The organism is Streptomyces sp. NPDC056527, from assembly GCF_042794475.1.
Classification (GTDB): domain Bacteria; phylum Actinomycetota; class Actinomycetes; order Streptomycetales; family Streptomycetaceae; genus Streptomyces.
Genome location: NZ_JBHTTQ010000049.1, coordinates 1 through 50,994 on the forward strand (window position 1 = coordinate 1; position 50,994 = coordinate 50,994).

Annotated in this window: 53 protein-coding genes and 1 riboswitch; of the genes, 23 read left to right on the forward strand and 30 right to left on the reverse strand. The window is 71.6% G+C overall.

What is annotated here, in order from left to right:
* Positions 1-33 precede the first annotated feature (33 nt).
* The 4 genes from ACFQ7Q_RS22660 to ACFQ7Q_RS22675 form a co-directional block, all read right to left on the reverse strand.
* A complete protein-coding gene (locus ACFQ7Q_RS22660) occupies positions 34-855 on the reverse strand; it encodes a MerR family transcriptional regulator (RefSeq protein ID WP_383558116.1) in 822 nt (273 codons plus the stop codon).
* A gap of 59 nt (positions 856-914) precedes the next feature.
* Positions 915-1,571, reverse strand: coding sequence for a leucine efflux protein LeuE (gene leuE, locus ACFQ7Q_RS22665; RefSeq protein WP_383558118.1), 657 nt, complete (start codon positions 1,569-1,571; stop codon positions 915-917).
* 81 nt (positions 1,572-1,652) lie between these two features.
* Positions 1,653-3,233, reverse strand: a complete 1,581-nt coding sequence (locus ACFQ7Q_RS22670; protein WP_383558120.1) for a methylmalonyl-CoA mutase — start codon at positions 3,231-3,233, stop codon at positions 1,653-1,655.
* A gap of 267 nt (positions 3,234-3,500) precedes the next feature.
* Positions 3,501-3,632 (reverse strand): hypothetical protein, encoded by a 132-nt coding sequence (locus ACFQ7Q_RS22675; RefSeq protein ID WP_383558123.1) that lies wholly within the window; start codon positions 3,630-3,632, stop codon positions 3,501-3,503.
* Positions 3,633-3,678: 46 nt separating this feature from the next.
* Here ACFQ7Q_RS22675 and ACFQ7Q_RS22680 point away from each other — a divergent pair, with 46 nt between their 5' ends.
* The gene (locus ACFQ7Q_RS22680) at positions 3,679-4,299 is read left to right on the forward strand and encodes a L,D-transpeptidase family protein (RefSeq protein ID WP_383558125.1); all 621 of its coding nucleotides are present in this window, start codon (positions 3,679-3,681) and stop codon (positions 4,297-4,299) included.
* A 154-nt stretch (positions 4,300-4,453) separates the two neighbouring features.
* Here the strand turns inward: ACFQ7Q_RS22680 and ACFQ7Q_RS22685 are convergent, their stop codons facing one another.
* The 6 genes from ACFQ7Q_RS22685 to ACFQ7Q_RS22710 form a co-directional block, all read right to left on the reverse strand.
* Positions 4,454-5,497 carry a hypothetical protein gene (locus ACFQ7Q_RS22685; RefSeq protein WP_383558127.1) on the reverse strand — a complete coding sequence of 348 codons (1,044 nt, stop codon included), beginning with the start codon at positions 5,495-5,497 and terminating at the stop codon, positions 4,454-4,456.
* Positions 5,497-6,162, reverse strand: coding sequence for an RNA polymerase sigma factor (locus ACFQ7Q_RS22690; RefSeq protein WP_383558230.1), 666 nt, complete (start codon positions 6,160-6,162; stop codon positions 5,497-5,499). Before ACFQ7Q_RS22690 ends, ACFQ7Q_RS22685 begins: the two co-directional genes overlap by 1 nt.
* A 382-nt stretch (positions 6,163-6,544) precedes the next feature.
* A complete protein-coding gene (locus ACFQ7Q_RS22695; protein WP_383558129.1) occupies positions 6,545-6,991 on the reverse strand; it encodes a hypothetical protein in 447 nt (148 codons plus the stop codon).
* Positions 6,988-7,566 (reverse strand): RNA polymerase sigma factor, encoded by a 579-nt coding sequence (locus ACFQ7Q_RS22700; protein ID WP_383558131.1) that lies wholly within the window; start codon positions 7,564-7,566, stop codon positions 6,988-6,990. Before ACFQ7Q_RS22700 ends, ACFQ7Q_RS22695 begins: the two co-directional genes overlap by 4 nt.
* Before the next feature lie 117 nt (positions 7,567-7,683).
* Entirely contained in the window at positions 7,684-8,127 is a 444-nt protein-coding gene (locus ACFQ7Q_RS22705; protein ID WP_383558133.1) for a hypothetical protein, read from the reverse strand.
* A gap of 86 nt (positions 8,128-8,213) precedes the next feature.
* Positions 8,214-8,912, reverse strand: a complete 699-nt coding sequence (locus ACFQ7Q_RS22710) for a hypothetical protein (RefSeq protein ID WP_383558232.1) — start codon at positions 8,910-8,912, stop codon at positions 8,214-8,216.
* 66 nt (positions 8,913-8,978) lie between these two features.
* Between ACFQ7Q_RS22710 and ACFQ7Q_RS22715 the strand changes: the two genes are divergently transcribed.
* Positions 8,979-9,713 (forward strand): Clp protease N-terminal domain-containing protein, encoded by a 735-nt coding sequence (locus tag ACFQ7Q_RS22715; protein ID WP_383558136.1) that lies wholly within the window; start codon positions 8,979-8,981, stop codon positions 9,711-9,713.
* Positions 9,714-9,893: 180 nt separating this feature from the next.
* Here ACFQ7Q_RS22715 and ACFQ7Q_RS22720 read toward each other — a convergent pair whose 3' ends face one another.
* The 3 genes from ACFQ7Q_RS22720 to ACFQ7Q_RS22730 all read right to left on the reverse strand — a co-directional run bounded on the left by ACFQ7Q_RS22720 (position 9,894) and on the right by ACFQ7Q_RS22730 (position 12,840).
* Positions 9,894-10,442 (reverse strand): hypothetical protein, encoded by a 549-nt coding sequence (locus ACFQ7Q_RS22720; RefSeq protein ID WP_383558138.1) that lies wholly within the window; start codon positions 10,440-10,442, stop codon positions 9,894-9,896.
* Positions 10,443-10,501: 59 nt separating this feature from the next.
* Positions 10,502-11,134, reverse strand: coding sequence for a DUF4328 domain-containing protein (locus tag ACFQ7Q_RS22725; RefSeq protein ID WP_383558140.1), 633 nt, complete (start codon positions 11,132-11,134; stop codon positions 10,502-10,504).
* A 95-nt stretch (positions 11,135-11,229) separates the two neighbouring features.
* Positions 11,230-12,840 carry a glycoside hydrolase family 20 protein gene (locus ACFQ7Q_RS22730; RefSeq protein WP_383558143.1) on the reverse strand — a complete coding sequence of 537 codons (1,611 nt, stop codon included), beginning with the start codon at positions 12,838-12,840 and terminating at the stop codon, positions 11,230-11,232.
* Positions 12,841-13,055: 215 nt separating this feature from the next.
* Between ACFQ7Q_RS22730 and ACFQ7Q_RS22735 the strand changes: the two genes are divergently transcribed.
* From ACFQ7Q_RS22735 to ACFQ7Q_RS22765, 7 genes are all read left to right on the forward strand, one after another.
* The gene (locus ACFQ7Q_RS22735) at positions 13,056-13,571 is read left to right on the forward strand and encodes a 2-oxo-4-hydroxy-4-carboxy-5-ureidoimidazoline decarboxylase (RefSeq protein ID WP_383558234.1); all 516 of its coding nucleotides are present in this window, start codon (positions 13,056-13,058) and stop codon (positions 13,569-13,571) included.
* A 192-nt stretch (positions 13,572-13,763) separates the two neighbouring features.
* Positions 13,764-14,144, forward strand: a complete 381-nt coding sequence (sdhC, locus tag ACFQ7Q_RS22740; RefSeq protein ID WP_015035721.1) for a succinate dehydrogenase, cytochrome b556 subunit — start codon at positions 13,764-13,766, stop codon at positions 14,142-14,144.
* Positions 14,145-14,152: 8 nt separating this feature from the next.
* A complete protein-coding gene (locus ACFQ7Q_RS22745) occupies positions 14,153-14,629 on the forward strand; it encodes a succinate dehydrogenase hydrophobic membrane anchor subunit (RefSeq protein ID WP_383558145.1) in 477 nt (158 codons plus the stop codon).
* 25 nt (positions 14,630-14,654) lie between these two features.
* Positions 14,655-16,409, forward strand: coding sequence for a succinate dehydrogenase flavoprotein subunit (gene sdhA / locus ACFQ7Q_RS22750; RefSeq protein ID WP_383558147.1), 1,755 nt, complete (start codon positions 14,655-14,657; stop codon positions 16,407-16,409).
* Positions 16,409-17,167 (forward strand): succinate dehydrogenase iron-sulfur subunit, encoded by a 759-nt coding sequence (locus ACFQ7Q_RS22755; RefSeq protein ID WP_329116894.1) that lies wholly within the window; start codon positions 16,409-16,411, stop codon positions 17,165-17,167. The genes sdhA and ACFQ7Q_RS22755 overlap by 1 nt, the downstream gene beginning before the upstream one ends.
* 95 nt (positions 17,168-17,262) lie before the next feature.
* Positions 17,263-17,781: a hypothetical protein gene (locus tag ACFQ7Q_RS22760; RefSeq protein ID WP_383558151.1), complete on the forward strand. Its 519-nt coding sequence runs from the start codon at positions 17,263-17,265 to the stop codon at positions 17,779-17,781.
* Positions 17,782-17,914: 133 nt separating this feature from the next.
* A complete protein-coding gene (locus ACFQ7Q_RS22765; RefSeq protein ID WP_383558154.1) occupies positions 17,915-19,042 on the forward strand; it encodes a serine hydrolase domain-containing protein in 1,128 nt (375 codons plus the stop codon).
* Here ACFQ7Q_RS22765 and ACFQ7Q_RS22770 read toward each other — a convergent pair.
* Positions 18,987-19,532 carry a MarR family winged helix-turn-helix transcriptional regulator gene (locus ACFQ7Q_RS22770; protein WP_383558157.1) on the reverse strand — a complete coding sequence of 182 codons (546 nt, stop codon included), beginning with the start codon at positions 19,530-19,532 and terminating at the stop codon, positions 18,987-18,989. The two genes, ACFQ7Q_RS22765 and ACFQ7Q_RS22770, sit on opposite strands and share 56 nt — an antisense overlap.
* Positions 19,533-19,618: 86 nt before the next feature.
* Here ACFQ7Q_RS22770 and ACFQ7Q_RS22775 point away from each other — a divergent pair, with 86 nt between their 5' ends.
* Positions 19,619-20,851: an MFS transporter gene (locus ACFQ7Q_RS22775; protein WP_383558160.1), complete on the forward strand. Its 1,233-nt coding sequence runs from the start codon at positions 19,619-19,621 to the stop codon at positions 20,849-20,851.
* Positions 20,852-20,896: 45 nt separating this feature from the next.
* Positions 20,897-23,386 (forward strand): DUF4132 domain-containing protein, encoded by a 2,490-nt coding sequence (locus ACFQ7Q_RS22780; protein ID WP_383558162.1) that lies wholly within the window; start codon positions 20,897-20,899, stop codon positions 23,384-23,386.
* Here the strand turns inward: ACFQ7Q_RS22780 and ACFQ7Q_RS22785 are convergent.
* A complete protein-coding gene (locus ACFQ7Q_RS22785) occupies positions 23,358-24,140 on the reverse strand; it encodes an alpha/beta fold hydrolase (RefSeq protein ID WP_383558164.1) in 783 nt (260 codons plus the stop codon). The genes ACFQ7Q_RS22780 and ACFQ7Q_RS22785 overlap by 29 nt on opposite strands.
* Before the next feature lie 139 nt (positions 24,141-24,279).
* Here ACFQ7Q_RS22785 and ACFQ7Q_RS22790 point away from each other — a divergent pair, with 139 nt between their 5' ends.
* Genes ACFQ7Q_RS22790 through ACFQ7Q_RS22800 form a run of 3 tightly spaced genes read left to right on the forward strand, consistent with a single transcriptional unit; the run spans position 24,280 to position 25,944 of the window.
* Entirely contained in the window at positions 24,280-24,711 is a 432-nt protein-coding gene (locus ACFQ7Q_RS22790) for a hypothetical protein (RefSeq protein ID WP_383558166.1), read from the forward strand.
* 10 nt (positions 24,712-24,721) lie between these two features.
* A complete protein-coding gene (locus ACFQ7Q_RS22795; RefSeq protein ID WP_383558168.1) occupies positions 24,722-25,138 on the forward strand; it encodes a thiol-disulfide oxidoreductase DCC family protein in 417 nt (138 codons plus the stop codon).
* Between the two features lie 11 nt (positions 25,139-25,149).
* Positions 25,150-25,944, forward strand: coding sequence for a TetR/AcrR family transcriptional regulator (locus ACFQ7Q_RS22800; protein WP_383558171.1), 795 nt, complete (start codon positions 25,150-25,152; stop codon positions 25,942-25,944).
* Positions 25,945-26,011: 67 nt separating this feature from the next.
* Here the strand turns inward: ACFQ7Q_RS22800 and ACFQ7Q_RS22805 are convergent, their stop codons facing one another.
* The 3 genes from ACFQ7Q_RS22805 to ACFQ7Q_RS22815 form a co-directional block, all read right to left on the reverse strand.
* Entirely contained in the window at positions 26,012-27,568 is a 1,557-nt protein-coding gene (locus tag ACFQ7Q_RS22805; RefSeq protein ID WP_383558174.1) for an ABC transporter substrate-binding protein, read from the reverse strand.
* A gap of 209 nt (positions 27,569-27,777) precedes the next feature.
* The gene (locus ACFQ7Q_RS22810) at positions 27,778-29,196 is read right to left on the reverse strand and encodes a metallophosphoesterase (RefSeq protein ID WP_383558176.1); all 1,419 of its coding nucleotides are present in this window, start codon (positions 29,194-29,196) and stop codon (positions 27,778-27,780) included.
* Positions 29,197-29,208: 12 nt separating this feature from the next.
* Positions 29,209-29,454, reverse strand: coding sequence for an SCO4848 family membrane protein (locus ACFQ7Q_RS22815; protein WP_362365345.1), 246 nt, complete (start codon positions 29,452-29,454; stop codon positions 29,209-29,211).
* Between the two features lie 118 nt (positions 29,455-29,572).
* Between ACFQ7Q_RS22815 and ACFQ7Q_RS22820 the strand changes: the two genes are divergently transcribed.
* The gene (locus tag ACFQ7Q_RS22820) at positions 29,573-30,844 is read left to right on the forward strand and encodes a D-alanyl-D-alanine carboxypeptidase family protein (protein WP_383558178.1); all 1,272 of its coding nucleotides are present in this window, start codon (positions 29,573-29,575) and stop codon (positions 30,842-30,844) included.
* On the opposite strand, the gene ACFQ7Q_RS22825 is transcribed toward ACFQ7Q_RS22820, so the two are convergent.
* The gene (locus ACFQ7Q_RS22825; protein WP_383558180.1) at positions 30,804-31,688 is read right to left on the reverse strand and encodes a YihY/virulence factor BrkB family protein; all 885 of its coding nucleotides are present in this window, start codon (positions 31,686-31,688) and stop codon (positions 30,804-30,806) included. The two genes, ACFQ7Q_RS22820 and ACFQ7Q_RS22825, sit on opposite strands and share 41 nt — an antisense overlap.
* 278 nt (positions 31,689-31,966) lie before the next feature.
* Between ACFQ7Q_RS22825 and ACFQ7Q_RS22830 the strand changes: the two genes are divergently transcribed.
* Positions 31,967-32,722, forward strand: a complete 756-nt coding sequence (locus ACFQ7Q_RS22830) for a decaprenylphospho-beta-D-erythro-pentofuranosid-2-ulose 2-reductase (RefSeq protein ID WP_383558183.1) — start codon at positions 31,967-31,969, stop codon at positions 32,720-32,722.
* A gap of 143 nt (positions 32,723-32,865) precedes the next feature.
* Here ACFQ7Q_RS22830 and ACFQ7Q_RS22835 read toward each other — a convergent pair whose 3' ends face one another.
* Complete coding sequence (locus ACFQ7Q_RS22835) at positions 32,866-33,456, reverse strand: 2'-5' RNA ligase family protein (RefSeq protein WP_383558185.1); 591 nt, start codon at positions 33,454-33,456, stop codon at positions 32,866-32,868.
* Positions 33,457-33,550: 94 nt separating this feature from the next.
* On the reverse strand, positions 33,551-34,564 hold the full coding sequence (gene trpS / locus ACFQ7Q_RS22840; RefSeq protein WP_383558187.1) for a tryptophan--tRNA ligase: 1,014 nt from the start codon (positions 34,562-34,564) through the stop codon (positions 33,551-33,553).
* A 74-nt stretch (positions 34,565-34,638) separates the two neighbouring features.
* Here trpS and ACFQ7Q_RS22845 point away from each other — a divergent pair, with 74 nt between their 5' ends.
* On the forward strand, positions 34,639-35,250 hold the full coding sequence (locus ACFQ7Q_RS22845; RefSeq protein ID WP_383558190.1) for an RNA polymerase sigma factor: 612 nt from the start codon (positions 34,639-34,641) through the stop codon (positions 35,248-35,250).
* Positions 35,225-36,013, forward strand: a complete 789-nt coding sequence (locus ACFQ7Q_RS22850; protein WP_383558192.1) for a hypothetical protein — start codon at positions 35,225-35,227, stop codon at positions 36,011-36,013. Before ACFQ7Q_RS22845 ends, ACFQ7Q_RS22850 begins: the two co-directional genes overlap by 26 nt.
* Before the next feature lie 319 nt (positions 36,014-36,332).
* On the opposite strand, the gene glyA is transcribed toward ACFQ7Q_RS22850, so the two are convergent.
* The gene (gene glyA / locus ACFQ7Q_RS22855; protein WP_383558194.1) at positions 36,333-37,601 is read right to left on the reverse strand and encodes a serine hydroxymethyltransferase; all 1,269 of its coding nucleotides are present in this window, start codon (positions 37,599-37,601) and stop codon (positions 36,333-36,335) included.
* 81 nt (positions 37,602-37,682) lie between these two features.
* A riboswitch (ZMP/ZTP riboswitch) is annotated at positions 37,683-37,773 on the reverse strand.
* Positions 37,774-37,880: 107 nt separating this feature from the next.
* On the opposite strand from glyA, the gene rocD reads away from it, so the two are divergent.
* On the forward strand, positions 37,881-39,086 hold the full coding sequence (gene rocD / locus ACFQ7Q_RS22860) for an ornithine--oxo-acid transaminase (RefSeq protein WP_383558196.1): 1,206 nt from the start codon (positions 37,881-37,883) through the stop codon (positions 39,084-39,086).
* A gap of 88 nt (positions 39,087-39,174) precedes the next feature.
* Here rocD and ACFQ7Q_RS22865 read toward each other — a convergent pair whose 3' ends face one another.
* Together ACFQ7Q_RS22865 and ACFQ7Q_RS22870 are read right to left on the reverse strand one after the other, a co-directional pair.
* Positions 39,175-40,356 (reverse strand): glutathionylspermidine synthase family protein, encoded by a 1,182-nt coding sequence (locus ACFQ7Q_RS22865; RefSeq protein ID WP_383558199.1) that lies wholly within the window; start codon positions 40,354-40,356, stop codon positions 39,175-39,177.
* Between the two features lie 19 nt (positions 40,357-40,375).
* Positions 40,376-40,654 (reverse strand): hypothetical protein, encoded by a 279-nt coding sequence (locus ACFQ7Q_RS22870; protein WP_383558202.1) that lies wholly within the window; start codon positions 40,652-40,654, stop codon positions 40,376-40,378.
* Positions 40,655-40,744: 90 nt separating this feature from the next.
* Here ACFQ7Q_RS22870 and ACFQ7Q_RS22875 point away from each other — a divergent pair, with 90 nt between their 5' ends.
* Positions 40,745-41,593 carry a hypothetical protein gene (locus ACFQ7Q_RS22875; protein WP_383558204.1) on the forward strand — a complete coding sequence of 283 codons (849 nt, stop codon included), beginning with the start codon at positions 40,745-40,747 and terminating at the stop codon, positions 41,591-41,593.
* Between the two features lie 318 nt (positions 41,594-41,911).
* Here ACFQ7Q_RS22875 and ACFQ7Q_RS22880 read toward each other — a convergent pair whose 3' ends face one another.
* Positions 41,912-43,324 carry a PLP-dependent aminotransferase family protein gene (locus ACFQ7Q_RS22880; protein ID WP_383558207.1) on the reverse strand — a complete coding sequence of 471 codons (1,413 nt, stop codon included), beginning with the start codon at positions 43,322-43,324 and terminating at the stop codon, positions 41,912-41,914.
* Positions 43,325-43,371: 47 nt separating this feature from the next.
* Between ACFQ7Q_RS22880 and ACFQ7Q_RS22885 the strand changes: the two genes are divergently transcribed.
* Entirely contained in the window at positions 43,372-43,884 is a 513-nt protein-coding gene (locus ACFQ7Q_RS22885; protein ID WP_383558209.1) for a carboxymuconolactone decarboxylase family protein, read from the forward strand.
* Between the two features lie 34 nt (positions 43,885-43,918).
* Here ACFQ7Q_RS22885 and ACFQ7Q_RS22890 read toward each other — a convergent pair whose 3' ends face one another.
* Positions 43,919-45,145 (reverse strand): RNA-guided endonuclease InsQ/TnpB family protein, encoded by a 1,227-nt coding sequence (locus ACFQ7Q_RS22890; protein WP_383558211.1) that lies wholly within the window; start codon positions 45,143-45,145, stop codon positions 43,919-43,921.
* 144 nt (positions 45,146-45,289) lie between these two features.
* On the opposite strand from ACFQ7Q_RS22890, the gene ACFQ7Q_RS22895 reads away from it, so the two are divergent.
* A complete protein-coding gene (locus tag ACFQ7Q_RS22895; protein WP_383558214.1) occupies positions 45,290-46,033 on the forward strand; it encodes an isocitrate lyase/phosphoenolpyruvate mutase family protein in 744 nt (247 codons plus the stop codon).
* Positions 46,034-46,108: 75 nt separating this feature from the next.
* Here ACFQ7Q_RS22895 and ACFQ7Q_RS22900 read toward each other — a convergent pair whose 3' ends face one another.
* From ACFQ7Q_RS22900 to ACFQ7Q_RS22915, 4 genes are all read right to left on the reverse strand, one after another.
* Positions 46,109-47,098, reverse strand: a complete 990-nt coding sequence (locus ACFQ7Q_RS22900; RefSeq protein WP_383558216.1) for a malate dehydrogenase — start codon at positions 47,096-47,098, stop codon at positions 46,109-46,111.
* A gap of 254 nt (positions 47,099-47,352) precedes the next feature.
* A complete protein-coding gene (locus tag ACFQ7Q_RS22905; protein ID WP_383558219.1) occupies positions 47,353-48,342 on the reverse strand; it encodes a DUF2690 domain-containing protein in 990 nt (329 codons plus the stop codon).
* Positions 48,343-48,610: 268 nt separating this feature from the next.
* Positions 48,611-49,177 carry a DUF3017 domain-containing protein gene (locus ACFQ7Q_RS22910; protein WP_383558222.1) on the reverse strand — a complete coding sequence of 189 codons (567 nt, stop codon included), beginning with the start codon at positions 49,175-49,177 and terminating at the stop codon, positions 48,611-48,613.
* A 2-nt stretch (positions 49,178-49,179) separates the two neighbouring features.
* Positions 49,180-50,040 carry a bifunctional methylenetetrahydrofolate dehydrogenase/methenyltetrahydrofolate cyclohydrolase gene (locus tag ACFQ7Q_RS22915; RefSeq protein ID WP_383558225.1) on the reverse strand — a complete coding sequence of 287 codons (861 nt, stop codon included), beginning with the start codon at positions 50,038-50,040 and terminating at the stop codon, positions 49,180-49,182.
* A gap of 245 nt (positions 50,041-50,285) precedes the next feature.
* Between ACFQ7Q_RS22915 and ACFQ7Q_RS22920 the strand changes: the two genes are divergently transcribed.
* Complete coding sequence (locus tag ACFQ7Q_RS22920) at positions 50,286-50,903, forward strand: hypothetical protein (protein WP_383558227.1); 618 nt, start codon at positions 50,286-50,288, stop codon at positions 50,901-50,903.
* The last annotated feature ends 91 nt before the right edge of the window (positions 50,904-50,994 follow it).

The window sequence follows — 50,994 nt, forward strand, 5'->3', positions numbered from 1 at the left end:
GGGCCCGCGGGCCCCACCCCCTCCGCCTCACGGCTACGCGCGGACGACCGGCTCCTGGAGCTCCGTCACCCACTTCGCCTTGTCGTCCGGGCACTCCAGATACAGCTCCCTGGCATAGCCCGCCGAGCGGTAGGCGTGGGCGTCGATCCAGGTGGCCAGGGTCTGGGCGGTCGGCAGGATGTCGTCCATCGGGCCCCGGTGGACGACCGTGGCCGCCTCCTCCAGGCCCGGCAGCACGACGATGTCCACTCCCGCCGGCTCGGCTCCGGCCGGGATCGTCATCCCCGCGTGCACGACGATCGAGCCGTCGCCGCGGCCCGCGTCCTCGTAGTACGCGATCCCGGGACCGAAGCCGGTCACGTCCGCGGCCTCCAGGGCCGCGCACAGCCGCTCGTACAGCGGCTGGATGACCGGGCCGATCTCGCCCGGACCGAATCCTGCCGCCACTCCGCTCAGCTCGGCGAGCCGCACCGGCGGAACCTTCTTGATCACGACGTCCTGCGTGGACATGTGTCCCTCGCTCTCGATGGCTCGGAGCCGCGCGCCGACCTGTGCCAGCCGTCCCGCCGCCTCCGCCAGGGCCGTCTCCAGCTCGGCCTGGCGCAGCCGCAACATGCCGCGCAGCTCCTCCGCGCCGACCTGCTCGTCGAGGATCGACCCCACCTGTTCGAGGGTGAAGCCGAGCTCCTTGAGCGCGATGACGCGGTTGAGGCGGGCCAGCTGGTCGGCCTCGTAGAAGCGGTAGCCGCTGTGCGGGTCGACATGGGCCGGGTGCAGCAGCCCGATGGCGTCGTAGTGGCGCAGCATCCGGACCGACACCCGCCCGTGCCGGGCGAAGTCTCCGATGGTGAACATGACGCCCCCTACGGAACGGCCTCACACGGTGTCAGGGTCAAGGCGGTACCGCCGAGGGGTCAGGCGGCGCTGCTGAGGGAGAGCTTGGCCGCGAAGCCGAGGAAGAGCGCGCCCGCCGCCGAGGTCGCCCCGGCCGAGAGCCGCCTGCGCCGCCGGAACGCGGCCGCGAGCCGCGTCCCGCCGAATATCAGCGTCGTGAGGTAGAGGAAGCTGCCGAGCTGCAGGAGCGAGCCGAGCACCAGGAAGGACAGGGCCGGGTAGGCGTATCCGGGGTCCACGAACTGCACGAAGAAGGAGATCAGGAAGAGGATCGCCTTCGGGTTGAAGAGGCTGATGATCAGCGCACGGCGGTACGGGTTCTCCCCGGCGGCGGCCGAGGCCGCCTCGGGCTCCTCGGCCGTCAGCTCGCCACGGGCGCGCCACATCCCCCACGCGGCCCGCAGCATGCCGATGGCCATCCAGGTCAGATAGCCCGCGCCCGCGTACTTCACGATCATGAAGAGCAGGGGGGTGGTCTGGAGCAGCGAGGCGGCTCCGAGCGCGGCCAGCGTCATCAGGACCGCGTCCCCGGTGAAGACGCCGGCGGCGGCCTTGTATCCGGTCCGGGTGCCCTTGCGGGCGGCGACGGACAGCACGTACAGCGAGTTCGGCCCCGGCAGCAGGATGATGAGGACGAGGCCCGCGAGATAGGTCGGCAGATCGGTGACTCCCAGCATGAAACGGAGTCTCGCACGTGGGTACGACAGTCCGCTCTCGTGTTTCGCGATGCGGAATCGCCCGGCGCGAAGCGGAATCGTCTAGAACGCGTCGGAGGGGGTGTAGGTCCCCCAGACCTCCCGCAGCGCGTTGCACACCTCGCCGACGGTGGCCCGCTCCTTGAGCGCGGTCTTCATCGGGTACAGGACGTTGTCCGTCCCCTCGGCCGCCTTCTTCAGCTCGGCGAGCGCCGCGTCCACGGCCGCCTGGTCGCGTTCGGCGCGCAGTCCGGCCAGCCGCGCGGCCTGCTGGGCCTCGATCGCCGGGTCGACGCGCAGCGGCTCGTAGGGCTCCTCGACGTCGACCGTGTAGCGGTTGACGCCGACGACGACGCGCTCGCCGCCGTCCGTCTCCTGCGCGATGCGGTACGCGGAGCGCTCGATCTCGTTCTTCTGGAAGCCGCGCTCGATCGCGTCGACCGCGCCGCCCATGTCCTCGACCTTCCGCATGAGCTCCAGCGCGGCGCCCTCGACGTCGTCCGTCATCCTCTCCACGACGTACGAGCCGGCGAAGGGGTCCACGGTGGCGGTCACGTCGGTCTCGTAGGCGAGGACCTGCTGGGTGCGCAGCGCGAGCCGGGCGGACTTGTCCGTCGGCAGGGCGATGGCCTCGTCGAAGGAGTTGGTGTGCAGCGACTGCGTGCCGCCGAGGACGGCCGCGAGCCCCTGGACGGCGACGCGCACCAGGTTGACCTCCGGCTGCTGGGCGGTCAGCTGCACACCGGCGGTCTGGGTGTGGAAGCGGAGCATCAGCGACTTGGGGTTCTCCGCGCCGAACTCCTCCTTCATCACCCGCGCCCAGATCCGGCGGGCCGCCCGGAACTTGGCGACCTCCTCCAGGATCGTCGTACGGGCCACGAAGAAGAACGAGAGCCGTGGCGCGAAGTCGTCCACGTCCATGCCGGCGGCGACGGCGGTACGGACGTACTCGATGCCGTCGGCGAGGGTGAACGCGATCTCCTGCGCGGGCGAGGCACCGGCCTCGGCCATGTGGTAGCCGGAGATCGAGATGGTGTTCCACTTCGGGATCTCGGTCCTGCAGTACTTGAAGATGTCCGCGATCAGCCGCAGCGAGGGCTTGGGCGGGAAGATGTACGTGCCGCGGGCGATGTACTCCTTGAGCACGTCGTTCTGGATGGTGCCCGTCAGCTTGTCCGCCGGGACGCCCTGCTCCTCGCCGACGAGTTGGTAGAGGAGCAGCAGGAGGGCGCCGGGGGCGTTGATGGTCATCGACGTGGAGACCTTGTCCAGCGGGATCCCGTCGAACAGGACGCGCATGTCGTCGATGGAGTCGATGGCCACGCCGACCTTGCCGACCTCGCCGTGCGCGATCGGCGCGTCCGAGTCGTGGCCCATCTGGGTCGGCAGGTCGAAGGCGACGGAGAGGCCCGTCGTGCCGTTGGCGATGAGCTGCTTGTAGCGGCCGTTGGACTCGACGGCGGTGCCGAAGCCCGCGTACTGGCGCATGGTCCAGGGGCGGCCGGTGTACATGGACGGGTACACGCCTCGCGTGAAGGGGTACGAGCCCGGCTCGCCGAGCTTCTCCGCGGGCTCCCACCCGTCCAGGGCGTCCGGTCCGTAGACCGGCTCGATGGGGAGCCCCGACTCCGACTCGCGCGCCATCTGCTGTGCCTTCCGCTCGACCTGCTCCGCGGTACCGACCCTCGCGGCGGACTGTAGCGGCCGCCCGCGGCCGTCGGAGCGCCGCGCGCCGGGACCTTCCCCACAAGCATCCTCCGTACTTGCGGCAGGTGCGCAACCAAGCGGGCACGGGAAGCATCCAATAGGTACACAGACACATTCCGGGGGGCTTCCGATGCGCCGTTCGTCCGTCATACCCAGAGCACTCTTGGCCTTGGCCGCCGTGGCACTCGCCACCAGCTGTACGGCTCAGGCGGCCGGCGGCGGGGGCACGTCGTCGACGACCGGCGCGCCGTCGAGCTCGTCCTCGGCGCCGGCCCCGACCTCTCCGACGGCCGAGCCGAGCGGTACGCCGACGACGGACGACAAGCCGTCCACCACGCCCAGCTCCTCCCCCACCTCGCCGCAGCCGGCCGCCAAGGTCCTGATGAAGGACGGGGACGAGAACGCGAAGGTGCGCGAGTTGCAGGCGCGGCTGCGCCAGGTCGGCTACTTCGACCGCGCGCCCACCGGCTTCTACGGCACGATGACCGGGGGCGCGGTCAAGGCCTTCCAGAAGAAGCGGGAGCTGCCGCAGACCGGCTCGGTCGACGAGACCACCTGGCAGCGGCTGCTGGCGATGACGCACAAGCCGACGGCCGACGAGCTCAAGCCGTCCACCACCAACAAGCTGGACAAGCCGGACGAGCGCTGCATGACCGGCCGCGTGCTGTGCATCAGCAAGGAGAGCCGGACGCTGGCCTGGATGATCGACGGCAAGGTCGTCTCCTCGATGGACGTCCGCTTCGGCTCGGAGAACACCCCGACCCGCGAGGGCACCTTCCAGGTCGACCGCAAGGTCCGCCAGGACTGGTCGAAGCTGTACCACACGCCGATGCCGTACTCGATGTACTTCAGCCGCGGCCAGGCCGTGCACTACTCGTCGGACTTCGCGGCCCGCGGCTACAACGGGGCCTCGCACGGCTGCGTCAACGTCCGGGACAAGGTGAAGCTCGCGGCGCTCTTCGACCAGGTGAAGGTCGGCGACAAGGTCGTCGTCCACTGGTAGGGACGCGGTAGAAGAAAGGGCGCGGGTGGGACCGGGGGAACGTGTCCCACCCGCGCCGGGTGCGCGGAGCCGAAGGTACGGGGGGAACCCCGGCTCTCTGCGCGGCCGATGACCAGTCGGCTCACTCAGTACTGCGCCGACGGGCCGAAAAGTGTTACGCCAGGTCCCGGGAGCGGTCGGAACGGTGGTCGCGGCCGGTGTTCCGGCCGTCGCCGCGGCGGTCGTCACGGTCCTCGACGCGATGGTCGCCGCGGGCCTTGCCGCGGTTCTCGTGGCGGCCCTTGCCACCGGTGCCGGAGGGGGCTCCCGCTCGTTCGCCCTCTCCGGAGGAGCTGTCGTCGCCCCGGCCGCCCGAGGAGTCGGTGGACGGTTCCCTGGTGAATCCGCTCGTGCCGCCGCCGGCCAGGACGCGGTCGCAGTAGCGCCGCAGGGTCTCGCCCTTGCGCACCGAGTCCGTGAGCCGGCGCTGGGAGCTGTCGTCGAGGCGGCCGGCACGGAAGTCCTGGCACGCCTTGACGATCTTGGCGGAGAGGCCGTCCCGGTCCCGGTCCGCGGGATCCGTCGTCTTTCCGGGCTTGGGAGTGGCGTCGTCGTCGCCCCCGTCACCGCCGGAGCCCGGCGTCGCCGGGGGCGGGGAGAGTGAAGGGGAGGCGCCGGGCGTCCGGTCCCCTCCCGTGGACGGCGCCGACGGCATGCCCGTACCGAAACCCTCGTCGGGGGAGCCCGAGGCGACCGGCTCGGGTATCTCCACGGCCGAGACGGAACCGGCCGGCGGCGGGCGGTCCCGGTCGTCGAAGGGCAACATGCCCGTGCCGGAGGCGACGGCCACACCGCCGACGGCGACGGCGGCGACCGCGGCGGCCAGTCCGTACCGCAGCGAGCGTCCCCACTGCCGGGCGGCGGGCGCCCGCCCGAGCCGTACCCCGCCGAGTTCGGCGGCGCCGGGCGCGAAGAGGGACGGGGACGTGGCGAGGGAGCGCTCGGCGGTGGCCTTGCGGAAGGCGGCCAGGGCGGCCTCCTCGCCGGGGAGCTCGGCGTCCACCGGTACGGCGAGGGGCACGAACCGGGCCGACGCGAGGGCCTCGGCGAGGCGCTCGGCCTGCTCACGGGCGTGATCGTCGACGGCGTCGACCGGCTCGCCACGGAGCAACCGCTCCGAAGCCTCCTGGTCGAGCCACTGGTACCGCTCGTCGGCCATCACATGTCCTTCTGCGTCCGCGCACGCGATTGCGTCACACCACCGGGGGCGGACGCCCCCGGTCTGCGACCGCGTTGCGGTGGTACGCCGCCGAGCGGGGTCCCGCTGCCGTCGCCCTCGGAGTGGAGGAGTTCGGCGAGGCGCTTGAGCCCTCGGTGCGCGGCGGTGCGTACCGCGCCGGGGCGCTTCCCCAGGGTGTCGGCGGCGCTCTTGGCGTCCAAGCCGACGACGACCCGCAGGACGACGGCCTCGGCCTGGTCCTGCGGCAATTGGGCGATCAGATTCATGGTGTGGCCGGTGGCCAGTGCTTCCAGGGCCTCGTCCGCGGTGTCGGAGTCGGCGGGCTTGTCGGTGAGTTCGGTCTCGTCTCCGGTCGCGGCGGGCCGTCTGCCCCGCATCCGGATGTGGTCCAGCGCGCGGTTGCGGGCGATACGGGCCGCCCAGCCCCTGAACCGGTCCGCGTCGCCGCTGAAGCGGTCGAGGTCGCGCGCGATCTGGAGCCAGGACTCCGAGGCGACGTCCTCGGTGTCGGCTTCACCGACGAGCGTGCGTATGTAGCCCAGCAGCCGGGGATGCACGGCGCGGTACACAGTACGGAAGGCGTCCTCGTCCCCGTTCTGCGCAGCGAGCACCGCGGCTGTCAGCTCCGCGTCGTCCCCCAGCAATCCCCACAACCTGTTCGTCATCGCGGCTGGTCATCACCACCGCACCAGCCGGCGCGCATCAGCACGCTACGTCCTTCCCCGTCGCCACGTCCATGTTCGTCCGGTCTTTGTACAACCTGCAACCTTCTAGGGGTGCCGGACGGTGTGACAGAAAACGCATCCTCGGCGCTGTAGGGAGTACGGGGCCGTGCTGCGGCTCCGGCGGACGGCGACCGGGGCCTCTCCTGTGGGGGGTGGCGGCCCCGGTCGTCCTCCTTTTCGCCCCCTGTTCAGGGCTTTTGACCCTTCGCCTGCGGACGGTTCGCCTGGCCGAGCCCCTTGGCCTTGCCCTTGGCCACGTCCTTGTTCCCGACCGCGCCCCGGCTCTTGCCCTTGTCCTTCTTCATGCCCTTGTTCCCGACCACGCCCTTGGACATGCCCCGGGTCCGGTGCGCGCCGTCGTCCGGGGGCCCGTTCGGCACGTCGCCCACCACGGTGGGAAGGCCGACGCGCTGCGGCTCGCCTCGGGCGCCTCGGATTTCTCCGGCGCGGGAGCGGGGGTCGGCGGGGCGGGGTCGAGGGTTCCGGACGCGGCCACGGCGACACCGCCGAGCAGCACCGTTGCGGCGACGCCGAACGCGGTGGTGCGCAGGGGGCCGCGCCACCGTCCGCGCACCGGCACCGGTCGCCAGTCGTCCCGCCGTCTGGTGCGGCGCACCGCGCGCCCCTCGGTGTCCCGCGCCGCGCGGAAGGCCTCGCGCGCCCGGGTCTCGCCCGCGTCGGCACCGTCCTGTTCACCCCGCAGCGCCGCGCCCAGCGCGGCGGCGAGCGGGTCCGGTTCGCGTGTCATGTCCCATCCTTCCGCCGTCGCGGCGGCTCCGCGGCGGCGAGCAGTCCCGCCAGTCTCCTCAGGCCCCGGTGGCCCGCAGTGCGGACCGCCCCGGGGCGTTTGCCCAGGACGCGCGCCGCCGCCGGGCCGTCCAGACCGACGACCACCCTGAGCAGCACGGCTTCGGCCTGGTCGCGCGGCAGGCTGCGGACCAGGGCGAGCGCCTGCTCCGTCGACAGCCTCTCCAGCGCGGCGGCCGCCGTGTCGTGACCGCCGGGCAGTTCCAGTACGTCCTGCTCGAGTAAGGAGGTGCGGGGCCGCCGGCGCTGCCGGCGCAGATGGTCGAGCGCCCGGTTGCGGGCGATCGCCGCGGTCCAGCCGCGGAATCCGGCCCCGTCGCCACGGAATCGTCCGAGGTCCCGGGCGATCTCCAGCCAGGCCTCCGACGCGACGTCCTCGGCGTCCTCTGCGACCAGACCCCGTACGTAGCCGAGCAGTCCGGGATGCACCAGACGGTACGCCTCGGCGAAGGCGTCTTCGTCCCCGCGCTGCGCACGCTCGACAAGGATCCCCAGTTCCGCGTCGTACGCGCCCACGCCGCCCTCTTCGTACCGACTCGGCACGGCACACCGTGCCCATGCCCCCCAAGAGGCAGGGCGCGACGCGCCATCCCCCTTTCCTTCAGCGCGCGAGGCCCCGGAAACGTCACTGGTTCACAGACAGCGCACAGGAGTCCTGGCCCGCCCGTGCAGCAGCAGATAGAAGCGCTGTACGGATTCCTCCGGACCTGTCTCGAATCGGTTGACGACCTTGCCGAGCGGGTTCCAGGCCCGCCCGTCGGGCATCCGTATCCCGACGGGCTGCCGGAAGAACTCCCGCTGCCCCTCGTCGAAGTCCACCCACCGCGCACCGGCCCGGCGCACGATCACCTCCCCGGTGTACGCGCCCAGGGCCTGGAGGGTGCGGTCGACGCGCTCGCGGTCGGGCTGGTCGCGGCGCAGCCCGTCGACGATCAGGTCGACCAGGCGGAGGCTGGCGACGGAGTAGTCGAGCGGCAGCCGGCTCCTGGCCGTGAGCCGCTCGACGACTTGGGTCACGTAGGTGCGCATTCCGTCGGCGGACGGCATGGCCGGCGCGGGTTCGGATTCCCGGTACATGCCCAACCAAGCGACCTGAGGGGCGTAAGTGTCACAGGTGACGTAGGTGGCGCTGGTCACACTGCCAGGTCAGAGCCGCCTCGCGGTCACAGCGACGGGCCGTGCGTGGCCTCCGGCTCCCTCGGCGCGGCGAACCAGCGCCAGGAGGTGCGCCGTTCGCGCCCGGGGAGTTCACCCCTGCCGGTGGCCCACAGCAGGGTCGGCCAGCGGTCCGCGTCCGCAGGGGCGTCGGGGAAGAGCCGGGTGAGCACCTGGCCGCAGAGACCGGCCGGCGGGTGGAACGGGACGCCGAGGCCGGTGGCGATGTCATGGGTGTGGACGAGGGTCTCGACGATTCCCATGGCCGCGAAGCCCTCGGCGTCGGAGCGGCCGAAGACGTGGTGCGCGCGCCGGTCCGCGGGGACGGTCCGGACCACGGCGGTCAGCATCGCGCCGCACGACTCCAGCACCTGGAGCAGCCCGGCGGTCCCGGTCTCGGGATTCGCGTACGTGACGTTGGCGGGACCGCCCTCGCGGCGCCGCTCCCAGAGGAAGGGCACCTCGGTGTCGAGCGCCGGTGCGTCGAGGCCGAGCTGGGCCGCGTAGGCGAAGAGGTCGTCGGCGAGGTGCTCGACGGTCTCCCAGCAGCTCCAGGTCAGAGCGCCGGCGGGCCGCTGCCAGTCGGCGGCGGCGGTCGCGGCCGCGGCGCCGCGCAGGGTGGTCAGGGAGAGGCGGACGGCGTGCTCGAGGTCGTCGGCGGTGAGGCCGGGTGCGGTGGGATCGCTCGTCGTCGTCATGGCGATCATCATGACGCCCACTGAACTGTCAACCGATGGTTGACACCCCTGGAGTGTCAACCTAGGGTTGCCTCTATGACGAAACCAGTCGGCATGACCATCCCCGTCCGGCTCGACGACCTCATCGAAGCGATCAAGAAGACCAACACCGACGCGCTCGACCAGCTGTCGAACGCGGTGATCGCCGCGGACCACCTCGGCGACATCGCCGACCATCTGATCGGCCACTTCGTCGACCAGGCACGGCGCTCCGGCGCCTCCTGGACCGACATCGGCAGGAGCATGGGCGTCACCCGGCAGGCGGCCCAGAAGCGCTTCGTCCCCAAGGATCCTGACGCGGAGAAGATGGACCCGAACGCGGGGTTCAGCCGCTTCACCCCCCGGGCCAGGAACGTGGTGGTGGCCTCCCAGAACGAGGCCACGGCCGCGGGCAACGCCGAGATCGGCACCGGGCACGTGGCCCTCGGTCTGCTCGCCGAGCCCGACGGGATCGCGATGCACTGGATGACCGCGCAGGGCGTGACGCCGGAGGCGCTGCGCGAGGCGGTCACCCCGACGCTGCCCGAGGCGGTCGCCGAGGTGCCCGCGCTCGTCCCGTACGACGCGGCGGCGAAGAAGGTCCTGGAACTGACCTTCCGGGAGGCGCTCCGGCTCGGCCACAACTACGTCGGCACGGAGCACATCCTGCTGGCGCTGCTGGAGTTCGAGGACGGCGACGGTGTCCTGACGGGCCTCGGCCTCGACAAGGCGCGGGCGGAGGCGGACATCGCGGCAGCGATCGAACAGCTCGCGGTGAAGCCGACGGAATGACTCAGGCTCAGGAATGAGTCAGGAGACGTGACGGCGACGGCCGGGCCCCCGAGGGGTGCCCGGCCGTGTCCGTCCTTCGACGCCGTCAGGCCGTGCGGGTCCGGCGGGAGACCACCGCGCGGAGCACCCGACCGCCCTCCGTGGAGAGCTCGCGGCCGGCGCGGACGCCCTCTCGGACCGTCAGGCCGTGCGGGCCCGGCGGGAGACCACCGCGCGGAGCACCCGGCCGCCCTCCGTGGAGAGCTCGCGGGCCCGGCGCAGACCGGTCGGCCCGTGCGCGACCGATTCGAGGACGGTCTCCTGCCGGCGCAGCTCGCCCGCGAGGAGCGGGCCCGCGCCGGCGCCGTCCCCGGCCCGGCAGCGCGCGATCGACTCGTCGGTGACCTCGGCCGCGTCGTACCGGCCGTGCAGGGCCAGCGCGGTGACGGAGCATTCGGAGGCCCACTCGCGCAGCGGCGCCTCGGCCCACTCCGCGGGCGCGGCGTCCAGCATCTCCCGTACGAGCCCGGCCACGGCTTCGTCGCCGGCGTCGCCGCCCAGCTCGACCCGGGCCTTGGCCATCGCCTCGCCCCAGGCCCCGCCGTCGCCGCGGGCGACCGCCGCCCAGACGGGCCGCAGCACCTCCCCGCCCTCGGGGGCGAGCAGCGGCAGACACCGGTCCAGGCAGGCGAGCCCGGCGGCCGCCAGACTCCGCTCGTCGGCCCGGTCGATCAGTTCCAGCAGGCTCATGGATGCCTCCCGTTGCGGACGCAGTACTGCCCCTTACTGCGCCGCTTGGCGTGATTACGTCACTGCGCGGCCGGAATCATGCCAGTGGCCTTGCGGTGTTGCATAGAGGTCAAACGCCGGACAAAGAGGATCGCGAGGACGGCGGCGACGATGTCCAGGGCCGCCCACGCCATGAGCAGCCGGGCCCCGGCAGCGAACTCGACGGCCTGGTCGGCGTCGTCGTACACCGCGCTCGCGAACATCCCGAGGAGCACGGAGAGGATCCAGAGCGTCCACCACCAGTTGAGCAGGGCGAGCGACTCCTCCTTGCCGTCGCCGTACGGGTCCCGGCGGCTCGCCCGCCAGGTGCCGGCCGCGACGGTCCGCGGCCACCAGAAGTTGGCGATCGGCACGAACCAGGCGCCTATCGCCCAGCCGGGGCCGCCCCGGTGGAGGTCGGGAGCGAAGACGCCGGCGTTCCGCCGGACCCGGAAGAACCAGACGATGAAGACGATCTCGGTCGGCAACGCCAGCAGCGCCTGGACCCACGTCGTGGCATCGACGCCCAGGTGGGTGAAGCCCGTCGCGTCGGGACCGTCGGCCATCAGCAGCCACACCCGAAGCGCCGAAAGGATGAGGAACACGTCCGACAGGACCATCGCAGCGAGCAGCGCCACGACGGCGTACGACAGGCCAACGGGATTGCGGAGCATGAAGGAGCAGACCCCCACAGGTGAGCGGCGCCCCTCCCCGAGGCACCGGGACGGCCCGGGCGGCCGCCGCGCTGGGGGAGCGTACTCCCGCCTGCTCAGCGCACGTTCGTCGCCAGGGTCCTGAACTGCTCCCAGGTCATCGTCGGCTTCCGCTCGTCCCACAGCTTCTGCGCCGTCGCCGTCAGCGGCATCCGGATCCCGTCGGCGACCTGCGCCTGCGTCTGCGACCGGGACAGATCGCACCAGACGGCGAACCGGCCGCCCAGGATCTGGGGTCCGTACCGCGCCGGGACGGGGGTCGTGCCGCGCAGCACGAGCGGGGTCCACTGCTCGTAGATGCGACGGCCGGTGGGGTACGTGAACTGGTTCGGCTCGCCGAGGACGTAGTACAGGAACTCGTCGTTGAGGTTCACGACCTTGCGCCCCTCGGCCAGGTACTCGGTCGGTGGCCGGGCGCCGATCTCCTTGCCGGTCCAGTACTCGACCTCGATGTCCTTGGCGGCGTGGACGACCCCGCCCCGGAAGAAGCCGTCGTTCCAGGCCTTCGCCACCTTGCCCTCGCCCCGCACCACGGCAGCGCGGTCGTTCAGCCAGCCCTCCGCCAGGTCCTGCACCCGCGCCTGGGGCCCGTACTTCTCGCGCGCCGCCGCGGCCAACTGCGGATAGGAGGTCTCCGGGGAGCGGACGGTCAGCGCCTGGTACTCGTCGGCGCCGACGTGGAACCAGCCGCCGGGGAAGAGGTCGGCGTACTCGCGCAGCAGCTCGTCCAGGAGCCGCGCCGATGCGGGCTTGGAGATGTCGATGGCCCCCTGACGCGGAACGCCCTGGACATTGAGCAGCCGCAGGTCCGGGTAGGCGCGCAGGACGGCGCCGAGGTGTCCGGGCGAGTCGATCTCGGGCACGACGGTGATGTGCAGGGTCTGCGCGAGGGCGAGGATCCGCCGCACCTCGGCCTTGGTGAGGTGCTCGGCCGAGACGATCTCGGGGTGCGTGTCGGAGGCGATCCGGAAGCCCTGGTCGTCGGAGAAGTGCAGACCGAACTGGTTGAGCTTGAGGTCGGCCATCTCCCGAAGCCGGGCCTCGATCCACTCCACCGTGAAGAACTTGCGGGCGATGTCGAGGTTCAGCCCGCGCTGGGGCTTGGCGGGCGCGTCGGTGACGACGCCCTCGGGCATCGCGCCGGAGCCGTTCACCGACTGCTTGAGGGTGCGGGTCCCGTAGAAGACCCCGGCCTGGTCGGGGCCGGTGATCCGGACCCGGTCGTCGCGGGTGGTGAGCGTGTACGACTCGGGGGCGCCCTTCCCGCCGAGCGCCAGCTCGACATCGCCCGCGCGTGCGGCGACGGCACCCCGGTACGCGATCTTCAGCTCCCCCGCGAGCAGCCGGCCCTCGTCCGCCAGCCCCTCGCTGCCCCGCGCGATGACGACACCGCCCTCGGGCGTGGGGCGCCAGCCGGGGCCGCGGGCCGCCTCGTGGGCGCGGACGGCCGGCACGGTGAGCGGGGCGGTGGAGAGCGGGTACGTCCGGGTGGGCGTGGGGCTCGGCTCCGGCGCCGCGCTGGTCACGGACGACAGCGTTCCGGCTCCGGACGTGGGCCCGCCGGGGCCGGAGGAGGAGCCGTCGGAGCAGGCCGTCACGGTGGCCAGTGCCACCGCGGCCGCGAGGAGGGTCGGGCCCACACGGGGCCCTCGTATGGCGTACCGCATCACTGGGAATCCTCCCTCAGGGAGCGAGGTAGGGCCATTCGGGGTCGTGCGGCGACGCCGAAACGTCACGCGTACGTTCCGAAACTCTCCCTTCCGGGTGAAATTCGCGCATCCTTCGGACAGTTCCATCTGCTCATCGATAACGTTGCGTCACACCCACCCCACCTTTCCCGGAGTCCACGCTGACCAGCGACACCCGTGCCTCTTCCCGGAACCTGGGCTCCGCCGCCACTCCCGCGATACCTGCCCAGCACGGCAGCCCCCGCCACATCGCCGGTCTCAGGCGCTTCAACGTGGCCCCGGCCTCGCTCGCCGAGGAGCTGCTCCTCTCCTGCTGCCACAGCCGCCGCTGGGCCGAACGGGTGACCGCACACCGGCCGTACCCCACGCTCGACGCGCTGCTCGCCGCCGGCGACGAGGCCGGTTACGACCTGTCCGCCGCCGACCTCGACGAGGCGCTGGCCGCCGAGTCCTCCGCCGCGCCGCACCCCGACGCCCCGCCCGCGGCGCACACCGCCCTGCGGGCCGCCCACGCGGCGTACGAGAGCAGGTTCGGGCACGCCTTCGTGATCAGCCTGGACGGCGTTCGCCCCGGTGAACGCCTCGATCAGGTCCTCGCCGGCATCCGGTCACGGCTCGGCAACGAACCGGAGGAGGAGCGGGTGATCGCCGCCGACGAGCTCCGCCGGCTCGCCCGCGCCCGCCTCACGTTCGGAATCGCCGGCTCGTGATTCCGTCCGGAATGCGGCGATTCCCGCCCAGCCGATAGTCCGTCCGTGCCACTTTGATCACACCTATGGACCCCGCGCGAGCGAACCGACAAGTCGTCGCTACGATGACCGGGGCCGGTGGACCGTACCCGGCCGGGTCAGACCGACACTGAAGCCGGCCGACCCTGATCCCCGCTCCCGGAGGGTTTTTCCGTGCCGGCTGGAACGCTGTACCGCGGCCGGGAAGGAATGTGGTCCTGGGTGGCTCATCGAGTCACCGGCGTCCTCATCTTCTTCTTCCTGTTCGTACACGTGCTGGACACCGCTCTCGTCCGCGTCTCCCCCGAGGCGTACGACGAAGTGGTCGCCACGTACAAGACGCCGATCGTCGCACTCCTCGAGTACGGCCTCGTCGCCGCCATCCTCTTCCACGCGCTGAACGGCCTCCGGGTCATCGCCGTGGACTTCTGGTCCAAGGGCCCGCGCTACCAGAAGCAGATGCTCTGGACCGTCGTGGGCATCTGGGTCGTGCTGATGGCGGGATCCCTGTACCCCGTCCTCGGCCACGCCGCACGTGAACTGTTCGGGAGCTGACGCCAGACATGTCTGCTGACACCACTTCCGCGATCGGTCCCGTCGAGGGCGCGGCCCACTACGACGTGGACAACCCGGCCCCGTATATCGAGGCCCCCCGCAAGCGCACCGGCAAGACGCCGCGGGCGACCCGAGGCAACTTCGAGATGGCCGCGTGGCTCTTCATGCGCCTCTCGGGCGTCGTCCTCGTCGTCCTGGTCCTCGGCCACCTGCTGATCCAGCTCTTCCTCGACGGCGGCGTCTCCAAGATCGGCTTCGCCTTCGTGGCCGGCCGATGGGCGTCCCCGTTCTGGCAGACCTGGGACCTGCTGATGCTGTGGCTCGCCATGCTGCACGGCGCCAACGGCCTCCGCACCGTCATCAACGACTACGCGGAGCGTCCGAACACGCGCCTGTGGCTCAAGGGCCTGCTGTACACCGCCACGGTGTTCACCATCCTTCTGGGCACGCTGGTGATCTTCACCTTCGACCCGAACATCCGCTAGGCACGGGGCTGAGGTAATCCACGTCATGAAGATCCACAAGTACGACACCGTCATCGTCGGCGCCGGTGGCGCCGGTATGCGCGCCGCCATCGAGTCGACGAAGCGCAGCCGCACCGCCGTGCTGACGAAGCTCTACCCCACCCGCTCCCACACGGGCGCGGCGCAGGGCGGCATGGCCGCCGCGCTCGCCAACGTGGAGGAGGACAACTGGGAGTGGCACACCTTCGACACGGTCAAGGGTGGTGACTACCTGGTCGACCAGGACGCCGCCGAGATCCTGGCGAAGGAGGCCATCGACGCCGTCCTCGACCTGGAGAAGATGGGTCTGCCGTTCAACCGGACCCCGAACGGCACCATCGACCAGCGCCGCTTCGGCGGTCACTCCCGCAACCACGGCGAGGCGCCGGTCCGCCGGTCCTGCTACGCCGCGGACCGCACGGGCCACATGATCCTCCAGACGCTGTACCAGAACTGCGTCAAGGAGGGCGTGGAGTTCTTCAACGAGTTCTACGTCCTGGACCAGCTGATCACCGAGGTCGACGGCGTCAAGAAGTCCGCCGGTGTGGTCGCCTACGAGCTGGCCACCGGCGAGATCCACATCTTCCAGGCCAAGGCCGTGATCTACGCCTCCGGCGGCACGGGCAAGTTCTTCAAGGTGACCTCCAACGCGCACACGCTGACGGGTGACGGCCAGGCGGCCTGCTACCGCCGCGGTCTGCCGCTGGAGGACATGGAGTTCTTCCAGTTCCACCCGACGGGCATCTGGCGCATGGGCATCCTGCTGACGGAGGGCGCCCGTGGTGAGGGCGGCATCCTCCGCAACAAGGACGGCGAGCGCTTCATGGAGAAGTACGCGCCGGTCATGAAGGACCTCGCGTCCCGTGACGTCGTCTCGCGCTCCATCTACACGGAGATCCGCGAGGGTCGCGGCTGCGGTCCCGAGGGCGACCACGTCTACCTCGACCTGACGCACCTTCCGCCGGAGCAGCTCGACGCCAAGCTGCCGGACATCACCGAGTTCGCCCGTACGTACCTCGGCATCGAGCCGTACACGGACCCGATCCCGATCCAGCCCACCGCGCACTACGCCATGGGCGGCATCCCGACCAACGTCGAGGGTGAGGTCCTGGCGGACAACACCACCGTCGTCCCGGGCCTGTACGCGGCCGGCGAGGTCGCCTGTGTCTCCGTGCACGGCGCCAACCGTCTGGGCACCAACTCGCTGCTCGACATCAACGTCTTCGGCAAGCGGTCCGGCATCGCCGCCGCCGAGTACTCCGCCAAGCACGACTACGTCGAGCTTCCGGAGAACCCGGAGTCGCTGGTCGTCGCGCAGATCGAGAAGCTGCGCAACTCCACGGGCAACGAGCGGGTGGCCGACATCCGCCGCGAGCTCCAGGAGACGATGGACGCCAACGTGATGGTGTTCCGCACCGAGCAGACGATCAAGACGGCCGTCGAGAAGATCGCCGAGCTGCGCGAGCGCTACGAGAACGTGTCCATCCAGGACAAGGGCAAGCGCTTCAACACGGACCTGCTGGAGGCGATCGAGCTGGGCAACCTGCTCGAGCTGGCCGAGGTCATGGCCGTCTCGGCCCTGGCGCGCAAGGAGTCCCGCGGCGGTCACTACCGCGAGGACTACCCGAACCGCGACGACGTCAACTTCATGCGCCACACCATGGCGTACCGCGAGGTCGGCGAGGACGGCTCCGAGACCGTCCGTCTCGACTACAAGCCGGTCGTCCAGACCCGCTACCAGCCGATGGAGCGTAAGTACTGATGGCTACCCCCGTACTGGACAAGGTCGAGGCGGAGTCCGCCGCCTCCCCGTACATCACGATCACGATGCGCATCCGTCGCTTCAACCCCGAGGTGTCGGACGCGTCGGTCTGGGAGGACTTCCAGATCGAGATCGACCCGAAGGAGCGTGTGCTCGACGCCCTCCACAAGATCAAGTGGGACGTCGACGGCACGCTGACCTTCCGCCGCTCGTGCGCGCACGGCATCTGCGGCTCGGACGCGATGCGGATCAACGGCAAGAACAGGCTCGCCTGCAAGACGCTGATCAAGGACATCAACCCCGAGAAGCCGATCACCGTCGAGGCCATCAAGGGCCTCACGGTGATGAAGGACCTCGTGGTCGACATGGAGCCCTTCTTCCAGGCGTACCGGGACGTCATGCCGTTCCTGGTCACCAAGGGCAACGAGCCGACGCGCGAGCGTCTGCAGTCGGCCGAGGACCGCGAGCGCTTCGACGACACCACCAAGTGCATCCTGTGCGCGGCGTGCACGTCGTCCTGCCCGGTCTTCTGGAACGACGGCCAGTACTTCGGTCCGGCCGCGATCGTCAACGCGCACCGCTTCATCTTCGACTCGCGTGACGAGGCGGGCGAGCAGCGCCTGGAGATCCTGAACGACAAGGACGGCGTGTGGCGTTGCCGTACGACGTTCAACTGCACGGACGCCTGCCCGCGTGGCATCGAGGTCACGAAGGCGATCCAGGAAGTGAAGCGTGCGCTGATCACGCGCCGCTTCTGACACCTGGTCACTGCGGGGAAGCCCGCTTCTGTACGCTCAGCGTGCAGAGGCGGGCTTTTTCGTCAGCGGGCTTTCACAACGGAGGACGGGGAGAGATGAGCGAGCCGAACCCCTACAAGGACAGCGGCGAGTACCAGTGGGGTCCCGACCAGCAGGCGGGGGCGCCCGGTTACGGGTATCCGCAGCCGGGTGTGCCGGGTCAGCAGTACCAGCCGACGATGCCGGGTGTCCCGGTGCCGCCGCAGCATGCGCCTGTGGTGCAGGGCGGCGGCGCGCCGGTGCTGAGCCTCGGGGACATCACAATCGTCGGGGACCAGATCATCACGCCGGCCGGTGCGATGCCCCTCAAGGGCGCGGTGTGGAACGCGATGGACATGTCGCGGACCGAGGAGAAGATGCCCACGGTCGCGATCGTGCTGGCCGTCATCTTCTTCATCTTCTGTCTGCTGGGCCTGCTGTTCCTTCTGATGAAGGAGAAGACGACCACCGGCTTCATCCAGGTCACGGTGACCAGCGGCGGCCGGCACCACGCCACGATGATTCCCGCGACCGGCCCGGACACGATGCACCGGGTGATGGCACAGCTCAACTACGCGCGCTCGCTGAGCATGTAGGGATCGGCTCGGGCGGTGGCTCGCCGCTGCCCGGTGTCAGGGTCCGGGCAGGGGATCCCTTCCGGGTCGGGTCGGGGGCCGGCCGGGGTCTTCCCCGATGGGCCGGACGATCATCCGGCGGGATTCTTGATCCATGACGAACTCACGGATCAGCAGGTCGGGTTGGGCGATGACGGCGGCGACCGGAGCCGCCCTCGTCGGGGTCCTCGCGGCGACCGTACCGGCCACGGCGGCGACACCGGGCTTCCGCACGGGGGCATCGGCCGCACCCCTGGCCACGATCTCGGTCGCGACACCGGCCGATGCGCACGGCGCGTCGCGCGGGACCGTCGACCCGGCCGCCCTGCGGGCCGCCCTCGCCGGGCTGCCCGACGCCTATGTGCGCGGGGCGATGGTCAAGGTCTCCGGGCGGGACGGGCGGTGGAGCGGGACCGCGGGCGAGTGGACGGCGCCGGCGGACGCGCCGTTCGCGATCGGCAGCGTCACCAAGCTCTTCACCTCGTCCATGGTGCTCCAACTCGTCGGCGAGGGCCGACTGTCGCTGGACGACACCGTCCAGGAGCTTCTGCCCGGCCTGTTGCCCGCCTCGTACGCGCCCATCACCGTCGGGCAGTTGCTCAGCCACAGCAGCGGTCTGCAGAAGCCGGAGTGCTTCAAGCCCGGGACACCGGTGGAGATCGTGACCTCCGCCGTGTCCTGCGGCACCCCGACGACTCCGGGCGCGACCGTCCAGTACAACGGCATCAACTACTTCATCGCGGGTCTCGTCGTCGAGAAGGTGACGGGCCGGACGTACGGTGCGGAGCTCCGTGACCGCGTGCTGCGCCCCCTCGGCCTGCGCCACACCTCGCTCCCCGCCGACGACTGGGCCTGGGCCGAGGGCGGCATGGTCTCCACCGCCCCGGAGCTCACGCGCTTCATGAACGCCCTGATACGAGGTGACCTGCTCGAACCCGCCGAGCGGAAGCTGCTGTTCACGACTCCGCCCATACCCGGCGCGAGCTTCAGCTACGGCGGTCTGACGCGCATCCGGCTCCCCGACGGCGGCCCGCTGGTCTGGGGCAAGACCGGCACCAACCACGGTTATACGAGCGGGGTGTTCGCGACGCCGGACCTGGAGCGGGTGGTGGTGTACTCCACGCTTCCGACCGGCGAGGACGCGGACCAGGAGGTGGCCCGGGTGATCCGGATCGCGCAGGCCGGCTTCAAGGGGTACGAGCCTCGAGAGAGCCGTCCGGCGGAGCCTCTGCCGCGACCATGATCCGGCGGAGCAGGTCGTTGAGGAGGGTGCGCTCGTCCTCGTCGAGGACTCCCAGGAGGCGGTACTCCTCGTGACCGAGGACGTCCATCGCGCCGAGCCAGGTCTCGCGGCCCGAGGCGGTGAGTTCGACGACGACGCGGCGGCGGTCGGTGGTGGACTGCGTGCGGCGGACGAAGCCGCGCTTCTCCAGGGCGTCGAGGCGGCCGGTGACCGAGGCGGGGGCGAGGTCGAGGTCCTGGGCCAGTTCGGAGGGTGCGGCGCTGCCGCCGCGGCCCGCGAGCTTGTGGAGGGTGTCGAACTCGTACCGCTCCAGGTCGAAGTCGACGAGGGACTGTTCGCGCACCCGCCGCAGATGGACGGAGAGCTTCTTCATCCGGGTGACCGCGCCCTCCACGACGGGGTCGAGGCCGGGCAGCACGGGCTGCCACTGGGCCACGTGCTCGTCGGTCCAGTCCCGCTGCGGCGGCCCCGAGGGCTCGGTCGGCTCCATGAGTCGATCGTACGTCGCGATCGCGAGCCCTTCGACACCGAATATTTCGTTGACGAATCATTCGGTACCGAAATACTCTCGCGGTCATGCCCGCCTCCCCTGCCGGCACGGCACCCGTGTCCCCGCCCGCCGCCCTCCCCCACCCGCTGCGCACCCCCTCGTTCCGGCTGCTCTTCATCGGCCGGACCCTGTCCCTCCTCGGCGACGCCGCGATCCCCGCCGCTCTCGCCATCGCCGTCTGGGACGCCACCGGCTCGTCCTCCGCGCTCGCGCTCGTCCTGGCCTGCGCGATGGTCCCCAAGCTGCTCCTGCTGCCGGTGGGCGGAGTCGTCGGCGACCGCTTCAACGCCCGTACGGTCGCCCTGACGACCGACCTCGTCCGCTGCGCGACCCAACTCCTCGTCGGCGCCCAGCTGCTGAGCGGTGCTCCCTCCCTCTGGGTCATCGCCGCCGCCGAGGTCGTCGGCGGCGCGGCCGGCGCGTTCTCGATGCCGACCGGGTCGCCCCTCGTCAAGGGGACCGTGGCCCCGGATGCGCTCCAGCCCGCCAACGCGGCCATGGGCATCGCCCGGAGCGCCACCCGCATCGGCGGGCCGGCCCTCGCGGGCACGCTGATCCTGACGGCGGGCGCCGGGTGGGCGTTCGTCCTGGACGCGGCGACGTTCGCGATCAGCGCGCTGCTGCTGCTCGCCGTACGGGTGGAGCGGGTACCGATCCCTCGCCGCTCGCTGCGCGCCGATCTCAGGGAGGGCTGGCAGGAGGTCCGGTCCCGCGACTGGTACTGGACCAGCCTCGTCGGCCACGGTGCCTGGAACGGCGCTGCCGCCGTCCTGATGACCCTCGGCCCGTCGATCGCCCTCACCCAGCTCGGCGGCAAGGGGGTGTGGTGGGCGTTCCTCCAGACCGGCGCGGTGGGCCTGTTGCTCGGCTCGTTGCTCGCCCACCGCGTGCGCCCCCGGCGCCCCGTCCTCATGGCCAACCTCGGCCTCGCCACGTACGCCCTGCCGCTGCTCCTGCTCGCCGTGCCCGCCCCCGCGCCGGTGACCATCGCCGCGTATGGGATCGCCCAGGCCGGCCTCGGCTTCCTCTCCCCCGTCTGGGAGACCGCCGTCCAACAGGCCATCCCCGCACACGCCCTGGCCCGTGTCACCTCCTACGACTGGCTCCTCTCCCTGGCCGCCATGCCGCTCGGCTACGTCCTGGCCCCACTCGCCGCCTCCGCCTGGGGCGCCGAGGTTCCGCTGATCGCCGCCGCCGTGGTGGTCGGCGGCTGCTGCCTGGGGACGGCGCTGGTCCCGGGGGTACGGGCGTTCCGCTGAGGGGTCGGGGCGGCGCTGTCAGTAGAGTCCCCTACCGTCGTACGCATGGTGGGGGACACGAGCGTGAAGAGCGGGCTGGAAGCGGCGCTGGAGTCGGACCGGGTGCGGGAGTTCCTGGACAGGCTGGACACGGCGGGGCGGCGGGAGAGCGCGCTGCTGCTCCACGGGAGGATGTGCCGGCGCACCGATCCGGTCGTCGCGAGCGCACTGGACCATCTCGCCGGTCAGGAGCTCGGCTGGTCGACGGCGGAGGCCGACGTGCTGCTCGCGCGGCTGTCGGGGAACGATGCCGCGGTCTCCCCGTACGAGCTGCAGAGCAGGTTCCGTGCCCTGGCGCCGCTCGCGCTGTCGGCCGCCGAGCAGGCCGAGGAGTTCGACCGGCCGCGGGTGCGGATGCTGCGCCGGACGGCCGAGAACCTCCGCGTCTACCGGAGCGACGAGTTCGCGGAGATACGCGACCGGGTCGACGCGCTGTTGCGCCGCGAGACGCCGGTCTTCGAGGGCCGGCTGCCCCGGCATCTGCTCGACGCCCACGACGACTACGGTCCGGCGATGCGCGCCGCGCATGCGGAGTTGCTCGCGGGCCCGGGGGTCTCCGCGTTCCTCGCGCACTGTGCCCTCATGGACAAGGTCAGGGCCACCAGGACGTGGCGCAGACGGGCCTCGGCGCTGCTGGCGGAGACCGAGTCCGGTGCGGAGCTGGTGCGGCGGCTGCTGGAGGGGATCGCCGCCCAGCCCGAACACGCGGTGACCGATCTCAACCCCTGGGGCATGAGGGGCTGGGGCCTCGTGGGCGACTCCAACACATGCCTCGTGCGGGGCCTGCTGTGGGCGGCCCTCGACCTGGACACGGACTGGGCCGTCGCTCTGACCGGCGCCGTCGCGCTCCACGCGGGCACGGGTGCCGGCGGCTCGGGCGGCGAGTGCCGCAGTCAGCCGCTGGCCTCCACGGCCGTCGCCGTTCTGGGCGAGTACGAGGGCCGGGGCGGCGAGAGGGCCGTCCAGTGGCTCGGGCGGGTCAAGGGAAAGGTCCGCAACCGGACGGTACTCAAAGCGGCCGCCAAGGCCCTGGAGGCCGTCGCGGCGCGGTCCGGGCTCACGCCCGGGATGCTGCGGGAGCGCGGGGTGCCGGCGCACGGCCTCGACGGCCGGGGGATGCGGGAGGAGGCGCTCGGGGAGTACACGGCGGTGCTCTCCGTGCAGGAGCCCGGCGTGGCCTCGCTGTCGTTCCGGGGCCCCCAGGGCAGGGTGCTGAAGTCGGCCCCGAAGGCGGCCCGGGAGAGGTACGGCGAGCGACTGGCACCGCTCCGCGCCGCGTTGAAGGAGCTGCGGACCCTGATGGCCGTGGAGCGGGCCCGGCTGGAGGAGCATCTGGCGGCGGGCACGACCTGGCCGGCGGAGGACTGGGAGCGGTACTACATCGACCACCCCGTGACCGGTTCCGCCGCCCGCGCGCTGCTGTGGGAGGTCTCCCCGGACGCCGACGAGCGCTGGACGGCCGGGGTGCCGGAGCGGACCGGCGGCGGCTGGGCGCTGGCCGGCGCGGACGGCACGGCGATCCCCGTCTCCCCCGGGTCCCGGCTGCGCCTGTGGCATCCGATCCGGACCGAGGCCGAGGAAGTGGCCGAGTGGCGGGCCGAGATGACGGAACGGGAGCTGCGCCAGCCGTTCAAGCAGGTCTTCCGCGAGGTCTATCCGCTCGCCCCGGCCGAAGTGGCGACCGGTTCCTACTCCAACCGTTTCGCCGGGCACATCCTGCGCTACGGCCAGGCGCGTGCGCTGATGACCGAGCGCGGCTGGACCGGTGACCACCTGGGGTACTTCGGGGACGGCGGCTCTTCCGAGATGGTGCGGGAGCTGCCGCGCCCCGGTGACCTACCGGTCGGCGAGGGGGCCTTCTGGCGGGCCCGGTTCTTCGTGGGGCTGGTCGACGCCGGCACGTCCGCCGGCGGGGTCGCCGTGCTGTGCTCGACCGACCAGGTCCGCTTCGAGCGCCGCGCGGCCTCGGCCGGGGCGCGGGGCGTCTGGGAACGGGTCGCGTTGGCCGACGTACCGGCGCTCGTCCTGTCCGAGGCGCTGCGGGACGTCGACCTGTTCGTGGGGGTGTCGTCCATCGGCGCGGACCCGGAGTGGCGGGACCGCGGCGAGGAGCGGGCGTACGACGGGTACTGGGAGAGCTGGTCGTTCGGCGAGCTGACCGCTTCGGCCCTGATCCGCCGGGAGACGCTGGCCCGGCTGCTGCCGCGCACCGGGATCGCGGACCGGACGGAGCTGACGGACCGGTTCCTGCGGGTCCGCGGCGAGTTGCGCGCGTACCGGATCCATCTGGGCTCGGGCAATGTCCTGATGGAGCCCGAGGACGACACTCTGTACATCGAGCCGGACCGCTCGCCGCAGGCCCCGGAGAAGGTGTTCCTGCCGTACGAGGAGGACGGCGGGATGCTGTCGGTGATCCTTTCGAGGGCGTTCCTGCTCGCCGCCGACGCGGGGATCACCGACCGCACGATCAGTTCACGGATACGCCGGGGGCTCTGACCTCCGCCAGGAAGTCGGCGAGCAGGGCGCTCGTCTCCTCGGGACGCTCCAGGGCGGGGAGGTGGGCCGCCCACTCCAGTTCGACGTGACGGGCGCCGGGCAGCAGCGTCGCGAGGCGGGCCGACATCTCCCGGAAGTCGGGCACGTCGTGGGCTCCGGAGACGACCAGGGACGGCACGGCGATCCCGGTCAGCTCCGCCGACGCCACCCCGGCGTCGACCCGGTCGAACTCCTCGGGGGCGGCGAGCTGTACGTCGAAGGCGCGGCGCTGCATCACCCGTACACGCTCGCGCGCCTCGTCGTCGGCCTCCGGGCCGAGCCAGGTGTCGACGTTGAGCGCTACCGCCCCGTCCACGTCGCCCGCTTCGAGCAGCTCGTCCTCGCGGCGGCCCCAGGCGCGCAGTTCGTCGCTCGGGTCGAAGTCGGGGATGCCGGAGCAGAGCAGCGCGAGTGCGGAGACACGGCCGGAGTGGCGCACGGCGGTCTCCAGGGCGACCTCGCCGCCGAAGGAGGAGCCGACGAGTGCGGCCCGCTCGACGCCGAGGGCGTCGAGGAGTTCCACGACGTCGTCGCAGTGGGTGAACGAGCGGTCGACCGGGGTCTCACCGAAGCCGCGGAGGTCGCAGCGCACCACGCGGTGGCCGGCGGCGGCCAGTGCCGCGAACTGCGCGTCCCACATCCTCCGATCGCAGACGCCGGAGTGGAGCAGGACAACTGTGGAAGGGCCTTCACCGGCCACGTCATAAGAGAGCATCGGCCGTCACTCTAAGCGTCCGGCTCCCCCACCGCCTAGGGATTTCCCCACCCCTCCCCGACCCTCTGTTGAACATGTTCAAACGAGGGTCTACAGTCATGACTGCCAGCTTTTGAACGCGTTCAAGGGAGCGTGGGGCATGGACCTCACTGTCGTCGCGTACATCGTCTATCTGCTGATCAGCGTGGCTCTGACCATCTGGGTCGCCCGCACCCTCAGCCGCAACGGAAGGATCTTCCTGGCAGACGTCCTGCACGGGAACGAGAAGCTCGCCGAAGCCGTGAACCACCTCCTGGTGGTCGGGTTCTACCTCGTCAACTTCGGCTTCGTCGCGCTCTACCTCAGCCAGGACGAGGCCGTGGCCGACGCCCGGTCCCTCTTCGAGGCCCTCTCGGTCAAGCTCGGCGTGGTCCTCCTCGTCCTCGGCGTGATGCACCTCGGCAACGTCTACGTCCTCAACAAGATCCGCCGCCGGGGCGTGATGGAACGCGAGCAGGTCCCGCCGGTGCCCCCGCAGGGCTGGACCGGCCCCGCCAAGGGCCCCTGGGCCCCGCCCGTCACCGGATCCTGAGGAGAGACGGATGAGCCGGCCGCCCGTCACCCCCGTACAACGCCTCACCGTGCTGTACGACGCCGACTGCTCGCTCTGCGTCCATCTGCGTCATTGGCTGCTGCGGCAGCGCCGGCTCGTCCCGCTGGACCTCGTCCCGGCCGCCTCCCAGGAGGCCAGGCGCCGCTTCCCCGGCCTCGACCACGACTCCACCCTGAAGGAGATCACCGTGATCGGGGACCGGGGGCAGATCTACCGCGCCGACTCCGCCTGGATCGTCTGCCTCTGGGCCCTGGCCGACCACCGGCCCAAGGCCCACTGGCTGGCCACCCCGGCCGGACGGCCCTTCGCCCGGGCCACCGTCCTCGCCGCCGCCAAGTGGCGCGAGGCGATCAAGGGACCGTCCTGCGAGGACGGGCGCTGCGAAGCCCCCGGTCCGCCCGGCTAGGCTCGGGCACTGTGAAGGACGCGAAGGAAGTGCAGCCCGCCGAGCCCGCCGCCGGAGGCAAGGCCCCGGCCAAGGCCGCGAAGAGCGAACAGACCCGCACGCTCATCCTCGAGACCGCGCTCCGGCTGTTCAAGGAGCGCGGTTACGACAAGACGACGATGCGGGCCATCGCCCAGGAGGCCGGGGTCTCCGTCGGCAACGCGTACTACTACTTCGCCTCCAAGGAACACCTCGTCCAGGGCTTCTACGACCGGATCGCCGAGGAGCACCAGGCCGCCGTCGAGGGAATCCTCGACGGCGACGAGAAGGACCTCACGGCCCGCATCCGCGGGGTCCTCCTCGGCTGGCTCGACATCGCCGAGCCGTACCACGAGTTCGCGGCCCAGTTCTTCAAGAACGCCGCCGATCCGGACAGCCCGCTGAGCCCCTTCTCCCCCGAGTCGGAGGGCCCGCGCGAGGCGGCCATCGAGGTGCACCGGAGGGTCATCTCCGGCGCCTCGGTGAAGGTCGACCCCGAACTGGCCGAACCGCTCCCGCAGTTGCTCTGGCTCCAGCAGATGGGCCTGGTGCTGTTCTGGGTGTACGACCGCTCCGAGGGCTGCGCCAACAGCCGCCGTCTGGTCGAGCGGCTCGCACCGGTGACCGCCCGGGCGATCTCGCTCTCCCGCTTCCGGCTGCTGCGCCCCCTGGTCCGCGAGACGCACGACCTGCTCGCCGACTTCATGCCGACCGCGGCGGGCATGGCGGCCTCGGGCAAGCCCAAGCGGGCGGCCCCGAAGGCGAAGACGCCCAAGGAGAAGGACTGACGCTCCGCGCACGCCACGGGCCCCGAGTCACAGGTCGACTCGGGGCCCGTGGGATGCGAGCGGGCGATCAGATCCAGCTGAGTTCCCACAGCCGCCAGATGCCGGTGCCGTCGGTCAGGTACTGCGAACCGGCGACGTCCTCCGTCGCCAGGACGTAGTCCTTCTTCTGCCACAGGGGCACCAGCGGCACGTCCGCCGCCACCTCCGCCTGGATGGCCTCGAAGTCGTTGACGGCCGCGCCCCGGTCGCTGTACTGCTGCGTGGCGGAGATCAGCTGGTCGATCTTGCTGCTCGCGAAGCCGTTGTGCATCGCGTTGTCCGTCCCCACGAGCGGGGCGGTGAAGCTGTCGGAGTCCGGGAAGTCGGGGAGCCAGCCGACGGGATAGGCGTCGTAGTCGCCCTTCACGTACGCCTTCTGGAAGTCCTTCCACTCCGCCTCGGCGAGCTTCACCTTGAACAGACCGGTGGCCTCCAGCTGCCGCTTCAGCTCGGCCGCCTCTGCGCCGTAGGTGGCGTCCTTGCGGTAGCCGAGGGTGAAGGAGACCGGGGTCTCGATGCCGGCGTCCTCCAGCAGGCTCGCGGCCTTCTTCTTGGACGGATCGGGATACCTGTCGTAGAAGGCGGTGCTGTGGCCGTTGAAACCCTGCGGGATGAGCGAGTACAGCGGCTCGACCGTGCCGTGGTAGGCGCCGGTGACGATCGCCGGGCGGTCGATGACGGCGGCGACGGCCTGCCGGACCGCCTTCTTCGCCATCGGCGACGGGGACTTCACATTGAAGTAGAGATTGCGGATCTCGGCGGTCTGCGCCTCGGTGATCCGGGTCGAGTCCTTCTCGACGCCCAGCTTGGAGAGGAACTCCGGCGGCATCTGCCGGTGCGTGACGTCGACCTGCTCGGTCTTCCACGCGGAGGCGAGCTCCTCGGACTCGGTGAAGTACCGGACCACGACGGCGCCGCCGGTCTTGGAGAGCGCACCCCGGTAGTTCGGGTTCGGCTCCAGACGGGCACTCTCGCCGGGCTTGTACTCCTTGAGGACGTACGGCCCCGAGCCCTCGACCGTGGTGCCCTCGCGCAGCTTCTTCGCCGGGTACTGGGTGCGGTCGACGATCGAGCCCGCACCCGTCGCCAGCTTCAGCGGGAAGGTGGCGTCCCGGCCGCTCAGATTGAAGGTGACCGTCTGTCCGTCGGCCACGACCTTCTTCAGGGTCGGGAAGAGCGGGGCGGGACCGACGTCCGCGTTGATCCCCAGCATCCGGTCGAAGGAGAACTTGACGTCCTCCGCCGTGACCTTGCGGCCGCCGGCGAAGGTGAGGTCGTCACGGAGCTTGCACTGGTACGTGGTGAGCCTGGACCCGACGAACTTGCAGTTCTCGGCGGCATCCGGGACGGGTGTGGTGAAGCCCGGCTTGAAGGTCAGCAGTGACTGGAAGACATTGCTGTACATCGCCCAGGAACCGGCGTCGTACGCGCCCGCCGGGTCGAGCGAGGTCACCTCGTCGGTGGTGCCGACAGTGATGGGGTCCTTCCGGACGTCGTCGGAGGGAAGAAGCTGCCAGCCCCCCACCCCGGCGACCACCAGAACTCCACAAGTGATCAGGATCCGCATACGGACCGTCGACCGCATCGCCGTGCTTCCTTTTTTCGTGCCCACCCCTGGCGCGGCGGCGCCCAGCCATGCCGCGATGGCGCCACCCAATCACACGTATTTCACAAGTGGAAGAGTAAACCTTCACACTGCACGCATATGTCCGGGATAGAGGGACTTACGCCCACGACGACGGCACCGCGCAGCTGCGGGCACGCTCACCGCCGCGCCCGCCGCCACGCCGGCTGTCAGGCCTGCTTGGAAGCCAGCTCCACGAGGGTGATGTCGGAGGGCGCGCCGACCCGTACGGGAGGTCCCCAGGCGCCGGCTCCGCGGGAGACGTAGAGCTGGGTGTCGCCGTACCGCTCCAGACCGGCGACCGTCGGATTGGCGAGATCGGCGAGGTAGTTTCCGGGCCAGAGCTGGCCGCCGTGGGTGTGGCCGGAGAGCTGGAGGTCGACGCCGTGACGGACGGCGTCGTGGATGACGATCGGCTGGTGCGCGAGCAGGACGGCGGCCTTCGCTCGGTCGCGGTCACCGAGCGCGGCGGCGAAGTCCGGGCCCTGGCCCTCGCTCTCACCGGCGATGTCGTCGACCCCGGCGAGGTCGAAGCCCGCGGCGATCTCCACGCGCTCGTTGCGCAGGGGGCGCAGGCCGAGTTCGCGGACGTGGTCGACCCAGGCGTCGGCGCCGGAGAAGTACTCGTGGTTGCCGGTCACGAAGAACGAGCCGTGCCGGGCCCGGAGCTGTGCGAGGGGCTCGGCGGCGGGCCCGAGGTTCTCGACGGTCCCGTCGACGAGGTCGCCGACGATGGCGATCAGGTCGGGCTGGGTGGCGTTGATGGTGTCGACGATGCGCCGGCTGTGAGCGCGACCCAGGATCGGCCCGAGGTGGATGTCGGAGACGACGGCGATCCGGTAGCCGTGGACGGCGCGCGGCACCTTGGCGAGCGGCACGGTGACCCGCTTGACGCGGGGCCCGCGCAGTACCCCGTACGTCCCGTATCCGACGGTGCCCACGGCGGCGGCGGCAGCCGCCCCGCCGACGACCCGCGACACGAACAGCCGCCGCGACACGGCGGTGGCGCCGGCCGGACCGGTCGCGCCGGCGGGACCGGCCTCATCGGTGCCGTGGGGCGTCTCGGCCCCGTCCCCCGGTCCGGCGGGTGACGGCTCGGCGTCGACCTCGGTCAGCAGCCCGCCGGCCGGCGCGGAGGCGCCCCCGCCGGCCGCCGCGACCGGGCCGGACGCCGGCGCCCCGGCGCGCGATCCGTTGTGCCCGGAGCCCGAGGGCTCCGTCGCGGTCGCCGTCCCGTCCCGGCCGTCGCCGGACGCGGTCGCCCCGGCGTCGCGGCGCTCGAGCCACCGTCGCAGAAGCGGGCGGACCGCCTCGCCGACCACGAGGGCGAGGGTCACGTAGAGCAGCAGGGCCAGCCAGAGGAAGCCCGGCCAGGACACCACCTGCTGGAGCCGGAACGGTGCTCCTGCCCGGCCCGCGGTGAGGGCGGCGAGCGCCAGTACCGGCAGGACGAACGCGGCCGCCGTACCCAGACGCCGCGCCGTGCCCCCCGCGACCGTCACATCGCGGACGAGTCTCTTCCACACGTACCAGTGGACCCCGCCCAGCAGGGCGAGGACCACGACCAGAACCAGCAGGAAGACGAGCACGCGCCCCAACCCCTATCCGCGTTCGCGCCGCAATGCGCGCACGCCACGCAACCCGATCACGCCGACCACCGTCCCCAGGACAAAGGACGTGATGGCGAGCAGCAGATGAACCCAGAAGTAGGCCGTCGGGTCGCCCGCGTCGTCGAAGGCGAGACCGCTCCCGTCGTTCCACAGGTTCTTGACGAAAGTGATCCAGATGAACCAGCTCCACACCCCGAAGGCGAGCAGGAACCAGGAGACGGGACGGCTGAGCTTCATAGCCCCAGTATCACCGCCCGTCGCACGGTCCCCACGGCCGGGGCGTCCGGGTGGACGCCCGGGGACGAACCGCCCCGCGGGGTTCGGTTCCCTGACGCGTACCTGTACGTTTTCGATCGTGTCTGCCTCGAAGAAGACCGCTTGGGCGGTCACTGCTGCCGCACTGCTTCCCCTTGTCGTCGTTTCACCGGCGCATGCGGACAACAAGGAGGACCAGCAGCCCAAGCCGCCCGCCGCCATGGCCTCCGTCGGCGGCGAGCTGCTCGGCCTGCCGGGGACGCAGGTGAAGCTCGGCGCGGGCGCCCCGGTCCTTCCCAAGGAGCTGACCGGACGGTCCTGGATCGTCGCGGACGCGGAGACCGGCGACGTGCTCGCCGCGCACAACTCCCACTGGCCGCTCGCCCCGGCCTCCACGCTCAAGATGCTCTTCGCGGACACCGTCCTGCCGAGGTTCCCCAAGACCACGAACCACACCGTCGACCCCAAGGAGCTCGCCGGGATCGGCTCGGGCTCCAGCCTCGTCGGCGTCAAGGAGAAGCAGACCTACTCCGTGCACGACCTCTGGCTCGGTGTCTTCCTTCGCTCCGGCAACGATGCCGTGCGGGTGCTCGCCGAGATGAACGGCGGCATCAAGAAGACCGTGGAGGACATGAACGCCCGCGCGGACGAGCTCCAGGCCGTCGACACCCACGTCGAGTCGCCGGACGGCTACGACGCCCCGGGCCAGGTCTCCTCCGCGTACGACCTCACTCTCATCGCCCGCAGCGGGATGCAGAACGCGGACTTCCGGGAGTACGCGGCCACGGCCCGCGCGCAGTTCCCCGGCGAGCAGAAGCCCGGCAAGAAGCGCGAGACCTTCGAGATCCAGAACACCAACCGGCTGCTGACCGGCGCGCTCGGCGTGGCGCCGTACCAGGGCATGGCGGGCGTGAAGAACGGCAACACCACGCATGCCGGCTCCACCTTCACCGGCGTTGCGGAGCGCAACGGCAAAGTGCTGCTCGTGACGGTGATGAACCCGTCGTCGAAGGAGCAGCACGCGGTCTACAAGGAGACCGCCCGGCTCCTCGACTGGGGCTTCGCGGCGTCCGGGAAGGTGACGCCCGTCGGCCGGCTGGTGCCGCCGAAGTCCGCCCGTACGAACCCGGGAACCGAGAACGACGGCTCCACGCCCGCCCCGGGCAAGAACGCTCCGGGCACGGGTGCCGCCGAGAGCTCGGCCGCCGCGGGGAGGTCCGGCGGTGTCGGGACCGCGCTCGGTGTGGCCGGTGGGGTCCTGGTGGTGCTCGCCGGGGCGGTCTTCCTCGTCAACCGTCGCTGGCCGCTGCCGGAGCTGGTCGGTCGTCGTCCTAAGTCCCGCGAGGACGTCGACGACGAGCCGTCTCGCTAGCCCCGGTCGCGGTCCAGGCCGCGCAGAACAGCAGCAGCTTCGCGGTGAAGTTGATCCACAGCAGCAGAGCTACGGGGACACCGAACGCGCCGTACATCGACTTCCCCGCGACTCCCCGCATGTAGCCCCCGATCAGCAGCTTCAGCAGCTCGAAGCCGATCGCTCCGATCACCGCCGCCACCACCAGGCGGCGGCGGGGCGGCTGGACTCCGGGGAGCAGCGTCAGCACGTACAGCAGGATGAGGAAGTCGGCGAGGGCGGCGATCGCGACCGCGGCGGCCTGGAGGAGGATGCCGCCGGCCCCGCGGTCGGAGATCCCGATCCGGTCGGCGCTCCAGCCGACGGCCGTCGAACCGAGCCAGGACGCGGCGAGCGAGCAGAGCGCCACCCCGCCGAGCCCGAACAGCACGAGCGCGTCCTTGCCCTTGCGTACGAAGGGGTTGCCCTCGTCCTCGTCGTCGATCCCCCACACCGCGCGCAGACAGTCCCGCATGGAGCCGACCCAGCTGATGCCGGTGAAGAGCAGCAGCACGCCGGCGACGAGGCCGATCGTGCCCGCGTTGTCCACGAGCCCGCCGATGTTGAGCTGGTCGGAGATGCCGGGGACCTGCTCGGAGACCTTGTCCTCGATCTTGTCCAGCTGCTCCTGGCTGAGCAGCGCGGCGCCGATCGCCGCGGCGACGGCGATCAGCGGGAAGATCGCGACGAAGCTGATGAAGGTGATGGCGGCGGCGAGCCGGGTCCAGTGGGCGGCATCGAGAGTCTCGTACGAACGCCAGGCGTGGGTCCGCATGAGCCGGGCGACCCAGGGGCCGATGACGGGGAGCTTGGTCAACCAGTCCATGTCGTACGCGTACCCCTTGATCCACCGTTTGACCGGAATGCGATCGTCCGGGCCTCAGAATCGCAGACACACCGCAAGAACCATGCCCACAGCTGCTCCTGACACCGTGTCGGACACCCCGGGCCATCTCTTCCGACATTCGGCTGATCACCCATTTCGACGAAATACGGCCAAAGCAGGCATCGATCACATGTAGGGCGATACGGTCGCCTCCATGGCCGCCGAGAGCGACATCCGTCGTCTCGCTCTCCGATTGCTCTCCGAGGAGTTTGATCGTCATGAAGGACGCCTTCGGCACCCCGCAGTCCCTGCTTCTCCTCGGCGGCACCTCCGAGATCGGGCTCGCCACCGCCCGCCGGCTGATCGCCCGCCGTACCCGTACGGTCTGGCTCGCCGGACGCCCCTCCCCCGCCCTGACCGCCGCCGCCGACTCGCTGCGGGTGCTGGGGGCGGAGGTGCACACCGTCCCGTTCGACGCCCTCGACCCCGAGTCACACGCGGAACGGCTCGGCAAGATCTTCACGGAGGGCGACATCGACCTGGTGCTGCTCGCCTTCGGGATCCTCGGCGACCAGGCCCACGACGAGGCCGACCCGCTCGCCGCCGTCCGGGTCGCCCAGACCAACTACACGGGCGCGGTCTCCGCCGGGCTCGTCTGCGCGGCGGCGCTGCAGGCGCAGGGGCACGGCTCGCTGGTGGTGCTCTCCTCCGTGGCCGGCGAGCGCGCCCGCCGCGCCGACTTCATCTACGGCTCGTCCAAGGCCGGTCTCGACGCGTTCGCGCAGGGTCTCGGGGACGCGATGCAGGGGACGGGCGTGCATGTGATGGTCGTGCGGCCCGGTCTCGTGCGGTCACGGACGACCGCCGGCGCCGAGAAGACCCCGCTGGCGACCACGCCGGAGGCGGTCGCGACGGCGATCGAGCTGGGGCTGCGGCGACGCTCGGAGACCGTGTGGGTGCCGGGCGCGCTGCGGATGGTGATGTCGGCGCTCCGACACGTACCGAGGCCGCTGTTCCGGCGTCTGCCGGTGTGACGCGGGAAGCCGGGCGGGGAAGCCCGGCGGGACCCGGCCGGGGGCCGGGCTGTCGGCGGGGCGGCGTGTCCGGGGTCGGCGCGCGGCCGGGGTCGGGGCGCGGCCAGCCCGGGGCCGGGGTCAGCCGGTGGCCGGGGCCGGGGTCAGCCCGCGGCCGGGGTCGGGGTGTCGACCGGGGTGCCCTGGGCCGGGACCGCGGGGACGGTGCCGCAGCCGCCGAACTCGTACGTGTGCAGCTTCCGCCACACCCCGTCCGACCCCTGCTCGTACAGCGCGAAGGACGAGCAGGTCCAGGCCGCCTCGAAGTCGGCCAGCTCCTCGTACGCCCGGTCCATCGCCTCCTCGGAGATGCCGTGCGCCACGGTGACGTGCGGGTGGTACGGGAACTGCAGCTCGCGCACGAGCGGCCCGGACTCGTCCCGGACCCGCTCCTGGAGCCAGGCGCAGGCGGAGACGCCCTCGGCGAGCATGACGTACACGACCGGGGACAGCGGGCGGAACGTTCCGGTGCCGCTCAGCCGGACCGGGAAGGGGCGGACGCCGGCCGCGACCTCGGCGAGGTGCGCCCGGATCGCGGGCAGCCGCTCCGCGTCGACCTCCGTCGGTGGGACGAGGGTGACGTGGGTGGGGATGCCGTGCGCGGCGGGATCCCCGAAGCCCGCGCGCCGCTCCTGGAGCAGGCTGCCGTAGGGCTCCGGGACCGCGATCGAAACGCCGAGCGTTACGGTCCCCACGTCGTTCTCCTCCGTCGTCGGTCTTCTCGGGTCGATGGGTGGTGCAGCCGCCAGTGTGCGGCCTGCACCACCCTTGAGGCCAGGGTCCTTGGACTCAGTGCTTGGCGGGCAGGAAGCCCACCTTCTCGTACGTCTGCGCCAGCGTCTCCGCGGCGACGGCGCGCGCCTTCTCCGCTCCCTTGGCCAGGAGGGAGTCCAGCGTCTCCGGGTCGTCCAGATATTCCTGCGTACGGGTCCGGAACGGCGTGACGAAGTCCACCATGACCTCGGCCAGGTCGGTCTTCAGCGCGCCGTACATCTTGCCCTCGTAGCTCTTCTCCAGGTCGGCGATGCCGGTCCCGGTCAGCGTGGACATGATGGTCAGCAGGTTGGAGACGCCCGCCTTGTTCTCGGGGTCGAAGCGGATGACCGTGTCGGTGTCGGTGACCGCGCTCTTGACCTTCTTCGCCGTGACCTTCGGCTCGTCGAGCAGGTTGATCAGACCCTTGGGCGTGGAGGCCGACTTGCTCATCTTGATCGTCGGGTCCTGCAGGTCGTAGATCTTGGCCGTCTCCTTGAGGATGTACGGCGCCGGGATCGTGAACGTCCGGCCGAACCGGCCGTTGAACCGCTCCGCGAGGTCGCGGGTCAGCTCGATGTGCTGGCGCTGGTCCTCGCCGACCGGGACCTGGTTGGCCTGGTACAGGAGGATGTCGGCGACCTGGAGGATCGGGTACGTGAAGAGACCGACGGTGGCCCGGTCGGCGCCCTGCTTCGCGGACTTGTCCTTGAACTGGGTCATGCGGGAGGCCTCGCCGAAACCGGTCAGGCAGTTCATGACCCAGCCGAGCTGAGCGTGCTCGGGGACGTGGCTCTGGACGAACAGCGTGCAGCGCTCGGGGTCCAGCCCGGCGGCGAGCAGCTGGGCGGCGGCGAGCCGGGTGTTGGAGCGCAGCTCCGCGGGGTCCTGCGGAACCGTGATCGCGTGCAGGTCGACGACCATGTAGAAGGCGTCGTGAGTCTCCTGCAGGGCGACCCACTGGCGGACCGCGCCGAGGTAGTTGCCGAGGTGGAACGAGCCTGCGGTGGGCTGGATTCCGGAGAGCACACGGGGAACGTCAGAGGCCATGCTCCACATTCTCTCAGGTGCGGAAGGCGATCCCGGACTGGGAACCGATCCCGTTCCGCCGGTGTATCAAAGGTGTGAGGACGCTGGAGGGGGGCCGGGTCGTCGTAGACGAAGCCGAGGCCGCGGTGATCGCACGGGTACGCGCCGGGGAGGCGGAGGCGTACGCGGCGCTGGTCCGCGCGCACACGGCGGTCGCGCTGCGGGCGGCGGTGGCGTACGGGGCGGGCGCGGAGGCCGAGGACGTGGTGCAGCAGGCCTTCTTCAAGGCGTACCGGTCACTGGGGCAGTTCAAGGACGGGGCCGCGTTCCGGCCGTGGCTGCTGCGGATCGTGGTCAATGAGACGAGGAACACAGTGCGCTCGGCGGGTCGGCAGCGGGCCGTCGCGGGGCGGGAGGCGGAGCTGCTCGCGGGCGAGCCGCTGATACCGGACGGGGCTGATCCGGCGGTGGCCGTGGAGGAGGGCGAGCGGCGGCGGCAGCTGCTCGCGGCGCTGGACGGGCTCGGTGAGGACCACCGGCAGGTGGTGATCCACCGGTATCTGCTGGAGCTGGACGAGACGGAGACGGCCGAGGCGCTCGGCTGGCCGCGGGGGACGGTGAAGTCCCGGCTGAGCAGGGCGCTGAAGAAGCTCGGACTGGCATTGGAGGGAGGTGAGGAGCATGACGGAGGACGGGCTCCCGGATGAGCTGCGTGACCTCGGACGGCAGCTGAGGGTGCCGGAGGTGGACGGGGAGACCATGGCCGAGCGGGTGCTCGCTCAGCTCCTGGCGGAGCAGGTGCCGGCGCCACCGGCCTCCCGGCGCCGGTTCGCGTGGCTGCGGTTCGAGTGGCTGCGCCGGCGGTGGAAGGCCCTCCTCGCGGCCCTCTCCGGGGTCCTGGTGGTGCTCGTGCTCACGCCGCCGGTCCGGGCGACGGTGGCGGACTGGTTCGGCTTCGGAGGGGTGGAGGTGCGGTACGACCCCGGGGCGCACCCCGGCCCGGGCTCGGCGGTGCCGGGGTGCACCGACCCGGTGTCGCTGGAGGACGCCGGGCGCAGGGCCGGCTTCACGCCGCTGATGCCGAGCGCGCTCGGTGCGCCCGACGCGGTCTCGGTGACCGGCTCGGCGGAGTCGGGGCGGGCGGTGATCAGCCTGTGCTGGCGTGGGGACGGCGGCCGGACCCTCCGGCTCGACGAGTTCCCGGCGAGGCTCCCCATGGCCTTCGGCAAGCAGGTGCAGACGCACCCGGAGTGGGTCGATCTGCCGGACGGCGCGCAGGGCTACTGGTTCGCGGAGCCCCATCTGCTGCGGTTCCCGATGACGGACGCGAGCGGGAAGGAGTGGACCCACTCGATACGCACGGCGGGCCCCACGCTCCTCTGGACGAGGAACGCGGGAGCCCTGACCCTGCGCCTTGAGGGCGAGCCCTCCCTGGAGAGGGCCCGCCGCATAGCCGAGTCGGCGGGCTGAGCGGACGCACCGACGGCGGGACGCGGCGGATCCGGGCTGTGACCGACACCCGCCCGGGCCGCGTGGCCCGGGCCGCGGGGGACCACCCGAGCGGCACCGGCCGGTCTGGTCCGGCCACATCGGCCCGACCGGGCCGGGCCGGGCCGCACCGGGCCGCGCCGGGCCGGCCGGGTCGCACCGGCCGGGCCGGGTCGGATCAACCGGGTCGGACCGGCCGGGTCGGATCAGCCAGGTCGGATCAGCCGAGCCACACCCGCCGGGCTGCACCGGCCGCATCGCACCCGCGTCGGAGCGGCCGGGCCGCATCGGCCGCGTCGGATCAGGCCCGGAGGCCCGGGGCCGGGAAGGCGGCCATCAGCTCCGCGACCTCCGCGCGGATCGTCAGGAGCGCGGCCTCGTCGCCCGAGCCCGCCGCCGCGACGCCCCGGTCGATCCATGCGGCGACCTGCGCCATGTGCTCCGTACCGAGACCGCGGGAGGTGAGGGAGGGGGTGCCGATGCGGACGCCCGAGGGGTCGAAGGGCTTCCGGGGGTCGTAGGGGACGGTGTTGTAGTTGACGACGATCCCGGCCCGGTCGAGGGCCTTGGCGGCGATCTTGCCCGGGACCTCCTTGGGGGTGAGGTCCATCAGGATCAGATGGTTGTCGGTGCCACCGGAGACGAGGTCGAAGCCGCGGGCGAGCAGGGCCTCGGCGAGGGCCTTGGCGTTGGCGACGACCGCGTGGGCGTAGTCACGGAAGGAGGGCTGGGCCGCCTCGCGCAGGGCGACGGCGATGGCGGCGGTGGTCTGGTTGTGCGGGCCGCCCTGGAGGCCGGGGAAGACGGCCTTGTCGAGGGCCTTGGCGTGCTCCTCGCGGGACATCAGCATGGCACCGCGCGGGCCGCGCAGGGTCTTGTGGGTGGTGGTCGAGATGACGTCGGCGTACGGGGCAGGAGAGGGGTGGGCGCCGCCCACGATCAGGCCGGCGATGTGGGCGACGTCGGCGACGAGCACGGCCCCCGCCTCGCGGGCGATCTCGCCGAAGGCGGCGAAGTCGATCGTGCGGGGCAGCGCCGTGCCTCCGCAGAAGATCACCTTGGGCCGCTCCTTGAGGGCGAGCTCGCGGACCTGGTCGAAGTCGATGAGCCCGGTGTCCTGGCGTACGCCGTACTGCACGCCCCGGAACCACTTGCCGGTCGCGGAGACGCCCCAGCCGTGGGTGAGGTGGCCGCCCATGGGCAGGGCCATGCCCATCACGGTGTCGCCGGGCTCGGCGAAGGCGAGGTAGACGGCGAGGTTGGCCGGGGAGCCGGAGTAGGGCTGCACATTGGCGTGGTCGACGCCGAAGAGGGCCTTGGCGCGCTCGATGGCGAGGGTCTCGACCTGGTCGATGTTCTGCTGGCCCTCGTAGTACCGGCGGCCGGGGTAGCCCTCGCTGTACTTGTTCTGCAGGACGGTGCCGGAGGCTTCGAGGACGGCCCGGGACACGTAGTTCTCGCTGGGGATCAGCCGCAGGGTGTCGGCCTGCAGCTGCTCCTCGGCGCCGACGAGCGCGGCGAGTTCGGGGTCGGTGGCGGCGAGGGCGGGGTGCGGAGTGGTGTCGTTCATGGCGTTCCTCCGGGCGTTCGGCGGATCCCGGGGTACGGCTCAGATTCGACTGGGCGGCACCACACGGGAGGTTCGGTTTCCCGAAGATGCCCAGGCGGGCGGCATCTCGTGTGGTCTGCCGCGCACGGCTCCCCCGGGGTCGCTTCCCCGTACGCCAGTCGCCGTGCGTGTTTCCAGCCTAGCGGGCGCGCCGTCACCCAGGTTTCTTCGTCCGGCATCCGAGCGACGATAGAAAAAGGGGCCACACCCGCCCCAGGCCGCAGGACGAACGGAGATCCCGTGTCGAGGACGCAAGACGCGATCGCTTCCGCGGAGGCGCACAGCGCTCACAACTACCACCCCCTGCCCATCGTCGTCGCCTCGGCGGACGGGGCATGGATGACCGATGTCGAGGGCCGCCGCTACCTCGACATGCTCGCCGGGTACTCGGCGCTCAACTTCGGGCACGGCAACCGGCGGCTGATCGACGCCGCGCGGGCGCAGCTGGAGCGGGTGACGCTCACGTCGAGAGCGTTCCACCACGACCGGTTCGCGGAGTTCTGTACGCTCCTCGCCGAGCTGTGCGGCAAGGAGATGGTCCTGCCGATGAACACCGGCGCGGAGGCCATCGAGACGGCGGTGAAGACCGCGCGGAAGTGGGGGTACGAGGTCAAGGGCGTGCCGGACGGGCACGCGAAGATCGTGGTCGCGGCGAACAACTTCCACGGCCGGACGACGACGATCGTCAGCTTCTCCACGGACCACGAGGCCCGTGACCACTACGGCCCGTACACGCCGGGCTTCGAGATCGTCCCGTACGGCGATCTGACGGCGATGGAGCGCGCGGTCACGGCGCACACCGTGGCGGTGCTCCTGGAACCCATCCAGGGCGAGGCGGGGGTCCTGGTGCCGCCCGCCGGGTATCTGCGCGGGGTGCGGGAGTTGACCCGTGAGCGGAACGTGCTGTTCATCGCGGACGAGATCCAGTCGGGCCTCGGCCGGACGGGGCGGACGTTCGCCTGCGAGCACGAGGGCGTGGTGCCGGACGTGTACGTCCTGGGCAAGGCGCTGGGCGGCGGTGTCGTCCCGGTCTCGGCGGTGGTCGCGGACCGTGATGTGCTCGGGGTGTTCCGGCCGGGCGAGCACGGGTCGACGTTCGGCGGGAATCCCCTGGCGTGCGCCGTGGCCCTGGAGGTGATCGCGATGCTGCGGAGCGGGGAGTACCAGCAGCGGGCGGCCGAGCTGGGCGAGCATCTCCATGCCGAGCTGGGGCTGCTCGTGGGCGGGGGCGCCGTCGAGGCGGTGCGCGGGCGTGGGCTGTGGGCCGGCGTGGACATCGCGCCGTCCCGGGGCACGGGCCGGGAGATCTCGGAGAAGTTGATGGAGCGGGGCGTCCTGGTGAAGGACACGCACGGTTCGACGATCCGGATCGCGCCGCCGCTGGTCATCAGCAAGGAGGATCTGGACTGGGGTCTGGAGCAGCTGCGGGCGGTGCTCTCGGAGTGACACGACGCCCGCCCCTGCCGGGCGGGCGTCCGTTCCGCGGTTGCGGGGTCGGGGTCGCGGTTTTGCGGGGGCGGGGCCGGGGCTGCGGTCAGAGGATGACGTGCGGCAGGAAGCGGGCGTACTCGTCCGTGATCAGGCCCGCGGACTCGCGGATCCCGAGCCCCGCGGCCTCGTCCTCGACGACCCACGCGCCGAGCACCACGCGGTTCCCGTCGAAGTCGGGCAGTGGGGCCAACCCCTGGTAGCAGCAGGGCTCCTCGCGCACCACGGCCGGGGAGCCCGGCTCGTGGACGGTGACGCCCGCGCCCTCGCGGCCGAGCAGCGGCTTGGCGACGTAACCGCCGGTCGCGGCCAGTTCGCGGGGGCCGTCGAGGTAGGCGGGCAGCAGGTTGGGGTGGCCCGGGTAGAGCTCCCAGAGGATCGCGAGCAGCGCCTTGTTGGAGAGCAGCATCTTCCAGGCGGGTTCGATCCAGCAGGTCGTGCCCGTACCGCCGCCGTTGTCGAGGGTGTCCAGGACGTACGGGCCGAAGCGGTCGGTGGTCAGCCACTCCCACGGGTAGAGCTTGAAGCAGCTGCGGATGAACCGGAGCCGGTCGTCCACGAACCGTCCCGACAGCCGGTCCCAGCCGATCTGTTCGACCGACAGCGCCTCCGTGTCGAGCCCGGCCTGCTGGGCCGTCTCGCGCAGATACGCGACCGTCATCAGGTCCTCGCCGAGCTCGTCCCCGTCGGAGTGGACGAAGTGCAGGGGACCGGGCGGCAGCAGCTTCGCCTGGCGCTTCCAGGCGTCCACGAGCCGCTCGTGGAGGGAGTTCCACTGGTCGGCGCCGGGGAAGCGCTCCTCCATCCAGAACCACTGCGGGCTCGCGGCCTCGACCAGGGAGGTCGGGGTGTCGGCGTTGTACTCCAGCATCTTGGCCGGGCCCGTACCGTCGTAGCGGAGGTCGAACCTTCCGTAGAGCGACGGCAGTTCGGCCCGGCGGCGCCAGGACTCGGCGACGAGGGCGACGAGCCGGGGGTCGGTGAGACCAAGATCGGCGAAACGATCCTGCTCGACGATGTGCGCCGCCGCAGCCAGACACATGGCATGCAGCTCCTCGACGACCTCCTCCAGGGCCTCGACCTCGGGCAGGGTGAAGGAGTAGTACGCGCTCTCGTCCCAGTACGGGCGCAGGGAGTCGTCGGGGTAGCGGGTCAGGGGGTAGACGAGCCCCTGCTCCTCCACCGTCTGCTGCCACCCCGGCCGGGGTTCGATCGTGTGCCGCCGCATGTCGTACGGTCCGTCCCGCTCAGCCGCCGCCGGAACCGGAGCAGCCGAAGCCGCCGGTGTCGACGGCCGTCTTGTCGAAGCTGCCGCCGCCGACCTTGTTGTCGCTCACGCTGCCGCCGTAGTAGTACGAACCGCGCGTCGAGCTGCCGCTGCTGCTCTCGCACTCGTAGCTCGGCAGTTTCTCGCGGGTCAGCGGGTCGACGCACCGCCGGTCCGGCTCGGAGCCGCAGGAGGTGATCGTCGCCGCGAGCACCCCCATACCGCCGAGCACGACCGTGCTCGACCTCAGCCTGCGCATGTCAGTCCTTCCGATCGCGTGGTCAGCGACCGCACAGTTTAGGCCGCTGTCCGAACGCCCTCGCACTAGAGTCCCTTTGTGCTCTTCGGGATGATTTGTGCGCTCGGATCGTCGCTCTGCTTCGGCATGGCGTCGGTTCTGCAGGCGCTCGGCGCGCGCGAGGCGACGCCCGGGACGGGGGCCGGTGTCGACGTGGCCCTGCAGTTGCGGGCGATGCGGCAGTGGCGGTATCTGGTCGGACTCTCCCTGGACGGGATCGGGTTCGGGCTTCAGATCGTCGCCCTGCTGACGCTGCCGATCTACATGGTGGGAGCCGCGCTCGCCGCGAGTCTGGCGGTCACGGCGGTGGCGGCGTCGTGGCTGCTCAAGGTCCGGCTGCACCGGATGGAGTGGACGGCGGTGGGCGTGGTGTGCGCGGGGCTCGCGATGCTCGCCCTCGCCTCGGGCCCCGAGGGCGAGCAGAGCTCGTCGGAGGCGCTGCGGTGGGCGATGCTCGCGGCGGCGTTCGGGGTGCTGGGACTCGGCGCGGCAGCCGGACGGCTGCCCGGCCGGCCGCGGGCGCTGGCACTCGGTCTCCTCGCGGGCTTCGGCTTCGGTGTGGTGGAGGTGGCGGTCCGGCTGATCGACAGCTGGGACCTCGCGAACCCCGCGGTGTACGCGCTGATGCTGGGCGGCGGGACGGCGTACGTGCTGCTGACCTCGGCGCTCCAGCGGGGTTCGGTGACGACGGCGACGGCAGGCGCGGTCCTGGGCGAAACGATCGGCCCGGCGCTGGTGGGCGTGATCTGGCTGGGCGACCAGACGCGCGAGGGCCTGGGCTGGCTGGCGATCCTGGGCTTCACGGTCGCCCTGACCGGCGCGCTGGTCCTGGCCCGCTTCGGCGAACCCCCGGCGCCGCTGCCCGAGCCGGAACCGTCGGGATCACCGGCCGAGCCCTGACCCCGGCCCGCCCCTCCACCGCGGCAGGGCGACCCGCCGCCACCGAAAGACCGCGCCCACGCGACAAGGCCCGGCCCGGACGTCGCACCCGGCCCGGACCACGGGGCTGATCGTGCCCGGCCCGAACCACCGGATGGCCGTGACGGCCCGAACCACCGGATGGCCGTGGCGGCCCGGACCACGGGGTGTTCGTGACCCGCCCGGAACCACCGGATGGTCGCGCCTCGGCCCGGACCACCGGACGGTCGCCCCCGGCCCCGACCACCGGATGGTCGTCGGGGACTCGGCGTCGCGTTCTTTCGCGGGACCGTCGGGGAGTCAGGGCAGGACGCGGCACAAAGCTGCCAGCGCGCCTGTCCAGCCGCTGTCCGGTGGGGTGCCGTAGCCGACGACCAGACCGTCCTGGGTCGTCGGGACGTCCGGGTGGCGGAAGCGGTTGAGGCCGAAGAGGGCCAGGCCCTGCCAGGCGGCCGAGCGCAGGACCGCGGGCTCCAGGCCCGGCGGGAGCTCCAGGACGGCGTGGAGGCCGGCGGCGATGCCGCTCACCCGGGTCTCCGGGGAGTGCGCGGCCACCGCCTCCACCAGTTCGTCGCGCCGCCGCCGGTAGCGCAGCCGCATGGCCCGCACATGCCGGTCGTACGCGCCCGAGGCCAGGAACTCCGCGAAGGTCAGCTGCTCCAGCGAGCTGGACACCCAGTCCACCCGCCCCTTCGCCGCGACCACCTCGTCCACCAGGCGCTCCGGCAGCACCATCCACGCCAGCCGCAGCCCGGGCGCCAGGGACTTGCTGGAGGTGCCCATGTAGACGACCCGCTCGGGGTCGAGGCCCTGGAGCGCGCCCACCGGCTGGCGGTCGTAGCGGAACTCCCCGTCGTAGTCGTCCTCCAGGACGAACCCGCCCGAGGCCCGCGCCCAGTCGATCGCCGCCACCCGCCGGTCGGGGTGGAGCGCGCCGCCGAGCGGGAACTGGTGGGCGGCCGTCAGCAGCGCCGCGCCCACGCCCTTCATCTCGGCCAACCCTTCCGTCCTGGTGCCGAGTTCGTCGTACGGCAGGGCGGGCAGCCGCAGCCCCGCGTGGCGCAGCAGCTCCCAGTGCGCGTCGAGCCCGTACGACTCGACCGCCACCTCCCGCACGCGGCGGGCCCGCAGCACCTGGCCCATCAGCATCAGCCCGTGCACGAACCCGGCGCAGATCACGATCCGTTCGGGCCGCGCGTGGACACCCCTCGCCCGGGCGAGGTACTCGGCGAGCACGGTGCGCAGTTCGATCCGGCCGCGCGGATCGCCGTAGCCGAAGGCCTCGTGGGGCGCGGCCGTGAGCGCGCGTCGGGACGCCTTGAGCCATTCGGCGCGCGGGAAGGACGCGAGGTCGGGCGTCCCGGGCTTCAGGTCGTACGTCGGCCGGGCGGCGGTCGGCCGGGCCGCCGTCACCGGGGGCCGTGCCGCCCCGGCCGTCCGGCGCGGCACGGCCCGCTGGGCGACCCGCGTCCCGGAGCCCTGCCGGGCGGTCAGCCACCCCTCGGCGACCAGCTCGGCGTACGCGTCGGCGACCGTGTTGCGGGCCACGCCGAGGTCCGCCGCGAGCGAGCGGGAGGACGGCAGCCGTACGCCCGCCGCCAGGCGCCCGCTGCGCACCGCCTCCCGCAGGGCGTCCATCAGCCCCGTCCGCAGCCCCGTGCCCCGCAGCTCCAGATGGAGGTCGGCCCCGAAACTGGCCCACTCGTTCGCCATGGAAATGGACCATACTCCTGCGCCATCCCGGCCGTACGGTGATGACCATGACGACCACGACGAACGACACCGCGAAGACCGAGTACGCCCACGAGCACGCCCCCCGCCTCAACCTCGCCGAGCAGGTCCCGGACTTCTACCGGGCGATGATCCGGCTGGAGCAGGCGGCCGCGAAGGACGTCGACCCGACCCTCTACCACCTGATCAAGATCCGGGCGTCGCAGATCAACCACTGCGCTTTCTGCATCGACATGCACGCCAAGGACGCGCTGGCGGAGGGCGAGTCGGTCGAGCGGATCGTCCAGCTGTCGGCCTGGGAGGAGTCGCGGCACTTCTACACCGAGCGCGAGCTGGCCGCGCTCGCGCTGACGGAGGCCGTCACCGTCCTCACCGACGGCTTCGTCCCCGACGAGGTGTACGCGAAGGCCGCGGCCCACTTCGACCCGACCGAGCTCGCCCGCGTCATCGCCGCCATCACCGTCATCAACGCCTGGAACCGCATCGGCGTCAGCACCCGGCTGACACCCGGCCACTACACCCCCGGGCAGTACGCGAATTGAATCCTCCCCTCCCCGAAGGGAGGGGATTCCTGGCTCAGGCCGCCTCCGGGAGCTCCGCTCCCAGAGGTCTTACGCCCTCAGCACCAGCCGGGTTGAGACCAGCCCGGACCAGCACCACGCGAGCGGAGTTCTTGTCTCGAGGGGAGACGACTCCGCACGCGGTGCAGGTATAGGTACGCTCCGAAAGAGGAAGTGCGTGCTTGGTTCTCGCTCCGCACGATGCGCAGTCCATGGTGGTGTGCGCGGGATGCACCAGGCGCACATCGCGCCCGTGCTTACGACCCATCTCGACAAGGGCTGTCTTGGTGACGCCGATCGCCGCATCGGAGGCTTTGCGAGCCATGGTGGTTTTCGCGAGGAACTTCGGCCGGAAGTCCTCGACCGCGATCGCATCATGGTCGCGCACCACGCGCTTGGCCCACTTACGGGCCGCGTCCTTCCGCTGACGGGCGATCTTCGCGTAGAGCTTGGCCCGCCGCTTCTTCGCTTCATGGTGACCCTTCGAGGATGCCTGGCCCTTCTTCGGCTTGCGGCGCGCCACCATCCGGTCGTACCGGCTCAGCTTCGCCTGAGCCTTGCGCCCGTGCTGCGGGTGCGGGAGGTCGTAGGCGTCGGATGTGGTGGTGGCGGTCTCCTTCACGCCCCAGTCCACACCAAGGACGGCACCGGTCGCGGGCAGCGGCAGTGTCTCGGTGGCGACGACGAACGAGGCGTACCAGTGCCCCACCGCGTCCCGGAACACGCGCACCGAGGACGGTGCGGCGGGCAGATCACGCGACCACACCACCGTCAGCACGATCCCGCCGGCCAGGTGGAGGCGGCCGTCCTTGAGCCGGAACCCGCGCTGTGTGTAGTTCAGCGTGGGCAAAGCTTCGCGCTTCTTCTTGAGCTGTGGCATCCCGGCCCGCCGGTGCATGGGCAGCCGGTCCCTGATGTCCTTCTGCGCCTTGGAACGGGACTTGGAGAAGTCGCGGATGATCTGCTGCTGTGGCACCGATGCGCCTTCACGCAGCCACGGCGTCATGGCGCGGGCCTCGGTCAGCATCTTGTCGAGCTGGGCCGGGCCGCACGTCAGCTTGTCGTCGGGGTTGGCCTTGTTGTGGGTGTGCACCTGGCGGGACTTGGCCACGGCCTCGTTCCACACCCAGCGGCAGCGGTCCCACTCGGCGAGCAGGGTGGTGCGGGCGGTCGACGACACGCGAAGCCGGTAGGTGTACCGGGCGTGCCCAGAACCCTGCTCGGCCACCGCCGTCGTCGTCATGATTCGGAAGCTAACACCCCCCACTGACAACGGAAGAGAGTGCAGGTCAGAACAGATGCGAAGAGAACTCCGCCGCTTCGCGGCTCCGGGCCGAGGACCCATTCCTCCCCGCCCCGAAGGGCGGGGCACCCCAGGAGAAGTCAGGTGACCCCCGGGTCCTCCGCCGACGTGCTGCGCGCCCTCCACTCCGGGCGCGCGGTGGACGATCCGCTGGTCGTGCCGGGTCCCTGGGACGCGGCCAGCGCGCGTGTCTTCGAGGAGGCCGGCTTCCCGACGCTCGCCACACCGAGCGCGGGGATCGCCGCCTCTCTCGGGTACGAGGACGGCGAGACGCCGCCCGAGGAGATGTTCGCCGCCGTGGCGCGGGTCGTACGGGCCGTCTCGGTACCGGTCACGGCCGATCTGGAGGACGGCTACGGCCTGGCTCCCAAGGAGCTCGTGGAGCGGGTCCTGGAGACCGGGGCGGCCGGGGTGAACCTGGAGGACTCCGGCCGCTCCGGCGGGCTCAAGGAGCCGCGGGAGCACGCCGCCTGGCTCGCCGAGGTGCGGGCGGAGGCCGGACCTCGGCTCTTCCTGAACGCGCGCGTGGACACGTATGTGCGCGGGGTGGACGACCCTGCCGCCGCGATCGAGCGGGCGAGGCTCTACACGGAGGCGGGCGCGGACTGCGTCTACCCGATCAAGGCGCCGGCGGCCCATCTCCCGCTGCTGCGCGCCGGGATCGACGCACCGCTCAACGCCCTCTCCCTGCCCGACGGACCGTCGCACGCCGAGCTCGGGCGGCTGGGAGCGGCCCGGATCACCTTCGGCCACGGGCTGTTGCTGCGCACCCTGCGGGGCGTCGCGGAACTGGCGGAGGAACTGGCCGGGTTCGGGCCCGTGGGCTGAAGCGGCCAGGAGCGGACACGACTCCGCCCCCGGTCGCGGACGACCGGGGGCGGAGAGGGAACTACGGGCTCAGGCTCAGATGAGGCCGAGCTCGCGCACCGCGTCGCGCTCCTCGGCCAGCTCCTGGACCGAGGCGTCGATGCGGGCACGGGAGAACTCGTTGATGTCCAGGCCCTGGACGATCTCGTACTTTCCGTCCGTGCACGTGACGGGGAACGAGGAGATCAGGCCCTCCGGGACGCCGTAGGAGCCGTCCGACGGGATGCCCATGGAGGTCCAGTCGCCCGCGGCGGTGCCGTTGACCCAGGTGTGGACGTGGTCGATGGCGGCGTTGGCGGCCGAGGCGGCCGAGGACGCGCCACGGGCCTCGATGATCGCGGCGCCACGCTTGGCGACGGTCGGGATGAAGGTCTCGCCGAGCCACTGCTCGTCGTTGACGACCTCGGCGGCGTTCTTGCCGGCGATCTCCGCGTGGAAGATGTCCGGGTACTGGGTCGCCGAGTGGTTGCCCCAGATGGTGAGGCGCTTGATGTCCTCGACGGACGCACCGGTCTTGGCCGCCAGCTGCGAGAGCGCGCGGTTGTGGTCCAGGCGGGTCATCGCGGTGAAGCGCTCGGCCGGGACGTCCGGGGCGGCGGCCTGGGCGATCAGGGCGTTGGTGTTGGCCGGGTTGCCGACGACGAGGACCTTGATGTCGTCCGCGGCGTGGTCGTTGATGGCCTTGCCCTGCGGCTTGAAGATGCCACCGTTGGCGGCGAGCAGGTCGCCGCGCTCCATGCCCTTGGTACGCGGGCGGGCGCCTACGAGCAGGGCCACGTTCGCGCCCTCGAAGCCCTGGTTCGGGTCGTCGAAGATGTCGATGCCCTTGAGCAGCGGGAAGGCGCAGTCGTCGAGCTCCATGGCGGTGCCCTCGGCGGCCTTGACGCCCTGCGGGATCTCGAGGAGGCGCAGCTTGACCGGCACGTCCGCGCCGAGCAGGTGGCCGGAGGCGATGCGGAAGAGCAGCGCGTAGCCGATCTGGCCGGCCGCGCCGGTGACGGTGACATTCACGGGAGTGCGGGTCATGGCGATCTCCGTAAGACAGCTGGCGGTGGGGGTCCCTGCCCCTGATGCTGGACAACTCCTCTTGATCGACGATCGATCGGTCGACCCGATGTCTCGACGTGAAGAGATATCCAGCGGTCAGGCTATCCGACCCGGGACCCGCTCAACCCCCACCCCCTTGTGGTCCGGCTCACTGCCACCCGACTGCCTCCGCGCCGGGCCGCGGCGCGATCACCGCTCGCCCGGCGCCCCCGCAGCACCGGGCCACGGCGCCGTCACCCCTCTCCGGTGCACCCCTTCGCCCCGCTCCTGAGCGTCGCGCAGGCCGTCGCGTCCGTGCCCTTGGCCACGGCGACCATCGGCGTGTACGCGTCGGCGTCGGTGTCCACCACCGCGTTCTGGCTGGTCCCGGCGGCGGTGACGCGGACGGTGTCGCCGGGGCCCGCCCCGGTGATCCGCGCCCAGGCGGCGCCGCACGTCCGGCTGTACCTCACCTCGACCTGACCGGCGGTGCCGACGCGGGCGCGGGCGACGGTGGTGGCGAAGGCGCCGCCACACCCCATCGCCTCCGGGTCCTGGCCCGCACAGCCGGCGCCGGCGCATTTCACCCCTGCGGGGAGGGTGCTGCTCGGCGGGGCGCTCGGGGTCGCGGTGGGCGTGCCGCCGGCCTTCTTCCCGTCGTCGCCGGTGGTGCCGCCGCCCCCGAGGTCCGTGAGGAGGACGGCCGCGGCGATGACGAGCAGGACGCCCAGGACGCCGGTCAGGATCAGCGCGGCGCGGCGCGGTCGGGAGGTGCCGGACGGCTGCCGGGGCGGCTGCGGAGCCGGTGGCGCGGGTCCGGCGGGGGCCGTGGTGCGCCGCGCGGGCGCCGGGCCGCCGCTCCCGTCCCGGGTCTCGGTCGAGGCGTTCGCCCCGGCGGTGGGGCCGGGTTCCCCGAGGGCGGCGCGTGCCTGCGAGATCCGCAGGGCTTCCATGGTGAGGTCGCGGCGCAGTTCGGAGCGGCTCCAGGCGCGCTCGGCGAGCTCCCACATCGTCGTGAGATGGCCGGTGTCGGTGCCGGTCACCTCGGCGAGCGCGACGACGGCGCCGCGGGGCGCGAGGAGTCGTCCGTTGAGATACCGCTCCCACGAGGTCTTGCTGTAGCCGGTACGGTCCGCGACGGCGGCGATGCTCAGTCCGCTGCGGTCGATCAGCCGTCGTAACTGACTCGCGAACTCGCGTATCTGTGGGTCGAGTTCGTCCGGCAGGGCTTTCCAGCGAGGCATGTGCGTTCCCCCTTGTCCCCCTTTGTTTCCCCCCAGAAGGATGCTCCGGGCCAGGATGGCAGTTCCCGGGGCAGGAGCGCACGGGTGCAGACGAATCGGGCGTGCGCCCCCGGGGCGTGGCGGAATGGTCACTTCCGTGCCACAAGGCGCTGACGGACCTTGAACCACATTGGCACGTACATGACCCTCGAACGGAGGCGGCACCCGTCCTCCCTCGGGGGAGAGGACGGGCGCCGCCGTTCCGTCGCGGGTGGGTCGTCGCCGGTGCCTAGGTGACCGTGAGGTGGAGGATGTCCTCCAGGAACGGGATCCTGAGCCAGGGGTTCGGCTGCACCATGAGCGCCAGCAGCACGATGAGCCCGCCCATGACCCCGTACGTGACCATGTCGGTGAACCGCGACCGTACGGCGAGCATCCCGACGGACGGCAGCGCGCGTCGCAACCCCGCGCCGGTGAGCAGCGCCACACCGACGAGCATCGTCCCGACGCGGAAGGACTGCGCGAACAGGTCCGTCCCGACGATGAACAGCCCGAGAGCGGTCAGCCCCAGGACGGTCAGCAGCGGCCACTGCCGGGCCGGCGCGGGCGCCCCGACGGGAGCGGCCCGGCCGCCGCCCTCGGGCCGCGCGGTGTCCGTGGTCATGGCGGGCGGGCGCCGCGACCGCCCGGGGGTGGTCACGGCGGCGTCCTTGGCGGACGGTTCGGCGTCGCCCTCGACGGGGGCCGCGGGCTCGGCGGAGGCGTCCGGCGCCTCGCCCTCGGTCCGGTCCGCGTCCAGGTCCTCACCCGGGTCCTCGGCGCCCGGGGCGCCCTTGGCGCTCACGCGCGAGGTCATCTTCAGAGCGCCGCGGCCGCGCGCTCCGCGGCCTCGACGACGTTGACCAGGAGCTGCGCACGGGTCATCGGGCCCACACCGCCGGGGTTCGGCGAGATCCAGCCGGCGACCTCGGAGACACCGGGGTCGACGTCGCCGAGGATCTTGCCCTCGCCGTTGCGCGAGACGCCGACGTCCAGCACGGCGGCGCCCGGCTTCACGTCCTCGGGCTTGATCAGGTGCGGCACACCGGCCGCGGCGACGATGATGTCGGCCCGTCGCAGATGCGCCGCCAGGTCACGCGTACCGGTGTGGCACTGCGTCACCGTCGCGTTCTCCGAGCGCCGGGTCAGCAGCAGCGGCATCGGGCGCCCGATGGTCACGCCACGGCCCACGACCACGACCTCCGCGCCGTTGATCTCCACACCGTGCTCGCGCAGCAGCTGGATGATGCCGTACGGGGTGCAGGGCAGCGGCGCCGGCTCGTTCAGCACGAGGCGGCCGAGGTTCATCGGGTGCAGACCGTCGGCGTCCTTGGCCGGGTCCATCAGCTCCAGGATGCGGTTCTCGTCGATGCCCTTGGGGAGCGGCAGTTGGACGATGTAGCCGGTGCACGCCGGGTCCTCGTTGAGCTCGCGTACGACCGCCTCGATCTCGTCCTGGGTGGCGGTGGCGGGAAGTTCGCGCTGGATGGAGGCGATGCCTACCTGCGCGCAGTCGCGGTGCTTGCCGGCGACGTACTTCTGGCTGCCCGGGTCGTCGCCGACCAGGATCGTGCCGAGGCCGGGCGTGACGCCCTTCTCCTCGAGGGCCGCCACACGGGCGGTCAGGTCGGACTTGATCGCGGCTGCGGTGGCCTTGCCATCGAGAATCTGGGCGCTCATGGACCCATCCTCCCGGATGACCCCTCGCTTGTTCCAATTCGGCCGTACACGGCCCCGCACCGTGCGCCCGGAGAGGTTGCACTTGCACAACTCCCGGCATTCCGACTGGACAAAAAGTCGATGCTACGACGACGATGACCGCGCAGTGCCGCGGGCAGTGCCGGGGGGCAAATCACTCATAAGCTGTGAGAAGTACCTCCGCGCGGGCCGCGTCGTCCCCGCACAACCCACGGAGGAAACCCGCGATGAGCTTCGGCGATCCGAACAACCCCTACGGCCAGCCGCAGGGCCAGCAGCCCGGATACGGTCAGCCGCAGGGCCAGCAGCCCGGATACGGCTACCCGCAGCAGGCTCCGCAGGGTGTGCCCCCGCAGCAGTACGGGTACCCGCAGGCGCCGCCGGTCCAGCCGTACGGTGTGGGCGGTTACCCGCAGGGTCCGCAGAAGATGCCCGGCCTGATGACCGCGGCACGGGTGATCATGTTCGTCCTGGCGGGCCTGCAGATCATCATCGGGATCATCGCCGGCATCGGCATCGCGGCCGCCTCGAGCGCGGTCGACGACTCGGACGCCGCGACCGGCCTGGCCGGCCTGGGCTTCGCCGTCGTCGCCCTCCTGCTGGCCTTCGCCGGCCTGGCGATCTTCCTCGCAGTGAAGTTCGCCACCGGTGGCACCGCGATCCGCGTCATCACGATCATCTACGCCTCGCTGATGCTCATCGGCGGACTCGGCAACTTCGCCTCCGGCGAGGCCACCGGCGTCCCCGGCGGCATCATCAGCCTCGCCCTCGGCGGCATCATCCTCGCGTCGATGGTGAACAAGCAGGCGTCCGAGTGGTTCAACCGCCCGCGCAACCAGTACTGACCCGCTCATGCGAAGGGGCCCGGTTCCAGACGGCACCGGGCCCCATCGCGTACGTACACGTCACAAGCGGCGCAGCACCGCGAACAGGGCC

What these genes read in the sequence shown, in the direction of transcription:
- ACFQ7Q_RS22705 (WP_383558133.1), bottom strand. Translation starts at nt 8,127, where the DNA reads ATGTACCGGGAATCCGAACCCGCGCCGGCCATGCCGTCCGCCGACGGA.
- ACFQ7Q_RS22760 (WP_383558151.1), top strand. Translation starts at nt 17,263, where the DNA reads ATGAGCGAGCCGAACCCCTACAAGGACAGCGGCGAGTACCAGTGGGGT.
- ACFQ7Q_RS22920 (WP_383558227.1), top strand. Translation starts at nt 50,286, where the DNA reads ATGAGCTTCGGCGATCCGAACAACCCCTACGGCCAGCCGCAGGGCCAG.
- ACFQ7Q_RS22830 (WP_383558183.1), top strand. Translation starts at nt 31,967, where the DNA reads ATGAAGGACGCCTTCGGCACCCCGCAGTCCCTGCTTCTCCTCGGCGGC.
- sdhA (WP_383558147.1), top strand. Translation starts at nt 14,655, where the DNA reads ATGAAGATCCACAAGTACGACACCGTCATCGTCGGCGCCGGTGGCGCC.
- ACFQ7Q_RS22865 (WP_383558199.1), bottom strand. Translation starts at nt 40,356, where the DNA reads ATGCGGCGGCACACGATCGAACCCCGGCCGGGGTGGCAGCAGACGGTG.
- glyA (WP_383558194.1), bottom strand. Translation starts at nt 37,601, where the DNA reads ATGAACGACACCACTCCGCACCCCGCCCTCGCCGCCACCGACCCCGAA.
- ACFQ7Q_RS22815 (WP_362365345.1), bottom strand. Translation starts at nt 29,454, where the DNA reads ATGAAGCTCAGCCGTCCCGTCTCCTGGTTCCTGCTCGCCTTCGGGGTG.
- ACFQ7Q_RS22875 (WP_383558204.1), top strand. Translation starts at nt 40,745, where the DNA reads ATGATTTGTGCGCTCGGATCGTCGCTCTGCTTCGGCATGGCGTCGGTT.
- ACFQ7Q_RS22715 (WP_383558136.1), top strand. Translation starts at nt 8,979, where the DNA reads ATGACGAAACCAGTCGGCATGACCATCCCCGTCCGGCTCGACGACCTC.
- ACFQ7Q_RS22745 (WP_383558145.1), top strand. Translation starts at nt 14,153, where the DNA reads ATGTCTGCTGACACCACTTCCGCGATCGGTCCCGTCGAGGGCGCGGCC.
- ACFQ7Q_RS22885 (WP_383558209.1), top strand. Translation starts at nt 43,372, where the DNA reads ATGACGACCACGACGAACGACACCGCGAAGACCGAGTACGCCCACGAG.
- ACFQ7Q_RS22730 (WP_383558143.1), bottom strand. Translation starts at nt 12,840, where the DNA reads ATGCGGTACGCCATACGAGGGCCCCGTGTGGGCCCGACCCTCCTCGCG.
- ACFQ7Q_RS22660 (WP_383558116.1), bottom strand. Translation starts at nt 855, where the DNA reads ATGTTCACCATCGGAGACTTCGCCCGGCACGGGCGGGTGTCGGTCCGG.
- ACFQ7Q_RS22870 (WP_383558202.1), bottom strand. Translation starts at nt 40,654, where the DNA reads ATGCGCAGGCTGAGGTCGAGCACGGTCGTGCTCGGCGGTATGGGGGTG.
- ACFQ7Q_RS22770 (WP_383558157.1), bottom strand. Translation starts at nt 19,532, where the DNA reads ATGGAGCCGACCGAGCCCTCGGGGCCGCCGCAGCGGGACTGGACCGAC.
- ACFQ7Q_RS22780 (WP_383558162.1), top strand. Translation starts at nt 20,897, where the DNA reads ATGGTGGGGGACACGAGCGTGAAGAGCGGGCTGGAAGCGGCGCTGGAG.
- ACFQ7Q_RS22720 (WP_383558138.1), bottom strand. Translation starts at nt 10,442, where the DNA reads ATGAGCCTGCTGGAACTGATCGACCGGGCCGACGAGCGGAGTCTGGCG.
- ACFQ7Q_RS22900 (WP_383558216.1), bottom strand. Translation starts at nt 47,098, where the DNA reads ATGACCCGCACTCCCGTGAATGTCACCGTCACCGGCGCGGCCGGCCAG.
- ACFQ7Q_RS22790 (WP_383558166.1), top strand. Translation starts at nt 24,280, where the DNA reads ATGGACCTCACTGTCGTCGCGTACATCGTCTATCTGCTGATCAGCGTG.
- ACFQ7Q_RS22710 (WP_383558232.1), bottom strand. Translation starts at nt 8,912, where the DNA reads ATGATCGCCATGACGACGACGAGCGATCCCACCGCACCCGGCCTCACC.
- ACFQ7Q_RS22685 (WP_383558127.1), bottom strand. Translation starts at nt 5,497, where the DNA reads ATGGCCGACGAGCGGTACCAGTGGCTCGACCAGGAGGCTTCGGAGCGG.
- ACFQ7Q_RS22890 (WP_383558211.1), bottom strand. Translation starts at nt 45,145, where the DNA reads ATGACGACGACGGCGGTGGCCGAGCAGGGTTCTGGGCACGCCCGGTAC.
- ACFQ7Q_RS22725 (WP_383558140.1), bottom strand. Translation starts at nt 11,134, where the DNA reads ATGCTCCGCAATCCCGTTGGCCTGTCGTACGCCGTCGTGGCGCTGCTC.
- ACFQ7Q_RS22785 (WP_383558164.1), bottom strand. Translation starts at nt 24,140, where the DNA reads ATGCTCTCTTATGACGTGGCCGGTGAAGGCCCTTCCACAGTTGTCCTG.
- ACFQ7Q_RS22695 (WP_383558129.1), bottom strand. Translation starts at nt 6,991, where the DNA reads ATGACACGCGAACCGGACCCGCTCGCCGCCGCGCTGGGCGCGGCGCTG.
- ACFQ7Q_RS22795 (WP_383558168.1), top strand. Translation starts at nt 24,722, where the DNA reads ATGAGCCGGCCGCCCGTCACCCCCGTACAACGCCTCACCGTGCTGTAC.
- trpS (WP_383558187.1), bottom strand. Translation starts at nt 34,564, where the DNA reads ATGGCCTCTGACGTTCCCCGTGTGCTCTCCGGAATCCAGCCCACCGCA.
- ACFQ7Q_RS22850 (WP_383558192.1), top strand. Translation starts at nt 35,225, where the DNA reads ATGACGGAGGACGGGCTCCCGGATGAGCTGCGTGACCTCGGACGGCAG.
- ACFQ7Q_RS22775 (WP_383558160.1), top strand. Translation starts at nt 19,619, where the DNA reads ATGCCCGCCTCCCCTGCCGGCACGGCACCCGTGTCCCCGCCCGCCGCC.
- ACFQ7Q_RS22910 (WP_383558222.1), bottom strand. Translation starts at nt 49,177, where the DNA reads ATGACCTCGCGCGTGAGCGCCAAGGGCGCCCCGGGCGCCGAGGACCCG.
- ACFQ7Q_RS22680 (WP_383558125.1), top strand. Translation starts at nt 3,679, where the DNA reads ATGAAGGACGGGGACGAGAACGCGAAGGTGCGCGAGTTGCAGGCGCGG.
- ACFQ7Q_RS22905 (WP_383558219.1), bottom strand. Translation starts at nt 48,342, where the DNA reads ATGCCTCGCTGGAAAGCCCTGCCGGACGAACTCGACCCACAGATACGC.
- ACFQ7Q_RS22880 (WP_383558207.1), bottom strand. Translation starts at nt 43,324, where the DNA reads ATGGCGAACGAGTGGGCCAGTTTCGGGGCCGACCTCCATCTGGAGCTG.
- ACFQ7Q_RS22805 (WP_383558174.1), bottom strand. Translation starts at nt 27,568, where the DNA reads ATGCGGTCGACGGTCCGTATGCGGATCCTGATCACTTGTGGAGTTCTG.
- ACFQ7Q_RS22670 (WP_383558120.1), bottom strand. Translation starts at nt 3,233, where the DNA reads ATGGCGCGCGAGTCGGAGTCGGGGCTCCCCATCGAGCCGGTCTACGGA.
- leuE (WP_383558118.1), bottom strand. Translation starts at nt 1,571, where the DNA reads ATGCTGGGAGTCACCGATCTGCCGACCTATCTCGCGGGCCTCGTCCTC.
- ACFQ7Q_RS22765 (WP_383558154.1), top strand. Translation starts at nt 17,915, where the DNA reads ATGACGAACTCACGGATCAGCAGGTCGGGTTGGGCGATGACGGCGGCG.
- ACFQ7Q_RS22915 (WP_383558225.1), bottom strand. Translation starts at nt 50,040, where the DNA reads ATGAGCGCCCAGATTCTCGATGGCAAGGCCACCGCAGCCGCGATCAAG.
- ACFQ7Q_RS22755 (WP_329116894.1), top strand. Translation starts at nt 16,409, where the DNA reads ATGGCTACCCCCGTACTGGACAAGGTCGAGGCGGAGTCCGCCGCCTCC.
- ACFQ7Q_RS22825 (WP_383558180.1), bottom strand. Translation starts at nt 31,688, where the DNA reads ATGGACTGGTTGACCAAGCTCCCCGTCATCGGCCCCTGGGTCGCCCGG.